38 protein-coding genes and 1 riboswitch are annotated in these 42,331 nt (G+C 73.5%); of the genes, 11 read left to right on the forward strand and 27 right to left on the reverse strand.

The features are described 5' to 3' along the window. The first annotated feature begins 198 nt into the window (after positions 1–198). Positions 199–1,332, forward strand: coding sequence for a pectinesterase family protein (locus QC283_RS37625; protein ID WP_279566286.1), 1,134 nt, complete (start codon positions 199–201; stop codon positions 1,330–1,332). Beyond that, entirely contained in the window at positions 1,316–2,416 is a 1,101-nt protein-coding gene (locus tag QC283_RS37630) for a dienelactone hydrolase family protein (RefSeq protein WP_279566287.1), read from the forward strand. Before QC283_RS37625 ends, QC283_RS37630 begins: the two co-directional genes overlap by 17 nt. Before the next feature lie 160 nt (positions 2,417–2,576). Here the strand turns inward: QC283_RS37630 and QC283_RS37635 are convergent, their stop codons facing one another. From QC283_RS37635 to QC283_RS37675, 9 genes are all read right to left on the reverse strand, one after another. Further along, on the reverse strand, positions 2,577–3,410 hold the full coding sequence (locus QC283_RS37635) for a pectate lyase (RefSeq protein WP_279566288.1): 834 nt from the start codon (positions 3,408–3,410) through the stop codon (positions 2,577–2,579). A gap of 87 nt (positions 3,411–3,497) precedes the next feature. Then, entirely contained in the window at positions 3,498–4,376 is an 879-nt protein-coding gene (locus QC283_RS37640; protein WP_279566289.1) for a hypothetical protein, read from the reverse strand. Next, positions 4,373–4,939: a SigE family RNA polymerase sigma factor gene (locus QC283_RS37645; RefSeq protein WP_279566290.1), complete on the reverse strand. Its 567-nt coding sequence runs from the start codon at positions 4,937–4,939 to the stop codon at positions 4,373–4,375. Before QC283_RS37645 ends, QC283_RS37640 begins: the two co-directional genes overlap by 4 nt. A 139-nt stretch (positions 4,940–5,078) precedes the next feature. Next, complete coding sequence (locus tag QC283_RS37650) at positions 5,079–6,533, reverse strand: peptidoglycan D,D-transpeptidase FtsI family protein (protein WP_279566291.1); 1,455 nt, start codon at positions 6,531–6,533, stop codon at positions 5,079–5,081. Between the two features lie 111 nt (positions 6,534–6,644). After that, positions 6,645–7,307, reverse strand: coding sequence for a response regulator transcription factor (locus tag QC283_RS37655; RefSeq protein WP_279566292.1), 663 nt, complete (start codon positions 7,305–7,307; stop codon positions 6,645–6,647). Between the two features lie 127 nt (positions 7,308–7,434). Continuing rightward, a complete protein-coding gene (locus tag QC283_RS37660) occupies positions 7,435–8,730 on the reverse strand; it encodes a sensor histidine kinase (RefSeq protein WP_279566293.1) in 1,296 nt (431 codons plus the stop codon). Beyond that, positions 8,727–9,737, reverse strand: a complete 1,011-nt coding sequence (locus QC283_RS37665; protein WP_279566294.1) for a hypothetical protein — start codon at positions 9,735–9,737, stop codon at positions 8,727–8,729. Before QC283_RS37665 ends, QC283_RS37660 begins: the two co-directional genes overlap by 4 nt. Before the next feature lie 77 nt (positions 9,738–9,814). Beyond that, entirely contained in the window at positions 9,815–10,285 is a 471-nt protein-coding gene (locus QC283_RS37670) for a GNAT family N-acetyltransferase (RefSeq protein ID WP_279566295.1), read from the reverse strand. A gap of 3 nt (positions 10,286–10,288) precedes the next feature. Further along, on the reverse strand, positions 10,289–11,062 hold the full coding sequence (locus tag QC283_RS37675; RefSeq protein ID WP_279566296.1) for an IclR family transcriptional regulator: 774 nt from the start codon (positions 11,060–11,062) through the stop codon (positions 10,289–10,291). Positions 11,063–11,253: 191 nt separating this feature from the next. Here QC283_RS37675 and QC283_RS37680 point away from each other — a divergent pair, with 191 nt between their 5' ends. From QC283_RS37680 to QC283_RS37700, 5 genes are all read left to right on the forward strand, one after another. Next, positions 11,254–12,783 carry an aldehyde dehydrogenase (NADP(+)) gene (locus tag QC283_RS37680; RefSeq protein WP_279566297.1) on the forward strand — a complete coding sequence of 510 codons (1,530 nt, stop codon included), beginning with the start codon at positions 11,254–11,256 and terminating at the stop codon, positions 12,781–12,783. Positions 12,784–12,787: 4 nt separating this feature from the next. After that, positions 12,788–13,396, forward strand: coding sequence for a DUF1349 domain-containing protein (locus QC283_RS37685; RefSeq protein ID WP_279566298.1), 609 nt, complete (start codon positions 12,788–12,790; stop codon positions 13,394–13,396). 37 nt (positions 13,397–13,433) lie between these two features. After that, complete coding sequence (locus QC283_RS37690) at positions 13,434–13,937, forward strand: GNAT family N-acetyltransferase (protein WP_279566299.1); 504 nt, start codon at positions 13,434–13,436, stop codon at positions 13,935–13,937. A 91-nt stretch (positions 13,938–14,028) separates the two neighbouring features. Continuing rightward, a complete protein-coding gene (locus QC283_RS37695; protein WP_279566300.1) occupies positions 14,029–14,742 on the forward strand; it encodes a DsbA family oxidoreductase in 714 nt (237 codons plus the stop codon). A gap of 60 nt (positions 14,743–14,802) precedes the next feature. Next, positions 14,803–15,888, forward strand: coding sequence for an aminotransferase class V-fold PLP-dependent enzyme (locus QC283_RS37700; RefSeq protein ID WP_279566301.1), 1,086 nt, complete (start codon positions 14,803–14,805; stop codon positions 15,886–15,888). 91 nt (positions 15,889–15,979) lie between these two features. Here the strand turns inward: QC283_RS37700 and thpD are convergent, their stop codons facing one another. The 5 genes from thpD to QC283_RS37725 all read right to left on the reverse strand — a co-directional run bounded on the left by thpD (position 15,980) and on the right by QC283_RS37725 (position 20,768). Then, entirely contained in the window at positions 15,980–16,882 is a 903-nt protein-coding gene (gene thpD / locus QC283_RS37705) for an ectoine hydroxylase (protein WP_279566302.1), read from the reverse strand. Positions 16,883–16,888: 6 nt separating this feature from the next. Next, positions 16,889–17,287, reverse strand: a complete 399-nt coding sequence (locus QC283_RS37710) for an ectoine synthase (RefSeq protein WP_043374438.1) — start codon at positions 17,285–17,287, stop codon at positions 16,889–16,891. A 108-nt stretch (positions 17,288–17,395) separates the two neighbouring features. Next, positions 17,396–18,667 carry a diaminobutyrate--2-oxoglutarate transaminase gene (ectB, locus tag QC283_RS37715; protein WP_279566303.1) on the reverse strand — a complete coding sequence of 424 codons (1,272 nt, stop codon included), beginning with the start codon at positions 18,665–18,667 and terminating at the stop codon, positions 17,396–17,398. 131 nt (positions 18,668–18,798) lie between these two features. After that, a complete protein-coding gene (ectA, locus tag QC283_RS37720) occupies positions 18,799–19,311 on the reverse strand; it encodes a diaminobutyrate acetyltransferase (protein WP_279566304.1) in 513 nt (170 codons plus the stop codon). 329 nt (positions 19,312–19,640) lie between these two features. Beyond that, positions 19,641–20,768, reverse strand: a complete 1,128-nt coding sequence (locus tag QC283_RS37725) for a pyridoxal-phosphate-dependent aminotransferase family protein (RefSeq protein WP_279566322.1) — start codon at positions 20,766–20,768, stop codon at positions 19,641–19,643. 169 nt (positions 20,769–20,937) lie between these two features. On the opposite strand from QC283_RS37725, the gene QC283_RS37730 reads away from it, so the two are divergent. The 3 genes from QC283_RS37730 to QC283_RS37740 all read left to right on the forward strand — a co-directional run bounded on the left by QC283_RS37730 (position 20,938) and on the right by QC283_RS37740 (position 23,728). Continuing rightward, the gene (locus QC283_RS37730) at positions 20,938–21,480 is read left to right on the forward strand and encodes a hypothetical protein (protein ID WP_279566305.1); all 543 of its coding nucleotides are present in this window, start codon (positions 20,938–20,940) and stop codon (positions 21,478–21,480) included. 10 nt (positions 21,481–21,490) lie between these two features. Next, positions 21,491–22,588: an amidohydrolase family protein gene (locus QC283_RS37735; RefSeq protein ID WP_279566306.1), complete on the forward strand. Its 1,098-nt coding sequence runs from the start codon at positions 21,491–21,493 to the stop codon at positions 22,586–22,588. Positions 22,589–22,774: 186 nt separating this feature from the next. Continuing rightward, positions 22,775–23,728: an SCO1860 family LAETG-anchored protein gene (locus QC283_RS37740; protein ID WP_279566307.1), complete on the forward strand. Its 954-nt coding sequence runs from the start codon at positions 22,775–22,777 to the stop codon at positions 23,726–23,728. Between the two features lie 182 nt (positions 23,729–23,910). Here the strand turns inward: QC283_RS37740 and cobC are convergent, their stop codons facing one another. From cobC to cobM, 6 genes are read right to left on the reverse strand one after another with little or no spacing between them, the layout of a single operon-like run. Further along, positions 23,911–25,011, reverse strand: coding sequence for an Rv2231c family pyridoxal phosphate-dependent protein CobC (gene cobC / locus QC283_RS37745; protein ID WP_279566308.1), 1,101 nt, complete (start codon positions 25,009–25,011; stop codon positions 23,911–23,913). After that, positions 24,983–25,900, reverse strand: a complete 918-nt coding sequence (locus QC283_RS37750; protein ID WP_279566309.1) for a sirohydrochlorin chelatase — start codon at positions 25,898–25,900, stop codon at positions 24,983–24,985. The genes cobC and QC283_RS37750 overlap by 29 nt, the downstream gene beginning before the upstream one ends. After that, positions 25,897–26,493, reverse strand: coding sequence for a precorrin-8X methylmutase (locus QC283_RS37755; RefSeq protein ID WP_279566310.1), 597 nt, complete (start codon positions 26,491–26,493; stop codon positions 25,897–25,899). Before QC283_RS37755 ends, QC283_RS37750 begins: the two co-directional genes overlap by 4 nt. Next, complete coding sequence (gene cobJ / locus QC283_RS37760) at positions 26,490–28,187, reverse strand: precorrin-3B C(17)-methyltransferase (RefSeq protein ID WP_279566311.1); 1,698 nt, start codon at positions 28,185–28,187, stop codon at positions 26,490–26,492. The genes QC283_RS37755 and cobJ overlap by 4 nt, the downstream gene beginning before the upstream one ends. After that, complete coding sequence (gene cbiE, locus QC283_RS37765) at positions 28,184–29,422, reverse strand: precorrin-6y C5,15-methyltransferase (decarboxylating) subunit CbiE (protein WP_279566312.1); 1,239 nt, start codon at positions 29,420–29,422, stop codon at positions 28,184–28,186. The genes cobJ and cbiE overlap by 4 nt, the downstream gene beginning before the upstream one ends. Beyond that, complete coding sequence (cobM, locus tag QC283_RS37770) at positions 29,419–30,264, reverse strand: precorrin-4 C(11)-methyltransferase (protein ID WP_279566313.1); 846 nt, start codon at positions 30,262–30,264, stop codon at positions 29,419–29,421. Before cobM ends, cbiE begins: the two co-directional genes overlap by 4 nt. A 95-nt stretch (positions 30,265–30,359) precedes the next feature. Here cobM and QC283_RS37775 point away from each other — a divergent pair, with 95 nt between their 5' ends. Continuing rightward, positions 30,360–31,088: a ZIP family metal transporter gene (locus tag QC283_RS37775; protein ID WP_279566314.1), complete on the forward strand. Its 729-nt coding sequence runs from the start codon at positions 30,360–30,362 to the stop codon at positions 31,086–31,088. Positions 31,089–31,108: 20 nt separating this feature from the next. On the opposite strand, the gene cobI is transcribed toward QC283_RS37775, so the two are convergent. The 7 genes from cobI to QC283_RS37810 are packed head-to-tail and all read right to left on the reverse strand — an operon-like array spanning position 31,109 to position 41,980. Then, positions 31,109–31,858, reverse strand: coding sequence for a precorrin-2 C(20)-methyltransferase (gene cobI / locus QC283_RS37780; protein ID WP_279566315.1), 750 nt, complete (start codon positions 31,856–31,858; stop codon positions 31,109–31,111). Next, positions 31,855–33,240, reverse strand: coding sequence for a cobyrinate a,c-diamide synthase (locus QC283_RS37785; protein WP_279566316.1), 1,386 nt, complete (start codon positions 33,238–33,240; stop codon positions 31,855–31,857). Before QC283_RS37785 ends, cobI begins: the two co-directional genes overlap by 4 nt. Next, positions 33,234–33,833, reverse strand: coding sequence for a cob(I)yrinic acid a,c-diamide adenosyltransferase (gene cobO, locus QC283_RS37790; protein ID WP_279566317.1), 600 nt, complete (start codon positions 33,831–33,833; stop codon positions 33,234–33,236). The genes QC283_RS37785 and cobO overlap by 7 nt, the downstream gene beginning before the upstream one ends. Further along, the gene (locus QC283_RS37795; RefSeq protein WP_279566318.1) at positions 33,833–35,848 is read right to left on the reverse strand and encodes a putative cobaltochelatase; all 2,016 of its coding nucleotides are present in this window, start codon (positions 35,846–35,848) and stop codon (positions 33,833–33,835) included. The genes cobO and QC283_RS37795 overlap by 1 nt, the downstream gene beginning before the upstream one ends. Continuing rightward, positions 35,845–39,501, reverse strand: coding sequence for a cobaltochelatase subunit CobN (gene cobN / locus QC283_RS37800; RefSeq protein WP_279566319.1), 3,657 nt, complete (start codon positions 39,499–39,501; stop codon positions 35,845–35,847). Before cobN ends, QC283_RS37795 begins: the two co-directional genes overlap by 4 nt. Next, positions 39,498–41,006, reverse strand: a complete 1,509-nt coding sequence (locus QC283_RS37805; protein WP_279566320.1) for a cobyric acid synthase — start codon at positions 41,004–41,006, stop codon at positions 39,498–39,500. Before QC283_RS37805 ends, cobN begins: the two co-directional genes overlap by 4 nt. After that, positions 41,003–41,980 (reverse strand): cobalamin biosynthesis protein, encoded by a 978-nt coding sequence (locus QC283_RS37810; RefSeq protein WP_279566321.1) that lies wholly within the window; start codon positions 41,978–41,980, stop codon positions 41,003–41,005. The genes QC283_RS37805 and QC283_RS37810 overlap by 4 nt, the downstream gene beginning before the upstream one ends. Before the next feature lie 102 nt (positions 41,981–42,082). After that, a riboswitch (cobalamin riboswitch) is annotated at positions 42,083–42,222 on the reverse strand. Positions 42,223–42,331: the final 109 nt, after the last annotated feature.

Here is a 42,331-nt window from a genome sequence, read left to right on the forward strand (position 1 = left end):
CACCTCGTGCCCCTCTCACCTCGTGCCCCTCTCACCTCGTGCCCCTCTCACCTCGTGCCCCTCTCACCTCGTGCCCCTCTCACCTCGTGCCCCTCTCACCTCGTGCCCCTCTCACCTCGTGCCCCTCCCACCCAGGCCCTCCCACCCAGGCCCTCCGTCCCGACCGGCCCTCGTCCCGCACCCCGAAGGAGCACCGGCATGCACCGACCCGCCCTGTCCCGCAGAGGCTTCCTCCTGACGACCGCCGGCGCGGGCGCCGCCCTCGGCCTCGCGGCCGGCCCCGCCGTCGCCGGCACCCGGCCGCGTCCGCACCGGCGTCCGTTCGGCCGGTACGGCTCACCAGCCGCCCGCCGCACCCCGAGGACCCTGTACGTCGACCCGCACGGCCGCGGCGACTTCACCTCCGTCCAGGCCGCCGTGACCGCAGCCGAGGGCCCCGGCTGGACGCTCGTCCTCGCACCCGGCACCTACCGCGAGACGGTCTCCGTCGACGCCGACCGCACCGGGGCCACCTGGATCGGCGCCGCCGAGGACCCGCGCGACACCGTCATCGTCTACGACAACGCGGCCGGCACCCCCAAACCGGACGGCTCCGGCACCTACGGCACCAGCGGCTCCGCCACCACCACCGTGCGGGCCGACGGCTTCACCGCCCGCCGGATCACCTTCGCCAACGACTGGCTGCGCGCCGACAACCCCGACTTCACCGGCACCCAGGCCGTCGCCATCAAGGTCCAGGGCGACCGCTCGGCGTTCCACCACTGCCGCTTCCTCGGCCACCAGGACACCCTGTACGCCGACACCCGCGACCTCGGCCTCTTCGCCCGCCAGTACTACGCCGACTGCTACGTCGAGGGCGACGTCGACTTCGTCTTCGGCCGGGCGACGGCCGTGTACGAGCGCTGCCACTTCCGCACCCTGCTCCGCACCGACCTGTCCGGCGCCCCCCACGGCTTCGTGTTCGCCCCGTCCACGGCGGGCGCCAACCCGCGCGGCTACCTCGTCACCCGCGGCCGGATCAGCAGTGAGGCCCCCGACGGCTACTACAAGCTGGCCCGCCCCTGGGTGCCCAGCTCCGACACCACCGCCCGCCCGATGCTCACCGTGCGCGAGACCCACCTCGGCGCGGGCATCGACGCCGTCCAGCCCTATGCCAACATGCGGGACGCGTACCCATGGCAGGAGCAGCGCTTTCGCGAGTACCGCAACACCGGCCCCGGTGCCGCGGTCACCGTGCCGGAGAACCGGCCCCGGCTCTCCCGCGCCGAGGCCGCGTCGCACACCCGGGAGGCGTATCTCGGCGACTGGCGGCCCTATGACCGCCACAGGTGATCCGTCCGACGACACCTCCGGTGTGCTGCCCGGCTTCCATCCGGCGCTCAAGGACGAACTGACCTTCCCGCTGGCCTGGGGCCGCTCGCCGGTCCGGGACTTCGAGGCGTGGCGGCGGGCGGCCCGCGCGACGGTCGAGGAACACCTCCTCGTCGACCGGCAGGACGCCACGCCGTACGCCCCCGAGTTCACCGCCCGCTCGGACGGCGACGGATACACACGGGAACTGGTCACCCTCTCCCTCACCCGCTACGGACGGGTCCGCTGCGCCCTGCTCACCCCGCACGGGACCGGGCCCTTCCCGGCCGTCCTGCTCCCGCACGACCACGGCTCCCGCTTCGACATCGGCAAGGAGAAAGTGGTCCGGCCCTGGTACGACGACACCCGGCTCGCCGCCGCCGAGCAGTGGGCCGACCGGCACTTCGACGGGCGCTTCCTCGGCGACGAACTGGCCCGGCGCGGGTACGTCGTGCTCTGTGCGGACGCCCTGGGCTGGGGCGACCGGGAACCGCTCACCTACTCCCGGCAACAGGCCCTGGCCGGCACCCTCTTCCACCTCGGTGGCTCCCTCGCCGGGCTCCTGGCCCGCGAGGACGAGCGCGCCGCCGGCTTCCTGGCCTCGCTCGACCGCGTGGACGCCCGGCGGATCGCGGCCGTGGGCTTCTCCATGGGCGGCTACCGCGCCTGGCAGACCGCCGCCCTCAGCGACCACATCGCCGCCGCGGTGAGTGTGTGCTGGATGACCGGCCTCAAGGAGATGCTGGTGCCCGGCAACAACTCCCTGCGCGGGCAGTCGGCGTTCCACATGCTCCACCCCGGACTCGCCCGGCACCTCGACATCCCCGACGTGGCGAGCATCGCCGCACCCAGGCCGATGCTGTTCCTCGGCGGTGAGCGGGATCGCCTGTTCACCGCCGAGGGCGTCCGCGCCGCGTACGCGAGGCTGCGTGCCGTCTGGCGATCCCGAGGCGCCGCCGACCGGTTGCGCACCGAGACCTGGCCGGACGTCGGACACGCCTTCCCGTCGCGCATGCAGGACGAGGTCTTCGCATGGCTGGAGTCGGTCACGGCGGCGCCGGCCTGACCGGCTCCGGGGCCGGCACCACCGGCGGAAGGGGAACGCCCCCGCCGGTCGTCACCGGCGGGGGCGTTCGACGGGCCGGCCGAGGGGGGCTCGGACGGCACGCACCGGCCCGGGGGGCGGGCCGGTGGATCAGGGGTGCGTCGGGGACGCGCCCGGGCGGTCAGTCGTAGCTGATGTCCGAGCCGGTGAAGTCACACGTCTTGCCGTAGGGGCCGACCGGGGAGAGCTTCTTCGGCTCCTTGCCGGAGCTGTTGCCCTCGAAGCGGACGCAGGTCTCGATCTTCTTCTTGGGGTCGTCGTGGACGCGGACGTTCCGCAGGGAGGCCGTGTCGCCGTAGTTCTGGTTGACGCCGACGATCGACTTGCCGGGCGCGGTGATGTCCACGTCGTCGATGATGACCGTGCGCTTGTACTGCTTGCCGCAGTTGCCGCAGGAGCGCACCAGCTTGCCGAAGTTCTCGACCCGGAACTTCGAGACGACGAGCTTGCCCGCGCCGTTGAACTGGAGCACCTTGTCGTCGGCGTTCCTCGCGCCGCCGCCGTACACCGTGTACACCGCCGAGGGCGAGGTGCCCTTGAAGCTGGCGGCGTCCTCGCCGACGTCCAGCCACCACACGTTCCGCAGGGTGCAGGAGCCCTTGCAGTGGACGCCGTCGGCGGCGGGGGTGCCGATGATGACGTTCTTCAGCGTGGCGCCGTCCGCCAGTTCGAAGACCGGGTCCTGGCCCTCGTCCTGGCTGTCGCCGCCCAGGGCTCCGGTGCCGTAGAACTTCTTCATCCCGCCGTCGTACGTCCCCTTGACCGGGATCGTCGACGAGACGGGCTTGCTGCCGGTGTCCGTGGGCCAGGACGAGGCGGCACCGGCGGTGGAGAGCATCGTCGTGGTGACGATCGCCGCTCCGGTGAGGCCGAAGGCAGCGGTTCCGGCGATCACCGCCCGCCGCTTGGTGACCCGGCGGCGGTGGCGGACGCGCTGTTCAGCTCGTGCAGTCATGCCCATGTTCCTTGCGTGGGGGAGAGGATCTTCGCGCTTCCTGGTCGCCACTGGGGAGGAAAGGGTTGCCGTGCCTTCGGACTTCTTTCAGGAACCGCCGCCGCGGGGAGCGAAGTCGCCCCGCACCGTCAGTCGTTCGGACCCGGCGGTGGCCGTCGCGGTGTAGCTGTCGCCGCCCGCGTCCCGGCCGCCGCGCTCGTGGTCGTACTGGCCGGCGAACACCCACTCGCCCGCCGGGACCGTGCGGCCCTGTTCGAGCGTCCACCGGTGGACGAGGAAACCGTCCCGCTCCTCCACCGTGAACGTGAAGTCGTCCTCGGGCAGCGACCGCCAGGCGCCGGTGGAGGCGACCCCGCCGGTCTGCGCCACCCTGAGCTCCACGGTGAGCGCGGTCAGCGGCTCACCGGTCTTCAGGGTCACGTTGCTCTGGGCCCAGAAGTCGTTGCTGTGCGGGTCCACGGAGCCGTCCGACCACAGCGGGCCGTCCTCGACGGCGGAGACGGGGGGCTCGGCGGTCCCGGTGCCGGTGCCGGGCGCGGTCGGTGGCCGGGAGGACGCGGGGGGCCGCGGGGCCTCCTCGGACTCGGACTCGGACTCGGGCGCGGTGCTCGGCGTCGGGTCGGCCGACGGGGCGGGCGCCCGGCTCGTGCCGGCGTCCGGAGACGGCGTGGGAGTCGGCGAGGTGGCCACCGAGCGCTGCGGCGGAACGTCGTCCTTGACCGCGGACGCGACCGCGTAGCCGCCGACCGCCAGGACTCCCGCCACCGCGGCCGTGGCACCGGCCACCCGGGCCCAGCCCAGCAGCGGCGGACGGGTCGCCCGGTGGTGCCCGGGGTGGTCCCGGCCCCGGCCCGCCATACCGCGCTCGACCCGGGCCAGGACGCGCGCCCGGTCGGGCTCGTGCGCCGCGGCCGCCTCACGCAGCCGGGCGCGCAGCTCCTCGTCCCGGTCCCGCTGCCCCGTCATCGGTTCCCTCCCGCGGTCTCACCGCTGCGCGCGATCGCCGCGTGCACCTGCTTCGGGGCCGCCTGGGTGCCGAGCAACCGCTGCAGTTCGGCCATTCCCTTCGAGGTCTGGCTCTTCACCGTACCCACCGAGACGCCCAGGGCGAGCGCCGTGTCCTTCTCGGAGAGGTCGAACGCGTGCCGCAGCACCACGCACGCCCGCTTGCGGAACGGCAGCCGGCGCAGCGCCTCCTGGACGTCCACCACACCCGGGACGTCCGGGTTCTCCGTCTTCTCCTCGCGCTGCGACCAGAACAGGGCGATGCGTCTGCGCTCGCGCACGGCGCTGCGGATGCGGGTGCGGGCCAGGTTGGCGACGACACCGCGCGCGTACGCCGCCGGGTGGTCGGCCGCGCGGACCCGGTCCCAGCGGTGCCACAGGGCCAGCAGGGCGTCCGCCGCGAGGTCGTCGGCGGCGTCCGGCTCGCCGGTCAGCAGATGGGCGAGCCGGGAGAGTTCGGCGTAGTGGCGCTCGAAGAAGGCGTGGAACTCCGCCGAGGCGGCGTCGTCGACGACTGTCCCCACGGGCGGACTCTCCTCGCAGCGGCTTCCCCGACGTCGAACAGCCGTGCGCCGGGCCGGATCCGGAACTGTAGCAGCGTCCGACGCACCGCCCGTGCGGTGCGTCGAACGCCGTGTGACAGACCGAACCCGTCCGGGAGAGTCAGCTCTTGAGCGCCGCCTCCATCATCGCCTTGGCCACCGGGGCCGCCAGGCCGTTGCCGCTGACCTCGGAGCGGGCCGCGTCGGACTGCTCGATGATGACCGCCACGGCGACCTCCTTGTCCGACGAGTCGGACTTGGCGTACGAGGTGAACCAGGCGTACGGGGTCTTGCTGTTGTTCTCGCCGTGCTGGGCCGTGCCCGTCTTGCCGCCCACGGTCGCGCCGGAGATCTGCGCGTTCGACCCCGTGCCCTTGTCCACGACGGTCTCCATGGCCGACTGGAGCTGCTCGGCGGTGGAGGAGCTGACGATCCGCTTCGAGCCGGCGTCGCCGTAGTCCTCCAGGACGTCACCGCCGCTGTCGGTGATCTGCGACACCATGTGCGGGGAGACCAGCTCGCCGCCGTTGGCGAGGGCCGCCGAGACCATCGCCATCTGCAGCGGGGTCGCCGTCACGTCGAACTGGCCGATGCCCGTCAGGGCCGTCGACGACTTGTTCATGTCCTTCGGGTACACGCTGGTGTAGGCCCGGACCGGAACGTCCTGTGTCTCGTCGTTGAAGCCGAACTTCTCGGCCGTGGCGCGCAGCGTGTCCTGGCCGAGGTCGACGGCCATCTTCGCGAAGACGTTGTTGCACGAGTACTGCAGCGCGGTGCGGATCGTGGCGTTCTCGCAGGGGGCGTTCGGATTCTCGTTCGTCAGGTCCGTCACGGTGCCCGGCAGCCGGTACGGGTCCGGACTGTCCGTCCTCTCGTCCACCGATCCGTACAGCCCGTCCTCCAGCGCGGCGGCCGCCACGACCAGCTTGAACGTCGAGCCCGGCGGCAGCGGCTGGCGCAGCGCGCGGTTGGTCAGCGGCTTGTCCGGGTCCGAGGTGAGCCGCTCCCACGCCTCGCCGGCGGTGTTGGCGTCGGTCAGCGAACTCGGGTCGTACGACGGGGTCGACACGACCGACAGGATCCTGCCCGTCCTCGGGTCGATCGCGACGGCGGCGCCCTTGGTCTCGCCCAGTGCCTCGAACCCGGCCTTCTGCACGTCCGGGTCGATCGTCGTGACCACGTTGCCCGGCTCGGCCCGGGTGCCGGTGACCGTGTCCATCACCGTCTTCAACCGGGGATCGGTGCCGTTGAGCAGGTCCTGGTAGATGCCCTCCAGCTGGGTGGGCGCGTACGCCTGCGAGGCGTAGCCCGTCACCGCCGCGTACAGCTTGCCCTTCTCGTACGTGCGCTTGTGGGCGAGGTCACCCCCCTCCGTGGGCGCCGAGCCGGTGATCGACCGGCCGGCCACGATGATGTTCCCCAGCGGCTCCGCGTACGTCTCGATCGCGTTGCGCCGGTTTTCCTTGTCGTCCGCGAGTGCCTGGCCCTCGTAGAACTGCACCCAGGTCGCCCTGACCAGCAGAGCGAACACCAGGAGCAGCGTGAAGACCGAAGCGCGCCTGATCGTCTTGTTCATCCCACTGGCAGGACGAACGGGCGGGAGCGAATCGTTCCCATGCGCCCGTTTTCTCATCTTCCGTTCATGGAACCGGCGTCACGGGACCGGCCGGCGCCACGCGACCTGGCGTCAGGAGACCGGTTTCGTGAAGCCCGCCTCGTAGGCCCGGATGACCGCCTGGGTGCGGTCCCGGGTGCCGGTCTTGGCCAGCACCGACGCGACATGGGTCTTCACCGTGGCGGACCCCACCCGCATGCGCTCGGCGATCTCCGCGTTGGTCAGCCCGGTCGCCATCAGCCGCAGCACCTCGCCCTCGCGTTCCGTGAGCCGCGCCACCCAGGCGGGCGGATCGGGGTTCGCGCGCGCGTGCTCGGCCGCCAGCGTCCGTACCGCCGCCGGGAACAGCAGCGTGTCGCTGTGCGCCACCAGCCGAACGGACTGGACGAGGGTGTCGGCGTCGACGCGCTTGAGCAGGAAGCCGGCGGCCCCGGCGCGCAGCGCGTCGTAGACGTAGGAGTCGTTCTCGAAGGTGGTCACGACCACGATGCGGGGCGGCTCGGCGAGCGTGGCGAGGATCTGCTCGGTGGCGCGGATCCCGTCGGTCTCGGGCATGCGGACGTCCATCAGGACCACGTCCGGCCGGGTCTCCCGCACGACGGAGACGGCCTCGGCCCCGGTGGCCGCCTCACCGGCGATCTCCAGGTCCGGTTCGGCGGAGAGGATGGCGCGCAGGGCGGTGCGCACCATGCGCTCGTCGTCGGCGAGGACGATCCGGACAGGGGGGCGGGTCATGGGGTCCTCCGCGAGCGGGTCACACGGTCTCCTTGCGGCGGGTCGCACGGCCCTCCGTACGACCTTCTTCCGGCGGCGGGGCACACGGCCGCCTTCCGGGCGGATCGTACGGTCTTCTCCGGGCCGGTCACCCGGTGGCCCTCAGCGGCAGTCGTACGTGGAGCCGCCACGTCCCGCCCGCGCCGCCCGCCTGGGCCGCGCCGCCCAGCAGGCGGGCCCGGTCGGCGATGCCCCGCAGGCCGTGGCCGCCGCCGGGGCGCGGGGCGCGGGTGCCACCGGCCCCACCGGCCTCACCGGCTTCACCGGCTTCACCGGCCTCACCGAGAGGGTTCTCGACGGTGATCCGCAGTTGATCGTCCAGCACCTCGACGCGCAGGGCCACGGTGACCTGCCCGCCCCCGTGCCTGAGCGCGTTGCTCAGCCCCTCCTGCACGATGCGGTACGCCTCGCGGGAGACCAGTGGCGGCAGCGCCCGAGGGTCGGTGGCGACGGTGGCCGTCACCCGCAGTCCGCCCGCACGGGTGCGGCGCAGCAGGCCGTCGAGGTCGGCGGCGAGCGTCGGCGCGGGCGCGGTGCCGGGCGCGTCGCCGTCCCGCAGTACGCCCAGTACGGCGTCGAGTTCGCCGACCGTACGGCGGGTGGTGTCCTCGATCGCGGCGAGGGCCTCGCGGGCGAACTCCGGGTCGGTGTCCAGGAGTCGGCGCGCCGCGCTCGCCTGGAGGGTGACCGCGCTCAGGGCGTGGCCGACGGAGTCGTGCAGTTCGCGCGCGAGCCGGTTGCGGACGGCGAGGTCGGCGGCGCGTGCCTCGGCCGCCGCGACCCGGTCCTCGGGGGACGGGCCGAGCAGCGCGGGCGCCCAACGGGCCAGCAGCGCGCCGCACCCGGCGGCGCATGAGGCGAGCGCGACCAGCATCGCGGCCCCCGCGACCGGCGCGAGCGCGAGTGCCCAGGCGTGGTGGAGGACACCGGGCAGCCCCGCCCGGTCGTCGCGCAGCGCCGGTACGAAGGGCAGCGCGATCAGCGCGGCAGCGAACGGCGGCACGGCCAGCGACATCCCGGCGATGATCCCGCCGGCTCCCAGGTGCAGCGTGAACCAGGCCGCCGTACGTCCCTTCTCGCCCTTCGTACGGGCGGGCCCGTACGCGAGTCGGTCGGCCGCCACGCCGCACAGCCACCGCACGACCCCGGACTCCAGGGGGCGGGTCAGCGGGAACAGCGAGGTGACGGCGGCGAGTGGCAACCCGAAGGCGAACGAGGCCAGTTGCAGGGAGAGGGACCGGAAGACGTCCGCGTCCCCGGCGACCGGGCCGACGACGACCGAACCGACCAGCACGTAGGGCATGGCGAGCGCGCCGCCGAGGATCAGGTGGATCCACCTGAGGCGTGCCCGCCGGCCGAACAGGAACCGGGCGAGTGCGGTCACGGCAGCGTGCGGGCCGTGGCCGACCGCCGGGCGAGGAAGTGGGCACCGACTGAGGCGAGGAGGAGACCGACGGTCATCTGGCCAGCGTAGGTGAGCGTCATCAGCCGTGCCGGGCGGTCGGCGGGATCGTCGGACGGCAGCAGCGCGGCGAGCAGCAGCCAGCCGCCCCAGCAGGCCGCGGCGCCGGAACACACCCAGGTTGTCGCGAGGGGCACCGTGACCGGCAGGACCCGGGCACGGCGGAAGGCGAGCAGCAGGGCGCCGACCACGGCCGCCACGAGGAAGGCGACGTGCATGCCGTCCAGCACCCGGAAGTCACTGGTGCGGTCCGTGGCCGCCCCGAGCCCCGCCGTGCCGCCGCACGCCCAGTACAGCCGGACGGCGAGCGGGAACGAGGCGAGGACCGCCGCGGCGACGGCGACGGCCTTGTACGGTGTCCCGACGACGGCGACCGGCAGCTCCCACATCCGCCCGCGCCACAGATGGCTCCAGCGGTCACGCGCGTAGAGCACGAACAGCGCCCCGAGGGCGAGTCCCTGCACGATGAACCCGGTGTACACGACCGCGAACACCCATGAGTGCAGGAAGGGTTCGTGTCCCGGGCCGGACGCCGGCGCGGTGTCACCGCCGAGCGCCTGCGTCAGGAGCTGCAGCGGGAACCCGGCCATGATCGGCGCGAGCAGCCCTGTGGCGACCCACACCGGGAAGGCCAGCGGCCGCGCGGGCACCCGCAGACCCCACGGCCGGCTCAGCACCATCGCCAGTACGATCACACAGCTGTCCAGCAGGACGGTGAGCCCGTTGCCCACCGCCATGGCGACCCGGTGGTCCAGCAGGACGCTGCCGTCCGGGATCCCGGCGTGACTCCCCGCGATCCAGGCGACCTTGAGCCCGAGATACGGCAGGCAGGCGATGACGGCGACCGCACGCAGCAGCCCCCGGGTCCGGGAGGGCCGAGGGCGCGGGGCGGCCGGGGCGGCGGGAGTGGATGCGAGCGTCGGCGTCATGCCTCCACGCTCCCGCGCGAAGGACTCCGGCACGTCCTGCGCGCCGACGATCCGCCTCCGCCGCACGGCGGAGCGGGTCAGCCCGCGAGGTGGAGGACGACCTCGTCGATCTCCTCGCCCCGGGCCGGGGCGAACCCCCGGGCGCGGGCGCTCGTCACGAAGCCGCACTTCTCCAGGACGCGCCGCGACCCGGTGTTGTCCGCCGCCGCCCGCGCGTACAGCGGGCGGTCCGGCACCTCGGCCAGCAGCACCCGCAGCGCCGCCGTGGCCACGCCCCGGCCCCAGTAGGCGCGGTCCACCCAGTACGTCACCTCGCGCTCGCCCGGCTCCCCGTACACCGCCGCGCTGCCGATGACGTCACCGTCGCCCAGGATCGTCCGTACGACGTCGACCGAGGCCCGGATCTTCCTCCAGTGGGCCTCGAAGGCGTCCCGGTCCGCCGGATCCTCGGGGGTGAAGGCCGCCATGCGCAGGGCCTCCGGATCGTTCATCTGCCGGAAGAAGACGGGCAGGTCGCTGTCGTGTACCTCGCGCAGAGCGATGTGCATGGTTCAGAGCCTACGCGTGGCCAGTGTCAGCCGGTCCCGCGCGTCGAACAGCGCGTCCTTCACCATCTGCTCGTGCGCGGGCGTCAGCCGCGCCACCGGCACCGAGCAGCTGATCGCGTCCCGCGCGGGCGTGCGGTAGGGGACCGCGACGCCGAAGCAGCGCAGCCCCAGTGTGTTCTCCTCGCGGTCCACGGCGAAGCCCTGCTCCCGCACCTGGCGCAGCTCCTCGATGAGCCGCTCCCGGTCGGTGATGGTGTGCTCGGTCAGGGCGGGCAGCGTCTCCGGGAGCATCTTGCGGACCTGCTCGTCGGTGTACGTGCTCAGCAGGGCCTTGCCCAGCGACGTCGAGTGCGCGGGCAGCCGGCGGCCGACCCGGGTGAACGGCCGCAGGTAGTGCTGCGACTGGCGGGTGGCGAGGTAGACGACGTTCGTGCCGTCCAGCCGCGCGAGGTGGATGGTCTCCGTCGTGTCGTCGGAGAGGCGGTCCAGCGTCGGCCGCGCCGCCGCGACCACCTCGTCGCCGTCGATGTACGACGTGCCGACCAGCAGCGCCCGTACACCGATGCCGTACCGCGTGCCCGTGGCGTCCGTCTCCACCCAGCCCAGCTCCACCAGCGTGCGCAGCAGCATGTAGAGACTGGACTTGGGGTAACCGACGGCCTCCTGGACCGACGCGAGGGAGTGCATACCGGGGCGTCCGGCGAAGTACTCGAGCAGTTCAACCGTCCGTACCGCGGACTTGACCTGCGCTCCGCCCCCCGTCTCGACAGCCGACATCGCCCTTGACCCCTTCGTTCGACGGGAAATAGTCTCCAACAGCATATTCATCATCAGAGACAGCGTTCAGTATATCGAACGAGTCGGTAGCGCTCCGAGTCGGTATCACCCCGAGCCGGCACCGATCGAGTCGACACCGAACGCCTCCGATGCAGAGCACGTCCGACGCAGAGCACGTGGAGGGACCCGCGGTGGCAGCAGCACCAGTCTGGAGTGTCGACCCCCGTACCGGGAAGCAGCGTGAACAGGTCGCGGTGGAAGCCTCGGCCCAGGAGGTGGACGCCGCGGTCCGCGCCGCGCACGCCGCCCGGGACGCCCTGGCCGACCGGGGCGTCCGCGCGGCCTTCCTGCGCACCGCCGCCGACGAGCTGAAGGCGGCCGAGAGCACCCTCGTCGAGGTGGCCGACGCGGAGACCGCGCTCGGCCCGGTCCGGCTCACCGGCGAACTCGCCCGCACCTGCTACCAGCTGCGGGCCTTCGCCGACATCGTCGACGAGGGCGAGTTCCTCGGCGTCGTCGTCAACCACCCCGACGACACCGCCACCCCGCCCATCCCGGACCTGCGCCGCTACAAGGTGCCCCTCGGGGTCGTCGCCGTCTACTCGGCCTCCAACTTCCCCTTCGCCTTCTCCGTCCCCGGCGGCGACACGGCGAGCGCGCTCGCGGCCGGCTGCCCGGTCGTCGTCAAGGCGCACCCCGACCACCCGGCCCTGTCCGAGCTGGTCGCCAAGGTGCTGCGCCGGGCCGCCGTCCGGCACGACCTCCCGGACGGTGTCCTCGGCCTGGTGCACGGCTTCGAGGCGGGCGTCGAACTGATCAAGCACCCGCTGGTCGCGGCGGCCGGCTTCACCGGGTCGGTACGCGGTGGCCGCGCGCTGTTCGACGCCGCGGCGGCCCGAGCCGTCCCCATCCCCTTCCACGGCGAGCTGGGCTCGCTGAACCCGGTGGTCGTCACCGAGGCGGCGGCCACCGAGCGGGCGGAGGCGATCGGCGCGGGGCTGGCCGGTTCGATGACCCTGGGCGTCGGCCAGTTCTGCGTGAAGCCCGGCCTGGTCCTGGTGCCGACGGGTGCCGCCGGTGACGGCCTGGTCAAGTCCCTCACGGACGCGGTCAGCGACACCGACGCCGGCGTACTGCTCGACCACCGCATGCGGGACAACTTCGTCGCCGGCGTCGCCGAGCGCGCGGCGCTGCCCGACGTGGACTCCCCGGTGACACCGGGTTCGGGTGGCGAGCACACCGTCGCCGCCGGCTTCCTCACCGTGCCGGCCGGGCGACTGGCGGCCCAGGGCGAGCACGACCTGCTCCTGGAGGAGTGCTTCGGGCCGGTCACCGTGGTGGCCCGCTACGAGGACGAGTCCGAGGTGCGGGGCGTGCTGTCCCGGCTGCCGGGCAACCTCACGGCGACCGTGCAGCTCTCCGCCGAGGAGACGGCGGGCGAGGGGCGCGGGGCGGAGATCCTCGCGGAACTGACCCCGCTCGCGGGACGGGTGCTGGTCAACGGCTGGCCCACCGGGGTCGCCGTGGCCGCGGCTCAGCAGCACGGGGGGCCGTACCCGGCCACGACCTCGACGTCCACGTCGGTGGGCGGTACCGCGATCGAGCGGTGGCTGCGGCCGGTCGCCTACCAGAACACGCCGGAGGCGTTGCTGCCCGCGGAGCTGCGGGACGGGAATCCGCTGGGGCTGCCTCGCCGGTTCAACGGCGTTCTGGAGCGATAGGGCCATGAAACTCGAACTTCCCGAACTGCCCTTCCCCCTCCGCCCCCACGGCCCCGACGGCGGCTGGTCCTACGAGGACGGAGTGCTCACGGGCACGGCCGGTCCCCGGCAGGACCGGTTCGTGCCGCCCACCGGCGAGGCGCTGGAGCCCGCCTCCGACGCGCCCAGGCTGCTGGGCGCTCCCGACGGCGACTTCCAGCTCATCGCCCGCGTCACGGTCGGGTTCAACGGCGCCTTCGACGCCGGGGTCCTCTACGTCCACGTCGGCGACCGGGCCTGGGCCAAGCTGTGCCTGGAGTACTCCCCGGACGTACCCACCGTCTGCACGGTGGTCACCCGGGGACACTCCGACGACTGCAACTCCTTCCCGGTGGACGGCAGTTCCGTCTGGCTGCGGGTCAGCCGGACCGGACGGGCCTTCGCCTTCCACGCCTCCCTCGACGGCGAGCGCTGGACCTTCGTCCGGCTGTTCACCCTGGGCGACGAGAAGGAGACCGGCGCGGCCCTGGTCGGCTTCCTGGCCCAGGCGCCGACGGGGGAGGGGTGCGTGGTGACGTACGACCACCTGGAGTTCCGGCCGTCCTCGCCCGCGGACCTGCGCGACGGCGGCTGACGCAACCGGAGGACCCGGCTTCCGCGTCCTGCGTTGCATGATCAGCGAACGTGTGACCGGAAGCCGGGTGATCCGCACCGTCCTGCCCGCGGAGGCGGAGACCGTCGCCGCCCTGCACGCCCGGGCCCGGGCGACGTACTACCCGGACGGGCTTCCCGACGACGGCTTCGACTGGGTGTCCGTCTGGCGCGGTGCCGCCGAACGGCCCGACGGGCAGGTGCTCTGCGCCGTGGAACGGGGCGGCCTCGTCGGCATCGCCTCCTTCCGCGTCCCGGACGACGGCCCGGCGGACACGGTCAGGCTGTTCCAGTTCCACGTCGACCCCGACCACTGGCGCTCGGGCATCGGCACCGCCCTGCACACGGCCTGCGTCGAACAGTGGCGCGCCGACGGCAGACGGACGGCCGTCCTGGACGTGCACACCGACAACCGGCGCGCCCAGGCCTTCTACGCCCGCCGGGGCTGGCTCCCCGACCCGCAGAACCCGCCCGCCGAGGGCGACCACCACCTGTACCTGCGCTTCGACGTGCCCGGGGAATGACGTACCGGGGGAATGAGGCCCGCCGCCCGGACGTTCACGTGCGAGACGGAGGGCGCCTCCGTACCCGTACGACCTGGAGAAGAGCCGAGACATGCGCGTCGAGATCTGGAGCGACATCGCCTGCCCGTGGTGCTACGTGGGCAAGGCCCGCTTCGAGAAGGCGCTGGCGGCCTTCCCGCACCGTGAGGGCGTCGAGGTGGTCCACCGGTCGTTCGAGCTGGACCCCGGGCGGGCCAAGGACGACGTCCAGCCCGTGCTGACGATGCTCACCGCCAAGTACGGCATGAGCGAGGCGCAGGCGCACGCCGGTGAGGACAACCTCGGTGCGCAGGCCGCCGCCGAGGGCCTGGACTACCGCACCCGGGGCCGGGACCACGGCAGCACCTTCGAGATGCACCGGCTGCTGCACCTCGCCAGGCAGCGGGGCCGGCAGGAGGCGCTGCTGGACGCGCTCTACCGGGCCAACTTCGCCGAGGAGCGTTCCGTCTTCGCCGACGACGAGCGGCTCGTGGAACTGGCCGTCGCCGCGGGCCTGGACGCGGACGCCGCCCGCGAGGTGCTCGCCGACCCCACCGCCTACGCCGACGAGGTGCGCGCCGACGAGCGGGAGGCCGCACAACTCGGCGCCACGGGCGTGCCGTTCTTCGTGCTCGACCGGGCGTACGGCGTCTCCGGCGCCCAGCCCGCCGAGGTGTTCGCCCAGGCGCTGACGCGGGCGTGGGGCGAGCGCACGCCGCTGAAGCTGATCGACGACGGGGGCGCCGAGGCGTGCGGTCCGGACGGGTGCGCGGTGCCCCAGGCCTGAAAACCGCAGGTCAGCGCCCGTACATAAGCGTTTCTTGGAGGAACCGCGTAGGAATACGCGATGGACGGGGAGGTCCCGGGGCCGCACAGTGGTGCCATGGAGAGCTTCGAGAACCTCGTCCGCGCCGAGTTCGCCCCGAAGACCACGTACCTGAACACCGCCAGTACCGGCCTGCTTCCCGCCCGGACCCTCGTCGCGATGCGTGACGCGGCCGCGTCCGCCGCCGAGGGGCAGCCGCTCGACATGTTCGCCGACGTCGAGGCGTGCCGGTCCTCCTTCGCCCGGCTCCTGGGGGTGCCCGCCACCCGGGTCGCGGCGGGCGCGTCGGTCGCCACCTTCAGCGGGCTCGTCGCCGCCTCGCTGCCCGCGGGCGCCGAAGTCCTCACCGCGGAGGCCGACTTCAGTTCCCTGGTGAATCCGCTGCACACGCGTGGGGACCTGAAGGTGCGCAGTGTGCCGCTGGAGCGGATCGCCGAGTCGGTGGGCCCGCAGACGGAGCTCGTCGCGGTCAGCTCCGTCCAGTCCGCCGACGGGCGGATCGCCGATCTCGCGGCGCTGCGGGACGCCGCCCGGGCGCACGGGGCGCGGACGCTGATCGACGCCTCGCAGTCCAACGGGTGGCTGCCGCTGGCCGCCGGCGACTTCGATTTCGTGGCCGCCGTCGGCTACAAGTGGGTGCTCTGCCCGCGCGGCGTCGCCTTCCTCGTCGTACCGGAGGACTTCGGCGGACTGACGCCGCTGTTCGCGGGGTGGGCGTCGGGGGAGCGGCCCTGGGACAGCTGCTACGGTCCCGTCGAGGAACTCGCGCACTCCGCCCGGCGCTTCGACGAGAGTCCGGCCCTCTTCTCCTACACGGGCGCCCGGCACTCCCTGGCCCTGATCGAGGAACTCGGCGTGGACGCCGTGCACGCCCACGACACCGCCCTCGCCGACCGGTTCCGGGACGGACTGGGCTCCCTGGGGCACGAGCCGGTGCCCGCGCCGGGGTCCGCGATCGTGTCGGTGCCCGGACTGGGCCACCGGCAGGGCGAGCTGGGGCGGGCCGGCGTCCAGGTCTCCGACCGGGCGGGCCATCTGCGGGCCGCGTTCCACCTGTACAACACCGCGGCGGACGTCGACCGGCTGCTGGACGTACTGGCGGGCTGAGACCGCCGGGCCGGACGGCGTGGTCCGGACAGTATCGGGCAGGGGCCTCCCGTCCCACACGAAAAGGCCCCTGCCCGAGCTCAGAGGCGGGTCACCTCACCGGGGTGAAGTCCCGCGCGCCGATGAACTCCGGCCGCCGGATCGGTGCCGCGAACGGCTCGACCGCCGTGTTCTCCACGCTGTTGAACACGATGAACACGTTGCTGCGCGGGAACGGCGTGATGTTGTCGCCCGACCCGTGCATGCAGTTGCAGTCGAACCAGGTCGCCGAGCCGGCCTTGCCGGTGAACAGCTTGACGCCGTACGCCGAGGCCATCTTCGTCAGCGCCTCGTCGGACGGGATCCCCGCGTCCTGCATCTGCAGGGACCTCTTGTAGTTGTCCTTCGGCGTGGCCCCCGCGCACCCGAGGAACGTCTTGTGCGACCCCGGCATGATCATGAGACCGCCGTTGGTGTCGTAGTTCTCGGTGAGCGCGATCGATACCGAGATCGTGCGCATGTTCGGCAGGCCGTCCTCGGCGTGCCAGGTCTCGAAGTCCGAGTGCCAGTAGAAGCCGCTGGCCCCGAAGCCCGGCTTGACGTTGATCCGTGACTGGTGGACGTAGACGTCCGAGCCGAGGATCTGCCGGGCCCGCCCGACCACCCGCTCGTCGCGCACGAGTTTCGCGAAGACCTCGCTGATCTTGTGCACCTCGAAGACGGACCGGATCTCCTTGGACTGCGGCTCGACGATCGAGCGCTCGTCCGCGCGGATGGCCGGGTCGGTGGTGAGCCGCTCCAGCTCGCGCCGGTAGACGTCGACCTCGTCCGGCCCGATGAGCTGATCGATGGCGAGGAAGCCGTCGCGCTCGAGGGACCGCAGATCACCGGGCGCGACCGGGCCGGGCGTGTCCGGGGAGCCCCAGACGACCGGGTCCTGCCGGGGAGTCGCCACCTCGGTGGCGCCGCGGGTGGGATAGAGGTCGGTGACGTTCGTGGTCGTGGTCGTGGTCACGGTGACTCACACCTCCTCGGTGAGCAGCGGGTAGACGCCGTTCTCGTCGTGGTCCTCCCGTCCGGTCACGGGCGGGTTGAACACGCAGATGCAGTGGAAGTCCTCCTTGACCTTGAGCGTGTGCCGCTCATGGCCGTTGAGGAGATACATGGTGCCAGGCGTGATGTGGTACGTCTTCCCCGTCTCGCGGTCGGTCAGCTCGGCGTCGCCCTTGGTGCAGACGACGGCCTCGATGTGGTTCGCGTACCACATCGACGTCTCCGTACCCGCGTACAGAATCGTCTCGTGGACGGAGAAGCCGACCTTCTCCTTGGCCAGGACGATGCGCTTGCTTTCCCAGGTGCCGGACGCCGACTTCACGTGCCGGTCGGTGCCTTCGATCTCCTTGAACGAACGGACGATCACGGTGTTGCGATGCCTCCTAGGTGAAGGGTGTGCAAGGGTCCCCGGCGCCCTCGGCCGCGTGGGCCGAAGGCGCCGGAAGTACGGTGCTGTCAGGCGGCGCCGACGGGGTCAGGCGGTCTCGCGCACGGCCCGGGCGAGGGTCTTCATGCCCTCGTCCAGCTCGTCGGGCGTGATGGTGAGCGCCGGGAGCAGCTTGACGACCTCGCTCTCGGGACCGGACGTCTCGATCAGCAGCCCCAGTTCGAAGGCGCGCGCCGCGACCTTCCCCGCGCGGGCCTTGTCGTGGAACTCCAGGCCCCAGACCAGGCCGCGGCCCCGGTACTCCTTGACGTCGGCGAGGTTCTCCTCGGTGATGGCGATCATGTGCTGCTCGACCTGCTCGCCGCGCTTGCGGGTCTGCTTCTCCATCGCCGACCCGTCGGCCCAGTAGGCCTCCAGGGTGGCGGTCGCCGTGACGAAGGCCGGGTTGTTGCCGCGGAAGGTGCCGTTGTGCTCGCCCGGCTCCCAGACGTCCAGTTCGGGCTTGAACAGGGTCAGGGCCATGGGCAGGCCGTAGCCGCTGATCGACTTGGAGACGGTGACGATGTCCGGCGTGATGCCCGCCTCCTCGAAGGAGAAGAAGGCGCCGGTACGGCCGCAGCCCATCTGGATGTCGTCGACGATGAGCAGCATGTCCTGGCGTTCGCACAGCTCGGACAGGGCGCGCAGCCACTCGGCCCGGGCGACGTTGATGCCGCCCTCGCCCTGCACGGTCTCGACGATCACGGCGGCCGGCTTGTTGAGGCCGGAGCCCTGGTCCTCCAGCAGCCGCTCGAACCACAGGAAGTCCTCGACGGTGCCGTCGAAGTAGTTGTCGAAGGGCATGGGCGTGCCGTGCACCAGCGGGATGCCGGCGCCGGCCCGCTTGAAGGCGTTGCCGGTCACGGCGAGTGAGCCGAGCGACATGCCGTGGAAGGCGTTGGTGAACGACACGATCGACTCGCGCCCCTTCACCTTCCGCGCCAGCTTCAGCGCGGACTCCACGGCGTTGGTGCCCGTCGGGCCCGGGAACATGACCTTGTACGGCAGGTCGCGCGGCCGCAGCACCAGGTTCTGGAACGTCTCCAGGAAGCGGCGCTTGGCGGTGGTCGACATGTCGAGACCGTGCGTGACGCCGTCCCGCTCCAGGTAGTCGATCAGCGCGCGTTTCAGAACGGCGTTGTTGTGCCCGTAGTTGAGCGAGCCCGCTCCGGCGAAGAAGTCGAGGTACTCGTGTCCGTCCTCGTCGTACATGCGGCTGCCGAGCGCACGGTCGAAGACGGTGGGCCAGCCGCGGCAGTAGCTGCGCACCTCGGACTCGACGGTCTCGAAGACGCTGAGGTCGGGCTGGGTGATGGTCACGACGAATCGCTCCTCGTTGGGTGAGGGTGGGAGAGGAAGGTCGTACGGATCCGGGGGACCGGTGCGGTCCCGGCCGGGAAGTCTCAGGGCCGGACGGTCAGGGGTGCCGGGCCGTCCGGGCAGCCGGTCGGTCAGCGGGCTGCGGACAGGGGGCCGATGCGGTACAGGACCTCGGGCTCGTGCGGCCCGTCGGGGAACAGCTCCGTGTCGAACAGCACCTCGCGCTCCAGCCGGGCGCCGTGCCGCTCGGCGAACGAGGTGAACAGTCGCTGGGACGCGGTGTTGTCGGGCGAGATGGTGGTCTCCATGGTGGTCGTCCCGCGTTCCGCGACGGTCCGGGCGGCCAGTCCGTCGAGCAGGAGAGCCGCGACCCTCCGTCCACGGTACGCATGGTCCACCGCCACCTGCCACACGAGCAGGGTGTCCGGCCGGTCCGGCCGTATGTAGCCGGTGACGAAGCCGACCGGCACGCCGTGCCCGTCGCGGGCGACGGCCGACGTGGCGGCGAAGTCCCGGCACCAGAGCAGATAGCTGTAGGACGAGTTCAGGTCGAGGACCTCGGAATCCCTCGCTATCCGCCACAGAGCGGCCCCGTCGGCCACTCTCGGACGGTCGATTTGCAGGTCTGCTTGCGCGGCAGTCATGCAAATTGAATTTACCCAGGGAAATTCAAAATTGCATCGCCGGATGGGGTTACGTATGAACGCGTCATGTGTTATCACGCGGGCGCGTGCTTCCGCGCGAGGAGGCGGCGATCTACGGGGGTTTGTCCGGGTCGTACGCCGCAAAACGGGCAGCATGTGGATCGGGTCACAATCGCGTAACCCGTGCGAGACGTGCCCGAAATGCGAGGGTTGAGGTTCGTGAAATCTTTGTGTTTAGGTCCCCGGAAAGCGGGCAGAAGAATACGGGAAGCTGTGCTGAGAGTAATTACTTAATTCTGTTTGTGTGAGCTTCGGTAATTGCTCTGAATTCACGCGTCCGAAAGGCCGGGTCCGGCCGGCCGGACCCAGGCGTCCTCGACGGCCCGCCGGGCCGCCTCCAGATCGGCCTTCAGACCCTTCTCGGCCAGCGCGGCACCCAGTGCCGCCAGGCAGCCCTGCACGGCCCCGCGCGTCGCGTCCGGACCGTAGTGGTTGACGCGGATCATCTCCCCGGCCAGCGCGCCCCCGCCCGCCGCCAGCGGCAGCGCCGGATCGGACGCCAGCGCCCGGGCGACCAGTTCGGACGCGTCGACGTCCGACGGCGCCCGCAGCGTCGTCGCGACCGGCGCCGCGTCCTTCGCCTCGTACACGTACGGCTCCAGGCCGCCGAGTGCGAGCGCGCCGGCCCGGGTGGCCGCCGCGGCCGACGCGTGCCGCGCCATCACCGTCGAAAGACCCTCCGCCTCGACGCGCTCCACGCACGCCTGGAGCGCGAGCATCTCCAACTGCGCCGGCGCGTGCAGCAGCGCCTTGCGCCCGCCGTCGATCCAACGCTCCTTCCAGTCCAGCAGGGACAGGTACGACCGGCGCGGCGCCCCGGGGTTGGCCGCCATCCGCGCCCAAGCCCGCTCGCTCACCGACACCGCCGACACGCCGGCCGGACCGCCCATCGCCTTCTGCGCCCCGATGACGCACAGGTCCACGCCCCACGCGTCCGGCAGCACCGGCTCCGCGCCCACGGAGGCCACGGCGTCCAGGTAGAAGAGCGCGCCGTGCGCCCGCACCACCTCGCCGATCGCCGCGACCGGGTTGGTGTTCCCGGTCGCCGCCTCGGCGTGCACCAGGGACACGAAGTCGATCTCCGGGTGCTCGGCGAGGGCCGCGCGGATCCGCTCGGCCGACACGGCCGTGTGGAACGGCACGGCGAGGTCGTGCACGGTCGCGCCGCAGTCCCGCAGCCAGTTCCCGAACGTCTGCCCGTACGGCCCCGTGATGACGTTCAGCGCGACGGTGCCCGGCCCGGCGGCGCCGCGGATCGCGCCCTCCAGCGGCAGCAGCGCCTCGCCCTGCATGATCACGACGTCCTGACCGGTGCCGAGCAGGCGCGCGACCCGGTCCTCGATCGCGGCGAAAGAGCCGGCGCTCAGCGGGGCGAGGTCCAGGAAGGGATGGGTCACGGTGGTGCTCTCTTCGCTCACGGGCAGGTGTACGGCACGTACGGAATCGAGAGTAACCATGCCCTCCGCCGCCACTCGCGCCGGAGGCCATCCGTTGCGACACCCCCACGCCCGGAATCGTGGCTTCCGCCACAGCCGACATGATCGTTCGGATGATGAACTCGCCTCTGTGCCCGTTCTCCTGCTGCTCGTCCTCGTCGGGGTGGTGACGGCCGTCGTCCTCGTCCGCCACGGCGACACGTACGCCCGCGGCGCCCCCGGGGGCGCCGCTCCCGCGCCTGCCGCGGCCGCTCCCGCGCCCGCCCGCCCCGGCGCGGGGTTGCGCGTACTGGCGGGTTGCGCCGGTGCGGGAGCCGCCGTGCTCTACATCTGGGGAGCGCTGTGCGTGGCGGGGGCGGTCATGGAGGCGGAGGACGGCGGCACGGGCTCCGCGCCGCTGCGGCCCTGCCGCACGAGCGAGCACCCGGAGCTGTCCGGGCGGATCGTCGACTACTCGGTCTCCTACCTGCCCCTGCGCTTCGACTGCGAGACCGCCGACGGCGACGGCTACGCCTCCGACGACGTCCCCGGGTACGTCAACTCCGGCGTCGCCGTCCTCGCCCTGACCGCCGCCGGGAGCGCCGTCGCGGCCGGGTACGCGACCGAGCTCCGCGCCCGCGCGCGGCGGCGGCCGGTGACCGGGCCTTCGAACACCCCCGGGGGGCCGGTCTAGGGTGCGGGGCATGAGTGATCGAACGGTGCTGCACGTGAAGGGTCGGGTGCTCGTCGGACCGCGGGACGAGGACGTCCGCGAAGAGTTGTGGGTGATCGACGGCAGGGTCTCCTACGACCGCCCCGCCGGCGCCGCCGACATCCGTACCGTCGAGGGCTGGGCGCTGCCCGGACTGGTCGACGCGCACTGCCACGTCGGCCTGGACCAGCACGGCGCCGTCCCCGAGGACGTCGCCGAGAAGCAGGCGCTGACCGACCGTGAGGCGGGCACCCTCCTCATCCGCGACGCGGGCTCGCCCTCCGACACCCGCTGGATCGACGACCGCGAGGACCTTCCGAAGATCATCCGGGCGGGCCGGCACATCGCCCGCACCCGCCGCTACATCCGCAACTACGCCTGGGAGGTCGAACCCGAGGACCTCGTCGCGTACGTCGCCCAGGAGGCCCGTCGCGGCGACGGCTGGGTGAAACTGGTCGGCGACTGGATCGACCGCGACCTCGGCGACCTGTCCGCCTGCTGGCCGCGCGGCGCCGTCGAGGCCGCGATCGCCGAGGCCCACCGCCTGGGCGCCCGCGTCACCGCGCACTGCTTCGCCGAGGACTCCCTGCGCGACCTGGTCGAGGCCGGCATCGACTGCGTCGAGCACGCCACGGGCCTCACCGACGACACGATCCCGCTCTTCGCGGAGCGGGGCGTCGCCATCGTGCCCACCCTCGTCAACATCGCCACCTTCCCGGCGCTCGCCGACGGCGGCGAGTCCCGCTTCCCGCGCTGGTCGGCCCATATGCGCCGACTCCACGAACGCCGCTACGACACGGTGCGCAGCGCCTACGACGCCGGAGTCCCGGTCTTCGTCGGCACCGACGCGGGCGGCTCCCTGGCCCACGGCCTGGCGGCGGCGGAGGTCGCGGAACTGGTCACCGCCGGCATCCCGCCCGTCGAGGCCCTCGCCGCCACGACCTGGGCCGCCCGGCGGTGGCTCGGTCGTCCCGGCCTGGACGAGGGCGCGCCGGCGGACCTGGTGGTGTTCGACCAGGACCCGCGCGCGGACGTGCGCGTGCTCGCCGCTCCGCGCCGGGTGGTGCTCAACGGGCGGGTCGTCGGTTAGCCGACGCGGGTGAGGGCGGGGAACACCCGTGCCGACCCATTCGAAAAGACTGGCGGAAACACCACGAAGGGATGAAGTGCCCCCGGATCGCTGACGGTTCGGCGCACGCGGGGACATCCTGTCCGGGTCCCAAGCGTGTCGCTCATGCGTGTCCCGCACGCATGTCTTACTGGGGGTCCCACCACCTTGAACGGCAACACCTTCCGCATGCCCGCACGCCGCCTCGTCACCGTCGCGGCGGCCACCGCCCTCGCCGCGGGGCCCGCCGCCCTGGCCGGCACGGGCACCGCCCACGCGACCGGCGACCACGGCCGCGCGAGCGCCACCGTCCTGCGCACCGGGCTCGACGTGTCCCTGCTCAACAGGACGGTGAACGTCCCGCTCGCGGTCACCCTCAACGAGGTGCAGGCGCCCGAGAGCGCCCGGAAGACCGCGCTGACCGCCGAGCTGGACGGCGTCGACGGCGGCAAACCCTTCAGCGTCCTGCGGGCCGACGTGGCAGACGCCGGGGCGACGGCGACCGCGGCGAAGAGCGAGGGCCGCACCGAGCTGGCCCGCGCCAGGCTCCACGTCCCCGGGCTGCCGCTGCTGTCGGTGATCGAGGTCGAACAGGTCACCTCCACGGCGACCTGCGAGGCCGGGAAGAAGCCGGTCGCCGAGGCGAACCTGCTGGGCGCGGTGACGGTCCTCGGCAAGAAGGTCACGCTGACCACCGGCGGGACGACGGAGGTGAAGGTGCCCGGCGTCGGCGAGGTGCGGCTCGACCTCTCGAAGACCGAGACCACCTCCCGTACGGCCGCCGCCACCGCGCTGGAACTCAAGGTCTCCGTCAACCCCCTCGACCTGAACGTGGCCGAGGTCGACGGCACTCTGACCCTGGCCGAGGCGACCTGCGAGTCCCCGGCGGCCCCGGAGGCCGAGGCGCCGCCCGCCCGACAGGACGCGGAGGAGGACGCGGAGGAGGACGCAGGTCCGGCCGCGGAGCCGGTGGCCGGGGTGAAGGCCCAGGGTGCCCGCACCGAGACCGGTCTGGCCGAGACGGGCGGCAGTTCGGCGACCCCGTACGTCGCGGCCGGCGCCGCGGCCCTGGTCCTGGCGGGCGGCGGCGCCCTGTTCGCCGCCCGTCGCAGGCGCGGCTGATCCGGCGAGGGCGCCACTGGCCGACGGGGGAGCAGGAGCCGACCCGTGGGGGGTCAGGGGCCGACCCGAGGGGGTCAGGGACCGGCCCGTGGGGGAGCAGGAGCCGACCCGTGGGGGTCAGGGACCGGCCCGTGGGGGAGCAGGAGTCGGCCCGTGGTGCGAGGACCGGCCCCCGCGGCCCCTCAGGCCGGTGCCGTCACCGCCCGTCCCAGCGCCCGCAGGAAGCCGTCCGTCGTCGCCCGGTCCCGTACCGCCAGGCGCAGCCACTCCTCGCCCAGCCCCGGGAAGGTGTCCCCGCGCCGTACCGCGTACCCGAGGCCGCGCAGCCGGTGGCGTACGGCGGCGGCGTCCGGGAGGCGGACGAGGACGAAGGGGCCCTCGGCGGGCTCGGCGACCCGCACTCCGGCGCCGGCGAACTCCCCCAGCCCGGCGACGAGTCGGTCCCGGTCCGCGGCGATGCGGTGCGCGGCGTGGGCGGCCTCCGCCAGCGCCCTCGGCGTCACACACGCCTCCGCGGCCGCCAGCGCGGGCGTGGACACGGGCCACAGCGGCTGGGCGCGCTCCAGCTCGGTGATGGTCTCCGGGGCCGCCAGGACGTAGCCGATACGCAGCCCCGCCAGACCCCAGGTCTTGGTGAGGCTGCGCAGGACGACCAGCCCGGGCACGTCCGTGAGCCCGGCCAGCGCCTCCCGCTCGCCCGGCACCGCGTCCATGAAGGCCTCGTCCACGACCAGCGTCCGCCCCGGGCGGGCCAGTTCCGTGAGCGAGGCCGCCGGGTGCAGTACCGACGTCGGGTTCGTCGGGTTGCCGACCACGACCAGGTCGGCGTCCTCGGGGACGGCCGCCGGGTCCAGCCGGAAGCCGTCCGCCTCCCGCAGCAGCACCCGGCCGACCGTGTGCCCCGCGTCCCGCAGCGCGGCCTCCGGTTCGGTGAACTGCGGGTGCACCACGACCGGCCGGCGCACCTTCAGCGCCCGTGCCAGCAGCACGAACCCCTCCGCCGCGCCCGCCGTCAGCAGCACCCGCTCCACCGGCAGCCCGTGCCGCGCCGCCACCGCCGCCCGCGCGGCCCGCCCGTCCGGGTAGGCCGCGAGGGAGCCGAGCGAGGCGGCGACGTGCTCGCGCAGCCAGGCCGGTGGGGTGTCCGCGCGGACGTTCACCGCGAGATCCACCAGTGCCGAGCCGTCGTCGAGGACCTCGGCGTCCCCGTGGTGCCGCAGGTCGGGGCCCCCGGAACCGGCCCGGTCCCCGGCCTCAGTGTGCATGGGAGTGTGCGTGTCCATGCCCGTGATGGTGCCCGTGGTGGTGATGGCCGTCGTCGTCGGGGTGGAAGTGCGGCTGCTGCGGCAGCCCCACCTTGTCCTCGAATCCCGGCAGCGCGATCCGGTACACGCACGAGTCGCAGTTCATCCGGAGGTCGCCCTTGACGGCCTCCTCGTACCGCTCCCACACCAGGTCGAGCAGCTCCGGCTCCGGCCCGATGACGTCCGCCGACCGCACCCCGGTCTCCGGGTGGGCGGCGGCCCACTCCTCGGTCTGGTGCCGGACCCGGTCCGGGAGGATGCCGGTGAACAGGAAGTACGGCAGGACCACGACCCGCCGCGCCCCCAGCCGCACACACCGGTCGAGGCCGCCCGGCACGTCCGGCTTCGCCAGCGACACGAACGCCGTCTCCACGGCCGCGTAGCCGCGCCCCTCCCACAGCAGCCGCGCCGCCTTGAACACCTCGGCGTTGGCGTCCGGGTCCGTCGATCCCCGCCCGACCAGCAGCACGGTCACCTCGGCGGGGTCCCAGGACGGGTCGACCGCCTCGGCCAGCCGCCGCTCCAGCACCCGCAGGAGCGCCGGGTGCGGGCCCAGCGGACGCCCGTACGTGTAGGAGATGCCGGGGTGCCGCTCCTTCTCGCGGGACAGCGCCGCCGGGATGTCGCCCTTGGCGTGCCCGGCGGAGACCAGCATCAGCGGCACCGCGGCGAACCGGCGCACACCGCGCTCGACCAGCTCGGCGACCGCCTCGCCCAGCGGCGGCGGCGACAGCTCGATGAAGCCGCCCGCGACGGGCAGTTCGGGGTGGCGGCGGCCCAGCTCGCGCACGAAGTCGCGGAACGCCTCGGCTCCGGCCTCGTCCCGGGTGCCGTGTCCGGCGATGAGCAGGGCGGGCGGGGTCGTCACAGTTTCTCCTCGGGTTCCTCGGACGAAAGGGGTTGGTACAGCAGGGCGTTCAGCGCGGCCGCGGCGACCGCCGACCCGCCCTTCTCGGACACGTTGCTCACGGCGGGCAGCCCGCTGTCGCGCAACGCGGCCTTGGACTCGGCCGCGCCGACGAAGCCGACGGGCAGACCGATGACGAGCGCGGGCGACGCGTCCAGGGTGAGCAGCTCCTCCAGCGCGGTCGGCGCACAGCCGATCACCCAGAGCGCACCGGGCCCGACCTGCTCGTACGCCAGCCGCATCGCATGCGCGGAACGCGTCAGCCCGGGACCCGCGACGGCGTCCTTCAGCCGGCACACGGTCTCCCGCCGGGTGATCCCCGCCGCGACCATCTCCACGTCCACGACGACCGGCGCCCCGGCGTGCAGCGCGGCATGCGCCTTCGCCAGCTCGCCCTCGTCCGTGACGAGGTCGGACGCGTACTCCAGGTCGGCGGCGGAGTGGATGACCCGCTCCACCACCGCCCGGGTCAGCGGCGGGAAGTGCGAGGTGTCCAGCCGGGCGCGCAGCCGCCGGAAGGACTCCTGCTCGATGGGGTGCACGACACGGCTCACTTCGGCTCCTCCTGGGACGACGTCCCCTGCCAGCGGTAGCCGCGCGGCGTCACCATGCGCCCGGCGATCCGACGGGTCGCGGTGTTGCCCACCGTCACGACGGTCATCATGTCGACCGTCGCCGGGTCCAGAGCGGCGAGCGTGGTCAGGCGGCTGGACTCGTCGGCCCGCGACGCGTTGCGCACGACCCCGACCGGAGTCGTCGGCTCCCGGTGCTCCGCGAGGATGGCCAGCGCCTTGGGCAGCTGCCAGTCCCGGCCCCGGCTGCGCGGGTTGTAGAACGTCACGACGATGTCCGCCTCGGCCGCCGCCCGCACCCGCCGCTCGATGACCTCCCACGGCGTGTGCAGGTCGGACAGGCTGATCGACACGTGGTCGTGGCCCAGCGGCGCGCCCAGGATCGCCCCGGCCGCCAGCGCCGCCGTCACCCCGGGCACCCCGACCACGTCGATGTCGTCGGACGCCTCCGCCAGCGCGGGCGAGGCCATGGCGTACACCCCGGCGTCCCCGCTGCCGATCAGCGCGACGGCGTGCCCGCGCCGGGCCTCCGCGACCGCGGTCCGGGCCCGCTCCTCCTCGGCGCCGAGCCCCGACTCCAGGACCCGCGTGCCGGGCCGCAGCAGATCGCGGATCTGGTCGACGTACTGGTCGAGGCCGACCAGCACCGAAGCCCGCCGCAACTCGGCCTGCGCGCGCGGTGTCACCAGGTCCCGGGCGCCCGGCCCGAGCCCGACCACCGCGAGCCGCCCGCGCCCCGGCCGCCGTACGACGGCACAGGTCGCCATGGCGGGGCTCGCCGCCGACTTGCGCTTGGGCACGAGGAGTTCACCGCCGCGCACGAGCGCCGCCGCCTCCGCGACGGACGGGGTGCCCACGGCCGCGAGCGGGGCGTCGGAGGGGTTGGGCACCTCCACGCCCGCCAGCTCCCCGGCGGAGTACGTCACCAGGGGCACGCCGAGCCGCTCGGCCGCCCCGACGATCCCGGGCTCCTGCGCCTTGGCGTCCACGGTGGCCAGCTCGGCGACCGACGCGGCGGACAGCCCGGCGTCCCGCAGGGCCGCCTCCACCAACCCGAGTACCTCGTCGACCGGCGCGCCCTTGGAGGCGCCGACGCCGACCACCAGGGACGGCGGACGCAGCACCACCTCGCGCTCGGCCGGCTCCACCAGACGGTCCGTCAGCCGGACCGTGTACGCACCCTCCTCGGCGACGGGCAGGGGCGGCAGCGGCCAGCTCACCTCCGCCCGCAGCGCAACCGGCTCGCCGTCGAGCAGGGCCCGCGAGACCCCGGCGACATCGCCCTGAACGGGCAGCCCGAGCGTGTCCAGGCCGGGCAGCCCGACGGCGTCCGTCGCCGTCGTCACCACCGGCTCGGCACCCAGCACCGCACCGACCGCACGGGCGAGTTCGTTGGCGCCGCCCCCGTGGCCGCCGACCAGCGACACGGCGAACCGCCCGCCCTCGTCGACGCACACCACACCGGCGTCGGTGCGCTTGTCGTCCAGCAGCGGCGCCACGAGCCGGACGACGGCCCCCGTGGCCAGGAAGCACACGAGCTGCTCGCACTCGGCGAACGCGGTCCGTACGGCGTCCGCGACGGGACCCTCGTACACGCGCGTGCGGTCCGGCCACGCCGCGGCCAGCCGGTCCCGCGCCGCAGCCCCCGCCGCGGTGGCGGAAATGAGGCCGATCAAGGGGTAACTCCTTCGGTACGGCTGTGCGGCCTCACGCCCCACAGCAGGAAGACGGGATTGGTCGCCGCGAGCCGGGTCACGTCCCCCGGCAGCGGCGCGAGCCGGGACGACTGCAGCAGCACCCCGTCGCACTCCAGCCCGGCACCGAGCAGCGCCTCGCGGGCCGCGGGCACCCGGTCCAGCGCGGCCATGGCGACGACCACGGTGCGCCGCGCCCGCCGCGCGCACTGCGCGACGATCGCGGGCAGCGCGCGCCCACCGCCGCCGACGAACACGGCGTCGGGGTCGTCGCCCAGGTCGGACAGCACGGTGGGCGCCGCCCCGTGCACCACCCGGACGTCGACACCGTGGGCGGCGGCGTTGGCGCGCACGCGCCCGACACCGTCCGGCGTCTTCTCGACGGCGGTGACGGCGGCGCCGAGGCGTGCGCACTCGACGGCGACGGACCCGGAGCCGGCGCCGACGTCCCAGACCAGGTCGCCGGGGCGCGGCCCGAGCCGGGCGAGTGCCAGCGCCCGCACCTCGAACTTCGTGATCATCGAATCGCGGTGCGCGAACGCGGCCTCGTCCAGCGCCCATCCGGCGGTGTCCGGCCGCGGCGGTCCGGCGACCGTCCGTACCGGCCCCAGCTCCCGCGTCTCGTCCAGGCACAGCACCACGCTCACCGCCGTCCCCCAGTCACGTCGGGCCGCCTCGGCGGGCGTCAGCCGCTCCACGCGCTCCTCGGCACAGCCCAGCGCGGAGGCGACGACGAGGACCCGGCTGTCGTTCCTCAGCGCGGCGCCGAGTTCCGCCGGACCGGCCCCGGGCCCCGTCAGGACGGCGACCTTCGGATGGGCCCGGCACAGGTTCACCGCGGTCCGCAGCTCCCGCCCGTGCGCGCTGGCCACCACGGCGTCGTCCCACGGCAGCCCGGCCCGCGCGAACGCGGCGGCGACGGAGGAGACACCGGGCCGTACGTCGAGCCGCTCCGGCCCGAACCGCTCGGCCAGCACCCGCACGATCCCGAAGAACCCGGGGTCCCCGGAGGCCAGCACGACCACCCGCCGCTCCTTCGCGACGTACTCCGCGACCCTGTCGAGGGCGGGCGCGAGCGCTCCGAGGACGACCCGCTCGGCCCCCTCCGGCAGCCGTACGGCATCCAGATGCCGCCGCCCGCCGACGACCAGCTCCGCACCGGCGGCGACGTCCCCGCCGGGCGGCGCGCCGGCCCCCATCCCCACCACGGTGATCACGTGCTCGCACCCCGCGTGCGCAGCTCCCGGCGCGCCTCGGGGTCCGCCTTCCGGTAACCGTGGAAGTGCCCGGGGTGGTACAGGTGCGAGCGGGTGCCGTGCGCGTCGAGGGCCGGGCCGACCAGGAACAGGGTGTGCTTCCAGAGCTTGTGCTCCTTGACCGTCTCCTCCAGCGTGCCGATGGTGCACCGCACGACCAGCTCCTCCGGCCAGGTCGCCTGGTAGGCGACGACGACCGGTGTCTCGGTCGGGTAGCCGCCCTCCAGCAGCTCCCGCACCAGCTGGCCGCTGCGGGCCGCCGACAGGAAGATCGCCATGGTGGTGCCGTGCTTGGCGAACTCGCGGACCTCCTCCCCGGGCGGCATGGGCGTCTTGCCGCCGCCGAGCCGGGTGAGGACGACGGACTGCGCGACCTCCGGGATGGTCAGCTCCCGCCGCGCGAGCGCGGCGACCGCGGAGAAGGCGGAGACGCCGGGCACGATCTCGGTCGCGATGCCGATCTCCGCGCACCGGTCGACCTGCTCCTGCGTGCCGCCCCACAGGGCCGGGTCGCCGGAGTGGATGCGGGCCACCCGCAGTCCCTCCTCGCGGGCCCGCCGGTAGACGGCGACGACGTCCTCCAGCGACATCGTCGCCGAGTCCAGGACCTCCGCGTCCTCGCGCGCGTGCTGGAGGACCTCCGCCTGGACCAGGCTCGCCGCCCAGATCACGACATCGGCCTCGGCGATGGCCCGCGCGGCGCGGAACGTCAGCAGGTCGGCGGCGCCGGGACCGGCACCGACGAAGGTCACCTTGCCGGGGGAGACATCGGCCACGGAAGCCTCGGGAGCAACGGAAGCCATGGGATGGAGTCCTTTCCTGCGCATATTTCGCATATTTACTGCGGTTGTCGCTGTCGTGCGCACGGATACGCGCTCTGATCGGATAGCAAGGGCCCATGGCGGTCTTCGTAGCGCTCGGCGCGTTCCTGATGACGCTGGCCGGCGGCTGGACGGCACAGCGCGTGACCGACCGGCGCCACCTGGTCCTGGGCCTGGCCGGCGGCCTGATGCTGGGCGTGGTCGGCCTCGACCTGCTGCCGGAGGCGCTTCGGGCGGCGGGCGACGAGGTGTTCGGCGTACCCGAGGCACTGCTGCTCTTCGTCGCCGGATTCCTGCTCGCGCACCTGGTGGAACGCCTGCTGGCCGCCCGCCGCGCCGCGCACGGCGCCGACGAGCACGGGCAGCGTTCGCCCCAGGTGGGCCTGACGGCCGCCGCCGCGATGGTCGGGCACAGCGCGATGGACGGCGTGGCGATCGGCGCGGCCTTCCAGGTCGGCGGCGGCATGGGCGCGGCCGTCGCGATGGCCGTGATCGCCCACGACTTCGCGGACGGCTTCAACACCTACACGCTGACCAGCCTGTACGGAAACGCCCGCCGCCGCGCGATCGCGATGCTGGTCGCCGACGCCCTGGCCCCCGTGGCCGGTGCGGCGTCCACCCTCCTCTTCACCATCCCGGAGGGCGCGCTCGGCGCGTATCTCGGCCTGTTCGGCGGCGTACTGCTCTACCTCGCCGCGGCCGAGATCCTCCCCGAGGCCCATCACGAGCACCCCGCCCGTTCGACCCTGCTGTGCACGGTCGCGGGCGCGGCGTTCATCTGGCTGGTGGTGGGCGTCGCCGAATGAGGCGCCAGGGCCCGGGAGGTTCACAGCTTGCCACCCCGCCCGCCCTCGCGCCGGGCGGGCGCGATGAGCGTCGACAGATAGGGCAGCGGGCCACCGTCCAGCTCCGCCGCCGCCCGTACGGACTCCTCCGGCAGTCCCAGCGCCGACCCCCACACGGCGTCGTCCAGCCGCCCCGTCTCCCGCAGCGCCTCGGCGACCTCGGTCGCCTGCCGGCCGAACTTGTAGGCCACGACCGTCCCGGGCCCGTTCAGCGCGTCCTTGAGCACGGCGGCTCCCGCGGTGACCGGCACCAGAGTCAGCGGCTCGGTGCCCTCCGTCAGCACGGCGCCCGACCGCGCCGCGAGGTCCTGCATGGCGGTGATGCCCGGCACGGTCTCCACGACGGTGCCCGGCACGAGTTCGCCGACGGTCTGCGCGAGATAGGTGAAGGTCGAGTACACGTTCGGATCGCCGATGGTCGCGAAGGCGACGCGGCCGTGGCTCCGCAGCAGCCCGGCGACCCGCTCCCCGGCCGCGTCCCAGGCCGCCTCGCGCCGCGCCCGGTCGGTGCGCTCGTTGAGCGCGAACACGACCCGTACGACCTTCTCGGCGCCCACGTAATGCAGCACGGTCGCCTCGGCCCGCCCCCGCTCGCCGCCGTCTTTTCCATCAGACGCAGCCATCACGGGTACGACGACGACCTCGGCGGCGCGCAGCGCGTTGACCCCCTTGACGGTCACCAGCTCCGGGTCCCCGGGACCCACCCCGACCCCGACCAGATGGCTGCTCATGACGTCCGGCACCTCTCCACGAACCGACGGGCGACACCGGGCTCGGACGCCCAGTGCGTGTGCAGATAGCTCGCGTGCACACCGCGCTCCACAAATCCCTCGACGCGCCGCTCGGGCGCCCGCATCCCCCACGCCGGCGCGGCCCCGGCCCCCGGCTCCACGACCGTCCGGTGGAACTCGTGCCCCCGCATCCGCGTCCCCGCGACGGCCAGCGCGCTGTCGGAGACGGCGACGGCGTCCCGGTAGCCCAGCGTCAGCCGCTCCGACATCCGCGCGGAGGCGTCCAGCACCCCGCACATGGGAAGTCCGTCCAGCTCCCGGCACAGGTACAGCAGCCCGGCACACTCGGCGGCGACGGGAGCACCGCTGAGCGCCAGTTCGGCGACGGCCTTGCGCAACGGCTCGTTGGCGGACAGCTCGGACGCGTACACCTCGGGGAACCCGCCCCCGATGACGAGCCCGGAACTCCCCTCGGGGAGTTCCTCGTCCCGCAACGGGTCGAAGGTGACGACCTCTGCCCCGGCGGCGGCGAGCAACTCGGTGTGCTCGGCGTAGGAGAAGGTGAAGGCGGGACCGCCGGCGACGGCGACACGCGGGGGTGACTCCTTGACCGACCGAGTCGGGTGGGGGGTGGCCGCGGGTTCGGGGGTCCAGGGGGCGCAGCCCCCTGGCAACGGCCCGGCGGCCCGCGCCAACGCCGCCAACGCCTCCAGATCGCACCCGTCAAAGACCAGCGCGGCCATCGCCGCGACGGCCTCGACCGCCTCCGACCCCCGCTCGGCGACCGGCACCAGCCCCAGATGCCGCGACGGCGTCTCCACCGGCGCCGTCCGCCGCAGCGCTCCCAGCACCGGCACCCCAGCCGAATCCAACGCCTCCCGCAGCAGCGCCTCGTGCCGGTCCGACCCGACCTTGTTGAGGATCACGCCCCCGACCCGCACCTGAGGGTCCCAGGACGCGAACCCGTGCACCAGCGCCGCCACCGACCGCGACTGCGACGACGCGTCGACGACCAGCACGACCGGCGCGCGCAGCAGCTTGGCGACATGGGCGGTGGACGCCAGTTCGCCCTCCCCGGCGGCACCGTCGTACAGCCCCATCACACCCTCGACGACCGCGATGTCGCAGCCGCGCGCCCCGTGCAGGAACAGCGGAGCCACCAGCTCCGCCCCGCACAGGTACGCGTCCAGGTTCCGCCCCACCCGCCCGGTGGCGAGCGCGTGGTAGCCGGGGTCGATGTAGTCGGGCCCGACCTTGTGCGGCGACACGGCGAGCCCGCGCGCCGCGAGCGCGGCCATCAGCCCGGTGGCGACGGTGGTCTTGCCGCTCCCCGAGGAGGGCGCGGCGACGACCAGCCGGGGAACGGAGGGCGAGGTCACCACTCGATGCCCCTCTGCCCCTTCTGCCCCGCGTCCATCGGGTGCTTGACCTTGGACATGTCGGTGACGAGGTCGGCGCACTCCACCAGCTTCTCGGGCGCGTTCCGCCCGGTGATCACGACATGCTGGGTCCCGGGCCGCTCCCGCAGCACGGACACGACCTCGTCGGTGTCGACCCATCCCCAGTGCATCGGGTAGGCGAACTCGTCCAGCACGTACAGCTTGTACGTCTCGGCGGCGAGGTCCCGCTTGACCTGCTCCCAGCCCTCCCGGGCCTTCTCCTCGTTGTCCAGCTGGGCGTCGCGCTGGACCCAGGACCAGCCCTCGCCCATCTTGTGCCAGTCGACGGACCCGCCCTCACCACTGGCGCCCAGCACCCGCAGCGCGTTCTCCTCGCCGACCTTCCACTTCGCCGACTTGACGAACTGGAACACCCCGATCGGCCACCCCTGGTTCCAGGCCCGCAGCGCCAGCCCGAAGGCGGCGGTCGACTTGCCCTTCCCCACACCCGTGTGCACGACGACCAGCGGACGGTTCCGCCGCTGACGCGTCGTCAGCCCGTCCTCCGGTACGACACTCGGCTTGCCCTGCGGCATTACGCGGCCCTCCTGCTGCCCTGAACGTCCTTCACCAGACCGGCGATCGAGTCCGCCCGCAGCTCGTCCAGCGTCACCGCCGTGCCGCCCAGCTCACCGGCGAGCTGCCCGGCCAGCCCCAGCCGCACCGGCCCCGACTCGCAGTCCACGACCACGCAGGCCGTGCCCTCGGCGGCGAACAGCCGTGCCGCCCGCCCGGCGAGGGCGACCGGCTCAGGGCCGCCGGTGGCCCGGCCGTCGGTCACCACGACCACCAGCGCCCGTCGCGCGGGATCCCGCAAGCGCTCCACCCGCAGCACCTCATGGGCGCGCAGCAGCCCGGCCGCCAGCGGCGTCCGCCCGCCCGTCGGCAGCGACTCCAGCCGGACCGCCGCCGCGTCCACCGACGAGGTCGGCGGCAGCGCGACCTCGGCGGCCGAGCCCCGGAAGGTCACCAGCCCCACCTTGTCCCGCCGCTGGTAGGCGTCCAGCAGCAGCGACACCACGGCACCCTTCACGGCGCTCATCCGCTGCCGCGCCGCCATCGACCCGGAGGCGTCCACGACGAACAGCACGAGGTTGCCCTCACGCCCCTCACGGGTGGCCTGCCGCAGATCGTCCCGCCGGACCACCAGACCGGGCCCCGACCGGCCCCGGGCCCGCTGGTGCGGGGCGGCGGCCTGCACGGTGGCAGCCAGGTGCAGCTTGGTCAGCGCCCCCTGGGGACGCCGGGCTCCCGTGGTCCGCCCGTGCTCGGTCCGGGCCCGCGACCGCCGCCCGGCGGCACCCTCACCGAGCCCGGGCACGCTCAGCACCTTGGTGCGGAACGGCTCGGCTGCCCGTACAGGCGACTGCTCACTCCCGCCGCCGGAAGGCTGCGGCTCCCCGCCCTCCCCGGCCTCGGGGCGCGCGGCGGCGTCACCGTCGCCCTGCGGGGCGTCGTCGGGCTCCGGCTGACCACCGGGCCCACCGGGACCGTCGGGGCCCGGGTCGGGATCGTCGTCCCCGCCACCGTCCCCGTCCTGCCCGCCGAACTCCTCCAGCGTCTCGTCGAGCTTGTCCTCGTCGAGACCCGGCGCGTCGAAGGGGTTCCGCCGCCGCCGGTGAGGCAGCGCCAGCAGCGCCGCCTGCCGCACGTCCTCCGCCAGTACGTCCGTACGCCCGGCCCAGGCCGCCAGCGCGGTCGCGGTCCGGGCCATCACGATGTCGGCCCGCATGCCGTCCACCTCGAAGGCGGCACAGGTCGCCGCGATCTGCCGCAGCGCCCCGTCGCCGAGGCACACCGACGGCAGCAGCTCCCGCGCCGCCACGATCCGCGCCCGTACGGCGGCCTCCTCGTCGGCCCAGCGGGCGGCGAAGCCGGCCGGGTCGTCGTCGTGGGCGAGCCGGCGCCGTACGACCTCCACCCGCTGGTCGGGCTCGCGCGAGGCGGCGACCTCGACGGTGAGGCCGAAGCGGTCCAGCAGTTGGGGGCGGAGTTCGCCTTCCTCGGGATTCATGGTCCCGACGAGCAGGAACTTCGAGGCGTGCCGCACCGACACACCCTCACGCTCGACATAGGAGGCGCCCATGGCGGCGGCGTCCAGCAACAGGTCCACGAGGTGGTCGTGCAACAAGTTGACTTCGTCGACGTAGAGGATCCCGCGGTGCGCATCGGCAAGAAGGCCCGGCTCGAAGGCCTTCACGCCCTCGGCGAGCGCCCGCTCGATGTCCAGGGCGCCGACGAGCCGGTCCTCGGAGGCGCCGACGGGCAGCTCGACCATCCGCGCGGGCCGCGACTCGGACGCCCCCGTCTCGTGAGGTCCGTCCGGGCAGGCGGGGTCGGGTGAGGCCGGGGCGCAGGAGAAGCGGCACCCGGAGACGACGTCCACCTGAGGCATCAGCGCCGACAGCGCGCGCACGGCCGTGGACTTGGCGGTGCCCTTCTCGCCGCGCACCAGCACGCCGCCGACGGCCGGGGAGACGGCGTTCAGCAGCAGCGCGAGCCGCAGGTCGTCCTGGCCGACCACGGCCGTGAACGGGAACGGGGTACTCACTTCTCGTCGCCCTCCAAGTCGCCCTCGAGCTCCAGATAGGTGGCGCGCAGCCGCTCCAGCGTCTCCGCGTCCGGCTCCGCCCACAGGCCGCGGTCGGCGGCCTCCAGCAGCCGCTCGGTGATGCCCCGCAGCGCCCAAGGGTTGGACTTCTTCATGAAGTCCCGGTTCTCCGGGTCGAAGACGTACTCGGCGCTGAGCTTCTCGTACATCCAGTCGTCCACGACCCCGGCCGTGGCGTCGTACCCGAAGAGGTAGTCGACGGTGGCCGCCATCTCGAAGGCGCCCTTGTAGCCGTGCCGCCGCATCGCCGCCATCCAGCGCGGGTTGACGACGCGGGCGCGGAAGACCCGGTGGGTCTCCTCGCCCAGCGTCCGCGTCTTGACCTGGTCGGGGGTGGCCGAGTCGCCGACGTACGCCTCCGGGCTCTCGCCCGTCAGGTGGCGCACCATCGCGACCATGCCGCCGTGGTACTGGAAGTAGTCGTCGGCGTCGACGAGGTCGTGCTCGCGCGTGTCGACGTTCTTCGCCGCCACCGCGATCCGCCGGAACGCCGTCTCCATGTCCCCGCGCGCCGCCCGCCCGTCGAGCCCGCGCCCGTAGGCGTAGCCGCCCCACACCGCGTACACCTCGGCGAGGTCCGCGTCGGAGCGCCAGTTGCGGGCGTCGATCAGCGGCAGCAGGCCGGCGCCGTACGCGCCCGGCTTGGAACCGAAGATGCGGGCCGTCGCCCGCCGCCGGTCGCCGTGCTCGGCGGTGTCCGCGTCGGCGTGGGCGCGCACGTAGTTCTGGTCGGCGGGTTCGTCCAGCTCCGCCACCGCCCGCACCGCGTCGTCGATCAGCCCCACGACGTGCGGGAACGCGTCCCGGAAGAAGCCCGAGATGCGCACCGTGACGTCGACGCGCGGCCGGCCCAGCTCCGCCACCGGCACGATCTCGAAGCCCGTCACCCGCCTCGACGCGTCGTCCCACACCGGACGGCAGCCCAGCAGCGCCAGGATCTCCGCGATGTCGTCGCCCTGGGTGCGCATCGCGGACGTGCCCCACACCGTGAGGCCGACGGACTTCGGGTACTCGCCGGTGTCGCTCAGATAGCGCTGGATCAGCGAGTCCGCGAGGGACTGGCCGACCTCCCAGCTCAGCCGGGAAGGGATCGCCTTCGGGTCGACGGAGTAGAAGTTCCGGCCGGTCGGCAGGACGTTGACCAGCCCGCGGGTCGGGGAGCCCGACGGGCCCGCCGGAACGTAACCGCCGTCCAGGGCCCGCAGGATGTGCCCGATCTCGTCCGTCGTCCGGGCCAGCCGCGGCACGACCTCCGTGCAGGCGAACTCCAGCACGGCCACCGCGTCGGGGAGTTCGGCGCCGCCCAGCACCTCGCGCACCAGGGCCGGTACGGCCGCGGTGTCCCACGCGCGGAACTCCATCCCCTCCGCGAACCGCCGGCACAGCTGCTCCAGCAGGTCGACCGCGTCGGCGGCGCTGCGGGAAGGCCCGTCGACCAGATCCGTCAGCTCCACCGGCACCTTCACCGGCGCGCCCGGCTCCGCCAGCAGCTCCTTCTCCACCAGCCCGAAGTGCTCGGCCAGCGACGCCCGCAGCCCCGGCAGCGCGTTCGCCTGCCCGCCCCACACCTGCGAGGCGCGCAGCACCGCCAGCACGAGGTTGACGCGCGGCTCGCCGACCGGGCCGCCGCCCAGGATGTGCAGGCCGTCGCGGATCTGCACGTCCTTGATCTCGCACAGATAGCCGTCGATGTGCATGACGAACTCGTCGAACGCCTCGTCGTCCGGCTGGTCGTCGACGTGCAGGTCGTGATGGAGCTCGGCCGCCTTGACCAGCGTCCAGATCTGCGCGCGGACCGCCGGCGCCTTGGCCGGGTCCAGGTCGGAGACGAGCGCGTACTCGTCGAGCAGCTGCTCCAGCTTGGCCAGGTCGCCGTACGTGTCGGCGCGCGCCATCGGCGGCACCAGGTGGTCGACGACCGTGGCGTGCCCGCGCCGCTTGGCCTGGGTGCCCTCGCCGGGGTCGTTGACGATGAACGGGTAGATCAGCGGCAGGTCGCCCAGCACCGCGTCCGGCGCGCAGCCCGCGCTCAGCCCGAGGCCCTTGCCGGGCAGCCACTCCATCGTGCCGTGCTTGCCCATGTGCACGATCGCGTCGGCGCCGAAACTGTTGTCCAGCCAGCGGTACGCCGCCATGTAGTGGTGCGACGGCGGCATGTCGGGGTCGTGGTAGATCGCGATCGGGTTCTCGCCGAAACCGCGCGGCGGCTGGATCATGACCACGACGTTCCCGAACTGGAGCGACGCGAGCACGATGTCGTCCCCGTCGACGTACAGCGAACCCGGCGGCTCGCCCCACGCCTCCCGCATGCCGTCCCGCAGTTCCGGATCCAGCTTCTCGAACCACGCCCGGTAGTCGGCCAGCGGCACCCGCGCGGGGGCGGCGGCCAGCTGGTCCTCCGTCAGCCACTCGACGTCGTGGCCACCGGCCGCGATCAGCCGGTGGATCAGCTCGTCGCCACCGGACGGGTAGTCGGTGAGGGAGTACCCCGCGTCCCGCAGCGCGTCCAGGACCCGGACCGCGGAGGCCGGGGTGTCGAGGCCCACCGCGTTGCCGACGCGGGAGTGCTTGGTCGGGTACGCGGTGAAGACCAGCGCGAGCTTCTTGTCGGCGTTCGCCTTGTACCCGAGCGCCGCGTGCCGTACGGCGATCCCGGCGACCCGCCCGGCCCGCTCGGGGTCGGCGACGTACACCGGGACCTCGTCCGGCCCCTGCTCCTTGAAGGAGAACGGCACGGTGACCAGACGCCCGTCGAACTCCGGGATCGCGACCTGCATCGCCGCGTCCATGGGGGACAGGGCGGCGTCGGACGCCTCCCAGGCGGCGCGGGAGGAGGTGAGGCAGAGGCCTTGCAGCACCGGGACGTTCAGGTCGGCCAGCGCGCCGATGTCCCAGGCCTCCTCGTCGCCGCCCGCCGACGCCCGCGAGGCGTGCGTGCCGCCGGCCGCGAGGACGGTGGCGACCAGGGCGTCGGCCCGGCCCAGCAGCTCGTACAGCCCCGGGTCCGCGTCGCGTAGCGAACCGCAGTACACGGGCAGCGCGTTGGCCCCGTGTGCCTCGATCGCGTCGCACAGCGTGTCGACGAAGGCGGTGTTGCCGCTCAGCTGATGTGCCCGGTAGAAGAGCACGCCGACCGTCGGGCGGCCCGACTCGACGGCCCGGGAGCCGTGGACGCCGTACTCCGGCATCTTCTCCGGCTCGTCGAAGCCCTCGCCGGTCAGCAGCACCGTGTCCGACAGGAAGCGCGCCAGGTGCGTGAGGTTGGCGGGCCCGCCCTCGACGAGGTAGCGCAGCGCCTCGGCCACCACCCCGGCCGGCACCGACGACTCGGCCATCAGCTCCGCGTCCGGCACGCTCTCGCCGCCCAGCAGGACGGTCGGGACACCGGCGGACTTCAGCGCGGCGAGCCCGTCCTCCCAGGCCCGCTTGCCGCCCAGCAGTCGTACGACGGCGATGTCCGCGCCGTCGAGGAGCGCGGGCAGCTCCTCCGTCACGTCGACCCGGGTCGGGTTGCCGATCCGGTAGGCGGCGTCCGACGCGCGGGCCGCCAGCAGGTCCGTGTCGGCGGTCGACAACAACAACACTGTGCTCATGCGGGCGCTCCCGGTGGAATGAAGGGCAGTCCTTGTGGCGCGCCGGACTCGATGAGCCGCCACAGCGCGTCCGTGTCCGCGTGGTGTTCGATCAGATCGCCGAGCCGGTCGAGCTGCTCCTCGCGCAGCGCGGCGAACGAGGTGTCGGGGGCCGGCACGAAGCGGCGGCCCGCGGCGGCGGCCACCTCGCCGAGGAACGCCCGCCGGAAGCCGTCCGACTCCAGCGAGCCGTGCCAGTGCGTGCCCCAGGTCTGGCCGACCCGGCAGCCGTCCAAGAAGGGTGTACCACCGGTCACTTCGGCGACCCCGTGGTGGATCTCGTAGCCCTCGACGTGCTCGCCGAGGGCCTCGCCCACCGGTCGCGTGAGGGTCTTCTCGCGGGCGAACCGCACCCGCACGGGCAGCAGTCCGAGCCCGTCCACATGCCCGGCGCGGGACTCGACCTCGTCCTCGATGTGCTCGCCGAGCAACTGGAAACCGCCGCAGATGCCGAGCACGGGCCGCCGCTCGGCCACCCTGCGCGCGATGGCGTCCGCGAGCCCGCGCTCCCGCAGCCACTGAAGCGCCCGGACCGTCCCCCGCGTCCCCGGCACGATGACGAGATCCGCGTCGGCCAGCTCCTCCGGCCGGTCCACGAAGCGCACCACGACACCGGGTTCGGCGGCCAGCGCGTCCACGTCCGTGAAGTTGGACATCAGCGGCACCGCGCAGACGGCGACCCGCAGCACGTCCTCGCCGACGGGCGGCGCGACGACCGACTCCCGCACCGTCCCCCGCAGCGAGACCCTCAGGCCGTCCTCCTCGTCGATGCCGAGCCCGTGCCGGAAGGGCAGCACGCCGTACGTGTGCCGTCCGGTGAGCCCGTGCAGCATGTCCAGGCCGGGCTCCAGCAGCGACACGTCGCCCCGGAACTTGTTGACGAGGAACCCGGCGACGAGCGCCTGGTCCTCGGGGGACAGCAGCGCCACCGTGCCGAAGAAGGACGCGAAGACGCCCCCGCGGTCGATGTCGCCGACGACGAGGACGGGAAGGCCGGCGCCCCGGGCGATCCCCATGTTCACGATGTCGGTCCGGCGCAGGTTGATCTCGGCCGGACTGCCCGCCCCCTCGCAGATCACCGCGTCGTACGTGCTCCGCAGCTCGGCCAGGCAGTCGAGCACCGTGCCGAGCAACTGCTGCTGCCGGCCGCCGTGGTAGCCGCGGGCGCTCATCTCCCCGACCGGCCTGCCGAGCAGCACGACCTGGCTGCTGCGCTCACCGCCCGGCTTCAGCAGTACCGGGTTCATCTGCGCGGTGGGCTCCACGCGGCACGCCTGGGCCTGCATGGCCTGCGCCCGCCCGATCTCGGCGCCCTCGCGGGTGACGAAGGAGTTCAGCGACATGTTCTGCGCCTTGAAGGGCGCGACCTTCACACCCTGACGCACCAGCCAGCGGCAGATCCCGGCGGTGACGACGCTCTTGCCTGCGTCGGAGGTGGTGCCGGCGACGAGGAGGCCACCGCTCATGAGTCACGTCCCTTCGTGAGTGCCCGCGCGCCCGCCCGGCGGGCCAGCAGCCGCACGCCCGCGCACACGCCCAGCGCCAGCCAGCCCACGCGCCGGGAGAGCCGTACGGCCCGGTCGATGTCGCCGCGGCCGGCCCGGACGGCGCGCCCCGCCGCCCCGTTGAGAACGGGCCGGTGTTCCACCCGGCCGCCGTAGGAGAGCGTGCCGCCGAGCCGTACCCCCAGGGCGCCCGCGAAGGACGCCTCCACGGGGCCGGCGTTGGGGCTCGGATGCCGCGCGGCGTCGGAGCGCCAGGCCCGTACGGCCCCCTGCGGATCACCGCCGGCCACGGTGGTCAGAACGGCGGTCAGCCGGGCGCCCGGCCAGCCCGCGAGGTCGTCGAGGCGGGCCGAGGCCCAGCCGTACCGCCGGTACCTGGCGGACTTGTGGCCGACCATGGCGTCCAGGGTGTTGACGGCCCGGAAGCCGAGCAGCCCGGGCACCCCGCCCACGGCACCCCACACCAGGGCGCCCACGACCGCGTCCGAGGTGTTCTCGGCGACGGACTCCACGACGGCCCGGGCGATCCCGTCGGCGTCCAGCGCCTGCGGGTCCCGTCCGCACAGGTGCGGCAGCCGCGCGCGGGCCGCCTCGACGTCGCCGGCCTCCAGGGCGCGGCCGATGGCGCTCGCCTCGCGGGCGAGCGAGGTGCCGCCGACGACCGACCAGGTGGCGACGGCGGTCAGCGCGACGGAGGCGGCGGGGGAGCGGTGTACGGCGCGGGTGGCGGCCAGCCCGAGGGCGGCGGCGCCTCCGGCGCACACGGCGGTGTGCAGGGCGCCCCACCCGCGGTGGTCCCGCCACAGCACCCGTTCCACGGCACCTGCGGCACGGCCGAACGCGGCGACCGGGTGTCCGCGGCGCGGATCGCCGAGGAGGAGGTCGCCGAGGAGGCCGGCGGCGGCACCGTACGCGAAGACGCGTTCGGCACGCACGGGGCTCAGCCGGTCACACGGTCAGGGAAGGACCTGCTACTGAACGTCGATCGGCAGCCGAGCATGGCGGTATGTCCTCACTCAGGGTGTCCACGCCCTGGTTCGAAGAGACCGGCGGTGAGAGTTCCTGGCTCCCGGGGATCCGTTCCCCGGTCACAGTGGCGGGACCGCGCCGGATTCGCACCGGGCTTCCTCTCCTGCCGCCGTATTGGCTCCGGAAGTCCACCATGGCTCGCGAACACCCGTCAACCTGGCGTTGACCTGCGGCGGGGGAGTGTGCGAAGGCCCACACGCGGAAGATGTGCGCCGGCACGGAAAAGGGCGGGGCGCGGGACGGACTGGAGTCCGTCC

Source organism: Streptomyces sp. DH41, assembly GCF_029813785.1.
Taxonomy (GTDB): domain Bacteria; phylum Actinomycetota; class Actinomycetes; order Streptomycetales; family Streptomycetaceae; genus Streptomyces.

Excerpts from the sequence above, each read along its gene's own strand:
- QC283_RS37700 (WP_279566301.1), top strand. The coding sequence starts at position 14,803 with ATGGACGGGGAGGTCCCGGGGCCGCACAGTGGTGCCATGGAGAGCTTC.
- QC283_RS37805 (WP_279566320.1), bottom strand. The coding sequence starts at position 41,006 with ATGAGCGGTGGCCTCCTCGTCGCCGGCACCACCTCCGACGCAGGCAAG.
- QC283_RS37775 (WP_279566314.1), top strand. The coding sequence starts at position 30,360 with ATGGCGGTCTTCGTAGCGCTCGGCGCGTTCCTGATGACGCTGGCCGGC.
- QC283_RS37635 (WP_279566288.1), bottom strand. The coding sequence starts at position 3,410 with ATGACTGCACGAGCTGAACAGCGCGTCCGCCACCGCCGCCGGGTCACC.
- QC283_RS37640 (WP_279566289.1), bottom strand. The coding sequence starts at position 4,376 with ATGACGGGGCAGCGGGACCGGGACGAGGAGCTGCGCGCCCGGCTGCGT.
- cobC (WP_279566308.1), bottom strand. The coding sequence starts at position 25,011 with ATGGACACGCACACTCCCATGCACACTGAGGCCGGGGACCGGGCCGGT.
- cobI (WP_279566315.1), bottom strand. The coding sequence starts at position 31,858 with ATGAGCAGCCATCTGGTCGGGGTCGGGGTGGGTCCCGGGGACCCGGAG.
- QC283_RS37670 (WP_279566295.1), bottom strand. The coding sequence starts at position 10,285 with ATGCACATCGCTCTGCGCGAGGTACACGACAGCGACCTGCCCGTCTTC.
- cobO (WP_279566317.1), bottom strand. The coding sequence starts at position 33,833 with ATGCCGCAGGGCAAGCCGAGTGTCGTACCGGAGGACGGGCTGACGACG.
- QC283_RS37735 (WP_279566306.1), top strand. The coding sequence starts at position 21,491 with ATGAGTGATCGAACGGTGCTGCACGTGAAGGGTCGGGTGCTCGTCGGA.
- cobN (WP_279566319.1), bottom strand. The coding sequence starts at position 39,501 with ATGAGCACAGTGTTGTTGTTGTCGACCGCCGACACGGACCTGCTGGCG.
- QC283_RS37630 (WP_279566287.1), top strand. The coding sequence starts at position 1,316 with ATGACCGCCACAGGTGATCCGTCCGACGACACCTCCGGTGTGCTGCCC.
- cobM (WP_279566313.1), bottom strand. The coding sequence starts at position 30,264 with ATGGCTTCCGTTGCTCCCGAGGCTTCCGTGGCCGATGTCTCCCCCGGC.
- ectA (WP_279566304.1), bottom strand. The coding sequence starts at position 19,311 with ATGACTGCCGCGCAAGCAGACCTGCAAATCGACCGTCCGAGAGTGGCC.
- QC283_RS37665 (WP_279566294.1), bottom strand. The coding sequence starts at position 9,737 with ATGACGCCGACGCTCGCATCCACTCCCGCCGCCCCGGCCGCCCCGCGC.
- QC283_RS37695 (WP_279566300.1), top strand. The coding sequence starts at position 14,029 with ATGCGCGTCGAGATCTGGAGCGACATCGCCTGCCCGTGGTGCTACGTG.
- QC283_RS37685 (WP_279566298.1), top strand. The coding sequence starts at position 12,788 with ATGAAACTCGAACTTCCCGAACTGCCCTTCCCCCTCCGCCCCCACGGC.
- QC283_RS37675 (WP_279566296.1), bottom strand. The coding sequence starts at position 11,062 with ATGTCGGCTGTCGAGACGGGGGGCGGAGCGCAGGTCAAGTCCGCGGTA.
- QC283_RS37625 (WP_279566286.1), top strand. The coding sequence starts at position 199 with ATGCACCGACCCGCCCTGTCCCGCAGAGGCTTCCTCCTGACGACCGCC.
- QC283_RS37655 (WP_279566292.1), bottom strand. The coding sequence starts at position 7,307 with ATGACCCGCCCCCCTGTCCGGATCGTCCTCGCCGACGACGAGCGCATG.
- QC283_RS37650 (WP_279566291.1), bottom strand. The coding sequence starts at position 6,533 with ATGAACAAGACGATCAGGCGCGCTTCGGTCTTCACGCTGCTCCTGGTG.
- QC283_RS37690 (WP_279566299.1), top strand. The coding sequence starts at position 13,434 with ATGATCAGCGAACGTGTGACCGGAAGCCGGGTGATCCGCACCGTCCTG.